The sequence below is a fragment of the Povalibacter sp. genome, from assembly GCF_036520495.1.
Taxonomy (GTDB): Bacteria; Pseudomonadota; Gammaproteobacteria; order Steroidobacterales; family Steroidobacteraceae; genus Steroidobacter.
The window spans coordinates 57,672-115,342 of record NZ_DATDJO010000026.1 but is presented as its reverse complement, the minus strand read 5'-3'; the positions used below and the strand labels follow the sequence as shown (position 1 = coordinate 115,342).

Below are 57,671 nucleotides of genomic sequence, written 5' to 3'. Positions count from 1 at the left end.
AGCAGGTGAAGTCGGCCTGGTCCGAGGTGCTGAACCAGTACCAGCGACGTGCCGACCTGGTGCCCAACCTGGTGAACACCGTCAAAGGTGCGGTGCAGTCGGAGAAGGACATTCTCGACAGTGTCGTGAATGCACGCGCCAAGGCGACTTCGATCCAGGCCACGCCCGAGCTGATCAACGATCCGGCCGCCTTTCAGAAATGGCAGGCAGCGCAGGGCGAGCTCAGTTCGGCGCTGTCGCGGCTCATGGTCGTGGTCGAACGCTATCCCGATCTCAAGTCGATCTCCGGTTTCGATGATCTGCGGGCGCAACTCGAAGGCACCGAGAATCGCATCACCGTCGCGCGCAAGCGGTACATCGATACCGTGCAGTCGTACAACACGACGGTTCGTTCCTTCCCGACCAATCTGACCGCGAAGTTGTTCGGTCACACGGTCAAGCCGAATTTCTCGGTCGAGAACGAAGCGGAGATTTCACGTCCGCCGGGTGTGGATTTCGGCAAGCCACCCGCCACCACGCCGCCGCAGGTCGAGTCGACGACTGGATAAGCTGACTGCGGTGGTTCGCTCTCTTACGATGCGCGGCGTTGCCACTGGCCTGCTCGCGGTTTGGATTCTGCTTCTCTGTGCGGTCACTTCGTTCGCACAGGTGGCGGTGCCACCGCTCACCGCGCCGGTGATGGATCAGACCCGGACGCTCACGCCCTCACAGATTTCCTCGCTCGAACAGACCATCCGCGATCTGTATCAGCGCAAGGGCAGCCAGATCACGGTGCTGATCGTGCCGACGACGCAGCCGGAGGCTATCGAGCAGTATTCGATTCGCGTCGTCGACAGCTGGAAGCTGGGTCGCAAGGACATCGCCGATGGCGTGCTGCTGCTGGTCGCGAAGGACGATCGGGCGGTCCGCATCGAAGTGGGTTACGGACTCGAGGGCGCGATTCCCGACGTGATCGCCAGTCGCATCGTGCAGCAGGTGATCGTTCCCCGTTTCCGGCAGGGCGACTACTACGGCGGTATCAGCCAGGGCGTCGCGCGTCTCGTGGCGTTGATCGAGGGGGAAGTGCTGCCCGAACCGCAGCAGGGTGAGCAGCGGTCGGTGCAGGGCATCGGCTCGCTGCTGCCGATGCTGTTCGTGCTGGTGGTGATCGGCGGCGGCATCCTGCGCCGGCTGTTCGGCGGATTCGGCGGCGCCGGTGTCATCGGCGGCATCGCTGGCGTGATCGCGTACGTGTTGACGAGCGTGATCGGCGTGGCGATCGGTACTGCATTACTCGCCTTCATATTCACGCTGTTCGGCGGCGGAGGAGGATTCGGCGGGGGCGGCTGGAGCAGTCACCGTCGCGGTGGCGGGCTGGGTGGCGGATGGGGTGGTGGATTCGGTGGTGGTGGTCTGGGCGGTGGTGGCTGGAGTGGTGGAGGTGGCGGATTCGGTGGCGGCGGCGCTTCCGGTCGCTGGTAGTCGTCCATGAGTTTTTCACGCATCTGTCGACATCTGTTCAGCGCGGGCCACGGCCTGCGGCGCGCATTCAATACGCAGGCATTGGCGGCGATCGAGCAGGCGATCCGCGAGACCGAGCAGCAGCACGGCGGCGAGATTCGCTTCGCCATCGAGAACAATCTCGATCTCCAGGAGTTGTGGCAGGACCTGTCGCCGCGCTCGCGGGCCATTGACGCCTTTGCGCATCTGCGGGTCTGGGATACAGAACTCAATAACGGTGTCCTGATCTATGTGCTGTGGGCCGATCACGATGTCGAGATCGTGGCCGATCGTGGCTATGCATCACGGGTGGGCGAGCAGCAGTGGCGGGAGATCTGTCAACGGATGGAGCAGTCATTCGCCATCGGGCAGCCGGAGCAGGCCGCAGTCGAGGGCGTTCGCGCGGTGGGGCAGCTCATCGCGCAGCACTTTCCCCTGACCGATCGCAACGAGCTGCCAGACCGTCCGGTGTTCCTGTAGCGATTTCGTGGCGACCTGGGCTGAATAACTGTTGGCTGCCGGCGACAGCGATTCTGCCGCGACGGACTTGCGGGTCGCGCCGGCCCGCCTCATTTGGTAAAACACTTGGCATGAATCTGCGATCGATCTCTGTAACGGTCGGCTCGGTCCGACGGGGCGCCGCGCTCGCGGCGATGGCGTTGCTGGCCGGTTGCCAGATCCTGCACCCCAAGGAGGAGCCGGTCGTGCAGGAAGCACCGCCGCCGCCCGCACCGGTGTACGTCGAGCCTGTTGCAACGCACCGGTTCGAGCTTCACCCGGACGATGACGTCATCGGCACGTTGCAGGTCACGAAGATCCAGGGCGAAGACACGTTTTCGGACGTCGCCCGCCGCTTCAATGTCGGCTACGAAGAAATGGTCCGCGCCAATCCCGGCATCGATCCGTGGGTGCCCGGTGTCGATCGCGAAGTGGTGGTTCCCACCCAGTTCGTACTGCCGAACGCCCCGCGCGAAGGCCTGGTCATCAATCTTGCGCAGCTGCGCGTCTATTACTTTCCAAAGGTGAAGGCAGGCGAGCCGCAGACGGTGCTCACGCATCCGATCGGTGTCGGCAAGGTTGGCTGGTCGACGCCGGAAGGAACGACCAAGATTACGAGCAAGGCCAAGAACCCGACCTGGACGCCGCCGGCGTCGGTACGCAAGGAGCATCGCGAAGCGGGCGATCCTCTGCCGAGGGTCGTGCCACCCGGTCCTGACAATCCGCTCGGCGCATACAAGATGACGCTCGGCTGGCCGAGCTACCTGGTCCATGGCACGAACAAGCCGTACGGTGTCGGCATGCGCTCCAGCCATGGCTGCATCCGTTTCTACCCGGAAGACATCGCCGAGCTCTACGGCAACGTTCCGATCGGCACCAAGGTCACGGTGGTGAATCAGCCGTTCGTGTTCGGCTGGCACAAGGGTGCACTGTTCGTGCAGGCCTTCCCGGTGGCTGAAGACGACGAGCGCGAACACCCGAGCGGCGCCGACGCGCTGCTCAATGCCGCCATCTCCGACCAGATGTGGCAGACGGTCAAGCAGCACAACGTGTCGATCGACCTCGATCTCGTGACCCGCCTCGCGGACGATCCGCGCGGTATCGCGATTCCAGTCACCCGTCAGCACCGTGAAGAGATCAACGCGCAACGTGGCAACAAGAAAAAGCTTTCCGCCGCCCAACCCGTGCCGGGTCTGACGCTCGATCAGTACATCCTCTCCGCTCGTCGCGTCCAGAATCGAGTGCCGGAAGGCGCGAACTGGAACGGCAAGGAGGAATTGCTGGTGACGGCAGAACAGTTCGAAGCCGCGCGCAACGGCACGATCCTGCCCAAGGAAAAGCCGGTCAAGAAAACTGCAGTGCCGGCCGCGAAAAAGCCTGCTGCAAAGCCTGTTGCGGCAGCTGTGGAAAAGCCCGCCGCTGCCGCGGTGACTCCTGCGAGTTCAGGCCCGGGTACGAAGGGTTCGCGCTGACTAAACAGGTCCTCCGATCCCGGGCTTTTGTGGGGTCCGAAAGACCTTCCGGATTTCACACGGAGGTCACGGAGCGCACAGAGGTTGAAGAATGGAGGAGTAAGTCCTTCTACTCCGTGATCCCCGTGACCTCCGTGTGAAACTCCGGATTCCGGGCCAGGCGGGTCAGCCTTGCTCCTGACTTGCCTGTCATCGCTCCGTCATCCCGTCGCAATACGCTGCCGACTGCTTCCACAGCAGGATCGGCCCCATGCGTGTGCTGATGATTTCCGATGTGTACTTTCCGCGTATCAACGGCGTGTCCACATCCATTCAGACATTCCGCCGGGGGCTGAATGCGGCGGGCGTGGAAACGGTGTTGATCGCTCCCGAGTATCCGATGCCGTGGACCCGGGACGACGAAGACGGGATCGTCCGCATTGCATCGCGTTACCTGCCGCGTGATCCGGAAGATCGCGCGATGAAGATCGGCGCCATCCGCAAACTTCGTTCGACGCTGTCGCCACGTCGCTTCGACGTCGTCCATATCCAGACACCCTTCATCGCGCACTACCAGGGTGTGAGCATTGCGCGCGAATTGGGCGTGCCGGCGATCGAGACGTATCACACCTATTTCGAAGAGTACCTTTATCACTATGTGCCGCTGATGCCGCGCGGCCTGATGCGTTTCATCGCGCGTCGCTTCACCTCGTCGCAGTGCAATGCGCTCGATGCATTGGTGGTGCCGTCGCGCGCCATGCGGGACGCATTGGAGAACTACGGTGTGCGCTGTCCGATGCAGGTCATCCCCACCGGGATGGACATGGATCGTTTCGCTGCGGGCGATGGCGCGCGGTTTCGCGCGCAGTTGGGTATCGCGCCCGGACAGCCGACGCTCGTGCATGTCGGTCGCATCGCGCACGAAAAGAACATCGACTTTCTGTTTCGCGTGCTGCGCGAGGTGGTCAAGCGCCGCCAGGACGTCGTGCTGATCGTGGCGGGCGAGGGGCCGGCGCTCGTGCACTGCAAGTCGTACGTCGAGTCGCTCGGGTTGGCGAAGCGCGTGCGTTTCGTGGGCTATCTGTCGCGCGAGAGCGCCTTGCTGGATTGCTACAAGGCAGGCGATCTGTTCGTTTTCTCGTCGAAGACCGAGACTCAGGGATTGGTGTTGCTGGAAGCCTTGGCGCTCGGCGTGCCGGTGGTATCGACCGCACACATGGGCACCGCTGATATCGTGAAGCCGCAGCGCGGCACCCGCATGGCGCCTGACGAGGAGGCGGGCTTCGCCGACATCGTGGTCGGTTTGCTCAACGACCCGCAGACGCGGAGCGCGATGGCACAGGAGGCCAGGACGTACGCGGCCACCTGGTCCGCCGCCGCCATGGCCTCCCGCCTCATCGACTACTACCGCGCCGCGATCGCAACGCGGGCGTCGTCTCAGCCGGAACTCTCGGCGCAGCGTACGGGTTGAACAGCCGCCGACGCGGCTTTTGCCGGTTCCGGCTGCTGCGGAAACTCCCGTCCCGGATTGTCTCGACGTGGGCGCAGTCGTCAGCGAATAATCAGGCCGCTCGCGACCAACCGTCATGTCCGGGGAGATATCCATGCGTCTGGGTGATCAGCGCGAAAGCAGCAACGTCCAGGATCGTCGCGGCATCCGTTACGGCCGCGCCGGCGGCATCGGTCTCGGCACCATCGTCCTGGCGCTGGTCGCCATGTACTTCGGGCAGGACCCGTCGGTCGTACTGCAGGGCGTGCAGCAGGGGCCGGTGCAGGAGCAGCAGGTTCCCTACGAGGAGTCGGCGCAGGAGGCCGAAGCGCGCGTGCTGGTTTCCAAGGTTCTGGCCGATACCGAAGATACGTGGGGCGCCATCTTCAAAGCTGGCGGCCAAACCTACGAGGAGCCGCAACTCATCCTGTTTTCGGAAGGCGTGCAGACGGCCTGCGGATTCGGCGAGTCGGCGTCCGGGCCGTTCTACTGTCCCGCCGATCACAAGGTCTACATCGATCTGACGTTCTACCAGGAACTGCGTGACCGCTTCGGCGCACCGGGCGACTTCGCTCAGGCGTATGTGATCGCCCATGAAGTCGGGCATCACGTCCAGACGCTGCTGGGCATTTCGGAGCAGACCCAGGCAGCGCGGCAGCGCGCGAGTCAGGCCGAGGGCAATGCGATTTCGGTACGGCAGGAACTGCAGGCGGATTGTTTCGCCGGTATCTGGGCGCACAACGCCAATCAGTCACGCCAGCTCCTGGAAGCCGGCGACGTCGAAGAGGGATTGAATGCGGCCAGCGCCATTGGCGACGATCGCCTGACCCAGGGCCGCGCGCCGCCCGAAGCCTTCACGCACGGCACGTCCGAACAGCGCGTCCGCTGGTTCAAGCGCGGGCTCGACAGCGGATCGATGGATCAGTGCGACACGTTTGGGGCGAAGAGTCTTTAGGCTTTCGCTACTGTGGGTCCGCTAAAGCGCAATGGCACTTAATTTAAGCTGGCTTCCCGGCCTTCTGTGGGTCCGGCTTTAGCCAGGCTTTAGCCGGACTTCCGGAAACTGCAGATGTTCGACTGAAGTCGAACCCACAAGAAGAGCCTCGAACCACTTGATTAAAGTGCCATTGGGCTTTAGCGGACCCACAGCCAAGCTTCTCTGGTCACCGCCGCTGGCGGACTAGCTTCCCAGGAACTCGCACAGATAAGCCGCCGGGCCGCCGACTGCCCGCACGTCGAAGCCGCTGTTCGCCGCCACTTCGAAATACGTTCCCGCAGGAAAGGCCTGCCATTCGGCGGCGCCCGCCAGTTTCACGCTGAGCTGGCCGCTGATGACACTCATACGTTCGGCAGCGCCCGTGTTGAAGTGGAACTCGCCGGGCGCAATCACCCCGACCGTTGCGCGCAGACCGTTGCGTTCGAAGGCGACGCTCTGAACGCCGCCATCGAAATAGGAATTGTGTTTGAGCATTGCTTCTCGCCGTCGATGAGTAAAGAAAGCCGACACGCAGTGAATCGGCGCGCGAGCATAGCCGATCGGCGAGCAAGTGATCGATGGCGCCCCACGACGAATGCTCGGGATCCGAAGATGCATTCGTCTGCGCATGATCGAGCGTCGCCGGCACGATCACAGCAGACACGTTCACTGCAATAAGTAACTGTGCTAATTTGGCGACAACAATAATGAAGGGGAGGGTTCGGTGCCCGAGCATTCGCTCGACGGTATCCAGATCACACAGACGCCGCAGGCGGAGCAAAAGATTGCCCGCGACCGTGCGCAGCTGACTGCTTTCGTCGGCCGTACGCTGCGTGGTCCACTCAACACGCCTCTCATCGTGCGCAGCTTCGCGGATTTCCAGCGGATCTTCGGTGGCCTGTGGCAACCGAGCCCGCTGTCGTACGCCGTCGAGCATTTCTTCGAGCAGGGCGGACGGCAGGCAGTCATCGTGCGCATCGCCAACCAGGCTGCGCCAGCCACCGTATCGCTGCGATGCGAGCGTGAATCTCTCGTTCTCGAAGCGCTCGCTCCGGGCACGCGCGAATTCCTGCGCGCTTCGGTGGACTACGACAATATCGAGTCGACCGATCCCCTGAGATTCAATCTCGTGGTGCAGCGAGTACGTGCACCAGGGTCGGAACGCATCGAAGAGCAGGAGATCTTTCGCAACGTCAGTATCGATCCGTTGGCGGATCGGTACGTCGCGACATCCCTGCTGGAGTCCGGTCTCGTCCGCGTGCGCGGGAGTGTGCCGGGCACCCGTCCGTCCGCGACGTTCATGCCTGGCACCAATCTGCCCGTCGGCTACGTCAGTTCGAATCCTGATGGCGATGACGGTCGCCCACTCACCGACTACGACATCATCGGTTCGGCCGCGCGCCGCACCGGCCTGTTTGCGCTGGCGGCACTTGATGATCTCGCCTTCGTCTACGTGCCGCCGCTGTCGCGATCGACGGAAGTCGGTGCGAGCACGTTGCTGGTCGCGGCACAGTTCTGTCGTGAACATCACGCCCTGCTGATCGTCGATCCACCCGTCGGCTGGGAGACGCCGGCCGCCGCGTTACAGGGGCTGAAGGATCTCGACTTTTACAGCGACAGCGCGGTGATGTTCTTTCCGCGGCTCGCCTGCATGGATCGCCTGCGGGGCCGGGCGGAAGTCTTCGGTAATGGCGGCGCCGTGGCGGGGATGCTGTCCCGCGCGGACGATGTGACTGCACTCGTGCCGATAGCGCCCGAAGCGGAGCCGTTGTTGCGCGCCGGCGCCCGCTTCGTTCGCGACGTGTCGCCGGCCGATCGTCGGCGCCTGGCGCAGGCCGGGATCAATGTGTTGCTGACGGTTCGCGGTACCGATCGCATTCGGGCGCCGCTGCGCACGCTGGCCAACGGTGCGAGCGCATCCTCCGACGGCTCGTACCTGACGCCGCGCCGTTTCGTGCAGTCCGTCATCCGCGCCATCGAGCACGGTACGCGCTGGGCCGTCGTACGGCCGCACGATCCGTCGACACAGCAACGGGTGACGCAACAGGTTGCTGAATTCCTGACCGAACTGCGCGACGCCGGCGCGTTCCGTAGCGCTGTGCCCGACACTGCCTTCCTGGTGATCTGCGACGAGCGCATCAACGATCCCCTCGACGATCCCGGCGCGCTGCACCTGCTGGTCCAGTTTGCGGCCCTGCATACCGGCGACTACCACAGCCACATGATCACCCACACCGCGAAGGGCAGCACCGTGCGCCCCGTGGTCATCAATCGGCTGGAAGCGTCGCTACGGCTCGCAGATGATCTCGAACGCGAAATCACGATCCGCGTCGATCAGGAGAACGATTTCATCCGGGTGCTGGCGGGCTGAGAGCCACTAGGCACGAGCTGCCAGGGGCTAGGGCTGGCCAGACAAAGAGACCGCTCCGTTCTGCCTAGAGCCTAGAGCCTGCTTACCGAAACAGAGTCTGCAGAGGCCGCGGCTTTGCCAGGTGGAAGCCCTGGGCGAAGTCGATGCCCAGCTCCATCAGCTTGTCCTGGACGCGTTGCGATTCCACGCATTCGGCGACGGTCTCGATGCCGCGATCCGCGGCGAGTTGTACGACGGCGCGTACCTGCGATTCCGCACGCAGGCTGCTGCCGAGATGGCGGATCAGCGAACCGTCGATCTTCACGCGGCTGACCGGCCACTTGTTCAGCGGGTCCAGCGTGCCGAGACCCGAGCGGCAGTTATCGAGCGCGATGCGGCAGCCGACGTCGCGCAGTCGTGCCGAGAGCCAATCCATGTCGTCTTCGTGTTCGAGCACCGTGCGTTCGGACACTTCGAACACCAGGAGCCCTGCGGGAATGGCGGTGCGGCAGACTTCCGCGACGATGAATTCCGCGAACTGCGGGGTCGCCAGCGATTGAGCCGCGATGTTGATGGAGAATTCCAGGGACGAGGCGCGCACGGTGACGGCGCGCTTGCGCAGCGTGGTCAGCAACTCGCCGATGACCCAGCAGTCCAGGTCCGGCATGAGGTGGCTGGATTCGGCGGCGCCGAAGAAGCTGGGCGGTCCATGCAGTTTGCCGTCATCGCGCATTCGTAACAGCACTTCGAATCGCGGCGACTGCGTCGCCTCACGCATCGGCGTGATCCGCTGTGCATAAAGATCGAACGAACCCAGTCGCAGGGCGGACCGGATGCGTTCATCCATTTTTTGCGGCGGTGGCGTCGCCGCGCCCCGCACGACGATCTTCGATGTGCTGGTGGTCGTTGCCGCTGGCGCTACGTCGACGGGCCTCGACGCTGCCACGGCTTGCGGCGGGGGAATCTCGGCCGGTGACTGCGTTCTGGCGGCGGCCTGCGGCAGCGCGACGACGGAGGCGATCACCGGAGCGTCGGGCTCGAGCATCTCGGCAAGCGCGTCGGTGGGGATGCGAGCTGCGAGCTGCGTCAGCTCATCGACATCCACCCTGGCGAAGTCGCGTGCCCGCTTGCTCCGGAACAGCAGCATCAGTGCGACGACGCGTCGCGATGGATCGCGCACCGGCACCACGAGCAGCTTGTACGGCAGCTGCTGGCTCTTGCCGGCGAGGGCGTTGACCACGAGCGTGTCGTTGCGTGCCTTCATCCAGCGCAGGACATGCGTGCGGACGTTGTCGATCGCAGCAGTGACCGCAAGATCGGATTCTTCCGTGCTGACGCACTGGCTCAGCGTGAACGGGCGCTCCGGCAGCAGGACCGCGCCGAATGCGCAATCGATCAATTCCGTCGCGACCGCCAACGCCTTGCGCAGCATCGCCGGCACGGGCATCGATGAGTTGAGCTGGGTTGCCGCGACGACCGCCTGCCGCGTACCGGCGTCGCGGCCTGCTGCACTGGTGATCGGAATGACCTTGGCGCTGACCGGCCACGCATGGCCGAGGATCGTCATGACCGGGGCGAGCATCCGCTCGACCGCATCGGCGCTGCGAAATCGTGCGCCATCGGGCAGGTTGCGGCACGCGACGCCGATCGCACCGACCAGGGCGTTGCCGGGGCCGCGAATGACGAACGCAAACGCGGTGTCGTCATCGGGATGGGCGGCGGGCATCGCCGACGATGCTGATGCGGCCTGACGCGCACGCGCGAGCACGAGTTCGACGTGCGTGCGAAAGTCGGGTTCTTCGACGCCGTCGTTGATCCAGAGAGCCTGGCCGCCAGCGTCATAGAAGCTGATGCGCTCAGCTGGCGGCACCAGCATGCGGATGATCTGGGCATAGCTGGCGAAGGGCAATTCGATGCCGCCCGGCGAGCTCGAGGGTTTGAGCACAGAAGACATAGCCATCCTCCCGCGCCCATCATAGCTGCAGTGCGATCGGTTTCGATATTCCAATGCGGGCGCAAACACGGGCTATTCGTCCCGCGTGACGCACGATTCTTTCCAGAAAGAAGGGAAACGCCGAATGCGAGCGGCTTCGTTGTCAAAGATGGCGACACCCGGGCCGGTGTCGGTCGGATCGCGTTGTCATAAGTTTCCGCCTGGAAACGTGGCGAACGCCCGCACCGGAAAGGTCCCCATTCCCCGCACTTTGGGCGGCACGGCCGAAAAGCGCAGACCGCTGACTGGCAGTTGCTCGAGTCCACGCAGATGCTCGACGATCGGAATCCCGGCGCCGAGCAGCGCAGTGTGCACGGGCCTTCTGCCATCGCCGGTGTCATCGATGTTGTAGGAGTCGATGCCGACGAGCGCCGCGCCGCTGGCCTGCAGGTACTCCGCTGCATCTGCCGTGAGGAACGGATGCCCTTCGAAGTACTGGTCGGTGCGCCAATGCGACGCCCAGCCCGTGTGCACGAGCACCGCCCGGCCGCGCACGTCGAGTGCACCGAGTGCATCGCGCGGAATGGCGCGCCCCGCCATGCCCGTGACGCGCACGACGAGAGCATCGAGTCCTGCGAGTACATCGAGGCGCAGCCCCGACAGATCCTCGCCGTCGGCGAAGCGGTGAAACGGACTGTCGAGGTACGTGCCGGTGTTCGACACCATCGTGATCTTGCCAATCTGGAATTCCGTACCCTCGGCGTAGAGCTTGCGCGAGTCGGCGCGGCTCAGGTGATCGCAGATCAACGGGGCGGGCAGGCCCTTGTACGTGATCATGCCGTCCTCGATCGTGTGGCTGAGATCGACATGACGTTCGCTGGCGAGCGTCGGCGCAGTCGTGGCTGCGACACTGCGCTTGTGCGGCTCGGCGAGGATGGTCTTGTGGGAGATCGATACGCGGCCGACCATCAACAGGCGCAGGTCGCGCACGACGTAGGCGCCCAATGCATCATCCGTGATGTCGTCGTCATCGATGTCGAGCCTGAAGCCCTGGCCCTGCAAGCCGCCGCCGTTGAGGAACTCGATCTCGAAATCGAACTGCACGCGCTTCTGGGATGGGAATCGGTTCATGGTGATCTCCTGGTGCGCAATCAACGGTAGCAGGCATACCTCCGTATTTTCCGGACACAAAGAGGACGAATCCGGACCAGTGCCGCTGCCATTGACGCGGGCCTGTCCGCCCGCGCCACCTGACGTTTCAGTCAGTCAGCGATTTCCGAGACGGTCAAGAATGAGTTCGGCGAGTCTGTCGTATGTGCCGTCGAAATGATGGCCGCCCGGCAGTTCAAGTGCGGTGACGCTGGTCGCGGGTAGCTTCGGACAGAGTGCATCCTTGTCGGCAGCGCCGTACAGGCATAGCGTGCGGTCGGCCTGCAGTCTCGACGCTTCGGGCGCGATCGGCACCGCGTCGCGATCCCCGCCGAGCCAGTTGCCGAGATGGAATTCCCATGACGCCTTTTCGCCGGGACCCAGCAGGACTGTTTGCACCACCAGTGAATGCGAAGCGGGTGGCAGGCGATTGACTGCAAAGGGCAGCACGTCAGCGCCTTGCGAGTATCCGATGAGCAGCGCACGCGATCTGTTCCAGTGCGATGCGTAGAAGCGCAGTACACGATCGAGATCCTGCGCCAGTCCCGCCGGTGTGCGTTTGCGCCAGAAGTAGCGCAGCGAATCCAGGCCGACCACCGGAATTCCGTGCGCCGCCAGTGCCGCTGCAACCTTCTGATCGAGCCCGGCCCAGCCGCCGTCGCCCGACAGCAGTACCGCAAAAACCCGTGGGTTGCCGTTGCCCGTCGCTTTCACGTCGATCAATGGCAGATCCGCGAGCGTGGTGGGCGGCGCCGGCAGGATCGTCGTGTTGGCTGAGGCGAGCTTGTCGTACGCATCGACGAATGACTGTTGCCAGGAACCACCGGCGGCAAAGCGGTGCGCCATGTCCGGCAACAACACGAACTGTGCATTCGGCACCGCAGTGGTGAAGCGTCGGGCAGAGTCTGTGTCACAGACTTCGTCGGTCGCGCCGTGCAGCGCGACCCAGTCGAGCGCCGTCTGCGACGGCAGCAGGTCCATGCCTGCGTGACGCCGGCGGCGCAGAAAGTGCACACCGTCGCCCTGGCAGAAGGGTTTTTCCAGTTCCAGATCCGCGCAGAAGCCCAGCGTTATCGCGCCGGCGAACATGCCATGCGGGGCTTGCGCGAGCATCGCGTAAGCAAGCGTCGCACCGGAGGAGTATCCCAGCAGCAGCGGCGTGTGGTACGTGTTCAGTCGTGCGTAGCCCTGCAGGTAGTGCGACAGATTTTCGAGATCGCCATCGGGAAACACACAAGCGTCGCTACTGGCTTCCAGTGCAGCGACGAGTTTCGGCATGCCGATGCCGGCGACCATTGCGCCGCGATTCACGAGCACGCGGGCGATATTCGCGGTGTGACGACTCCAGCCGTCGTCGCCGGACAGGAACAGCACGAACTGGCGCGGTTCCCCCTGCGGCCGGTACAGCGTGACGTCCTTGAATATGCCGTGCGAAATCCTCTCCTGCGCCCGGGGTGCGACGATCGGCAGCAGGATCAGGCACAGGATCGCCGCCACCGACGCGCGGATCCGGTTCATTTCGCGATGACCCCTTTGAGTCCACCGCTGATGAGCGCGGCGATGTCGGCAAGGACGAAGAGCGGCGCGAGGCCCCCGGGGGCTGCGAGATAACGGGCTTCCCATTCGGGGGCGAATTTTTCCTTGAAGCTGCGCAGCCCCCGGAAGTTGTAGAAATTCTCGCCGTGCGAAAACAGTAGCCGGCCGACCCGATGCCAGCCGGGTGCGAGCGGATGCTCCGCCATGCCGGAGAGCGGCGCCATTCCCAGCCCGAACCGCTCGAATCCCTGTGCCTGAAAATGCAGCAACAGTTTGGTGAACAGAAAATCCATGGTGCCGCTCGGCGCGTCCGGCAGGTGCCGCATCAGATCCACGCTTGCTTCGGTCTTGCGCTCAGTCATCATGAGTGTTGCGAAGGCGACCAGACGCTCGCCGACACGCACCACTGCAACTGGTGTGCGTTCGACGTAGTCCTCTGTGAAGGAGCCCAGCGAGAATCCTTTCTCCGCCGTGCGATGCTCCGCGAGCCATGCATTCGAGACGGCGCGCAGTTCGTCGATGTGCGTGCGCACCGCTGCAACGTCGAGCACCTCCACGCTGAGGCCTTCACGCTCGCCGCGGTTCACCGCCTGCCGCAGAACCGAGCGACTCTTGCCCTTGAGCGAGAAATCCGCCAGCGGCACCGAGGCGTATTCGCCGAGTTTGAACACGCGCAATCCAGCGTCCAGATACACCGGCAGCGTCTGCGGACGCACCTGGTAGAACGAAGCCCGTCCACCCTGGGCACGCGAGAGTTCGAGGAACCGCCACACCAGTTCCGGCCATTCGCTTTGTGGGCCGACCGGATCGAACAGGCATACCCAGGATCGGCCGCGGCGCCCATACATGACGAAAGCATCGCCCGACTGCGAGAACAGGAAGTGCTTGTCGCCCGTGAGCGCGACGCAGGCCTCCGCCGAGTCCTGCGCCTTGACGACCTGCTCTGCGCGCGCGATTGCTGTGGCGTCGACGGGCGGCAGCGGTTGCGTCTGAAAACGCAGCAGTTGACGCATCGCCAGGGCCAGTGCCAGCAGCGCGACGGCCACCAGGGCACGCAGCGAACGCGGCGCATGCCCATCGAACTCGAACTGCCACCACAGTTGCCGGGTGTAGTCGATGTCGCGATAGGCGAAGAACAGCAGGCCCGTGAGCGCGCTGACGATGGCGATCACGCTCAGCAGCCAGCCGCCGGTGAAGGGTTGTGCCAGCAGCGACGCAGGCCGCGAGAACTGCTTGCGCGACAACGCGAGTGCGATCACAAGGCAGGCAATGAGCGCCATCTCCGACAGCGCGAAACCCTTGGGCAGGCACAGCAGAATGCTCGCGATACCGATCAGCAGCCCGGCCCACCACGCCGCATCGAGCCGCAGCAGCATGCCGCGCGCTACGGTCAGCAGCCCAAGCCCCGCGACACTGCCGAGGAAGTGCGATGCTTCGACGAGCGGCAGGGGGACGTGCAGTGCGAGCAGATCCGTCGCTTCGTCGGTGGCCGGCGTCACGCCGGAGATCAGCAGCATCACGCCGATGACGATCGTGTAGGCCGCGAGCAACAGTGGTGCGAGACTGACGGCAGCGCGCGATACGGCGGTGCCGGCGCCATGCTGCAACTCGAGGAAGACCAGCAGTGCCAGCGCCAGCAGCAACGGCAATACGTAGTAGATGATGCGGTACAGCACCAGTGCTGCAGCCAGCGATTCCGCGGGCACATGGTCTTTCAACGCCAGCAGCATGATGGCCTCGAACACACCGAGCCCACCCGGCAGATGGCTGAGTACGCCAAGCACGACAGCAATGGCGAAGAAACCGACGAATGCGGAGAAAGCAATCGACCCCGCCGGCAGCAGCACCCAGAGCACCGCGGCGGTGGCGCCGATGTCGACTGCCGAAATGAGTAACTGATGCAGAGCCAGCGAAGCCGGCGGCAACCGCAGGCGCAAGCGGCCGAACAGCAGGGGTTCGCGTCCGTCGCGGCACAGGACGAGCAGCGTGGCGGCAACGATGAGCACCGTAGCGGCAACCGCCTGCAACACGATGGGCGGCAGATGCAATGCAGGGCCCACGGTGTTTGCGCCCCACAGCAACGCCACCGCACCCACCACCGCAATGCCAAGCCCGAATGCGATCGCATTGAAGGCGATGGCGCGGGAGATGAGCCCGGCCTCGATACCGGCGGCGCTGTAGAAGCGCATCCGCACTGCACCGCCGGTCAGTACGCCCAGTCCGATCGTGTTGGACAGCGCATAGGCAATGAACGCTGTTTGCGCCGCGACGTGATAGGGGACAGAAGCGCCGGCATAGCGCAGCGAGGAATGATCGTAGCCCGTCAGGGCGAAGTAGCTGATGGCTGTCGCCGCGACTGCCCACGCCAGCGCCGATGAGGGCGTCGCGCGGATGGCATCGACGAGATTCGCATAGCTGAATTCCGCGGCCAGTCCGTGCAGGGCATCGGCGAGCAGCAAGCCGATCAGTAGTACGGCTCCACCGATGAGCCAGGGTTTCCAGCGTTGCAGGGTAGTGACGAGCTGGATCTTGTCCTGGGCCGATTCGGTGGCGGGTTGCATGGGGCGACGGTGGTTCGCGCAGCGACACGTTGATGTGTCGATGGTACATGCGCCGCCACGGCGATGTGATGAAGGCTGGATGGCGCGGCGCGTCCATCGCCGATTTCTTCTGTGGGCTCGGCCTTTCCGGCGGGATATTTCTTGGTCACCCGCGGGATTTCTCGGTACGTCCGCAGGGCTACCCCGCGCGATGCCCGGCTGACGATAGTTGTCGCCGGATCGCATCCCGACCTTCCCCTCGCGCGGGGAAGGTCGGGGCGTGGTTCAGCGTGCCGACGGCTGGTAGCCGAGGGTGAGGAAGTACGAGCGACCGTCCTGGTAGTAGAACGCCGCCGTTTCGTAATCCTCGTCGAACGCATTCGCGATCTTGCCCTGCACCGACCAGCCGGCGCCGAAGCTGAGCTGGGCGACGAGATCCACGGTCGTGTAACTGTCGAGGTCGACCGTGTTGCCGAGATCGTCGTAACGCGAACCGACGATGTTCACCGTCGTGCCGACCGAGAACGCATTCGTGCCATACGAGACGTCGATACGTCCGGCGTCGCGGGCGCGGCGCGGCAGGATGTTGTCCGAATCGCGATTGCGCGGATCGAGGTGTGTGTAGTTCGCGCCGAGCGTCCATTTGTCGAGCTGGGTGCGCGCCTGTGCTTCGATGCCGCGAATGCGTGCTGCACTGATGTTCTGCGGCCGGAAAGTCGCTGAGTCGAACACGATCAGGTTGTCGATGTTGGTTTCGAACGCGGATACCGACCACGTCGTCCGCGCCGCGATACCGTTGATCCCGAACTCCACGCTGTCCGACTCTTCGGGTCGCAGATCCGGATTGCTGAATCCCGGGTAGTAGAGGTCGTTGAAGCTCGGCGCCAGGAAGGCAGTGCCCCAGGCCGCCGAGAACGCAAGAGTGTCCTCGACAAACCACTTCCAGCCCAGGCCGCCGGTCGTGTGCTGGCCGAACTGCTCGTTGTCGTCGCTGCGCACCGAGGCGAGCACTTGATGATCGCCGAAGCGGCCGCTGTACTGACCGAAGAGGCCGGTGTTGTCGCGCGAGGTCTCATCGTAAGCAGTTGTGCTCTCGACCTGGTCGTCCAGGTAATCGAGGCCGAGCGTCAACACCTGGCCTGTGACTACTGTCCAGTCGGATTGCAGGCTGACGTTACGACGTTCGGTATCGATCGTGCTGACGTACGTGCCATTGGCGAAATCATCGGAATTGTCCTGGCTCAGACCGAGCTGCAGTGCCAGATCCCAGTTCGACGCCGCGGCAACCTTGCCCTTGAGCGAGTACACGCTTTCGGCGAAGTCAGTCTCGTTGCTGAAGCTGCCGTCGTATTCCGTGTGACCGGATGCATGGAGCGCAGTGGCTTCGACTTCCGCCGTGTCGCCCCAGCGATACCCCGTGCGCAGCGAGCCGGACGCATTGCGATAGCCGTCGTCGTCCGGCTCATTCGCGAAACAACCGTCCGAGAAAGATGCGCGGCAGGAATTGAAACCCTGCGATTCGATGTAGTTGCCCGTCACGCTGACCCATGCATTGTCGCCCTTGAGGCCGAAGCTGCCGGCGACGTTGTGGGTTTCGTGCGAACCGCCGCCGATCGATAGCGCCGGGCCCGACGCATCGCGCGTGAAGATCTGGATCACGCCGCCGATCGCATCGGCGCCGTAGAGACTGGAACGCGGGCCGCGCACGATCTCGATGCGCTCGATCTGGTCGACAGGAATGAATTCGATGCGGGTCGTGCCCGCCGTGGTCGAGCCCACGCGCACGCCATTGACGAGAACCAGCACCTGATCGGCGTCAGTGCCGCGAATGAACATGGCGCTGAGTTTTCCCAGGCCGCCGTTGTTGGCGAAACTGATGCCCACTTCGCCGCGCAGCAGGTCCTGCATGGACTGCACCTGGCGACGCTGAATGTCGTCGCGGGTCAAGACGGTGACCGAGCCGATGACCTCGGTGAGCGGCTGCGCGATGCGTGCCGCAGTGACGACTACTTCGGAGAGCGCTTGCTGATCTGCGGCGCTGGTGTTGAACGGAATTGCGCAGGCAAGCGCCGCGACTGCCGCGAACGGCTGATGACGAACCATGATGATCTTCTCCCCATGCACGCCCGCATGGCCAGATTGGTGACGGAAGGCGTGCGGGAGTGAGAGAGCAGGGCGACGGACGTCGCGCGTACTCCTGATCGCCCGCCGCGACGCCGGTACCGACCGCCCTGCGTCTGTAAAGACATCGGGCGATCGTTCGTCAGGCCGGTCTCCGGGCTCTTGAGTGAACCTCAGGCCTGTAAGCCTGGAGGGTTCGTCGCTATCGCCTTCCCATGTCCTTGCGGACACAGTGGCTGGAGACAGGCGTCTCCGGGATATCGATTGGACTCAACTACCGTTGCGGGGGCAGCGCCGGAATGATCTGGGGAGATGTCACCGGCTTCACGTTCGCGCCCGCCGTTGTTGCGGCGGGCGCTCACCTGACGGGCGGCAAGGTACGGAGAGCTCCGGGGAGTGTCAAGGGAAGGCGCCAGGGACCAGGGACCAGGGACTAGGAACTAGGCAAGAGCCTCGCACCTGGCGCCTGGAACCTAGCCCCTGGTCCCTTATCCTCAGAAATCCACCATCAGTCGTCCGTAGATGAAGCGTCCCGCGCGGCCGTACGGTGCGTAGTTCGAGAAGGGCGCATTGCCGGTCGAGTTCAGCGCGATCGGGGTCGCGTCGGGATACTCATCGAAGACGTTCTCGGCACCCAGTGCGAACTTGATGTTGTCGGTGAAGGACACACGGCCTTCGAGATCCACCACGGCCTGCGCAGACAGCCATTGGTCGATCGGCGTGTAGGTGCCTGCATTCACGTTCGCAAACGTGGCGTTGGTCGATGAATCCGGCGAAAGCAGTTTGCCGTAACGCGTTGCCCGCAACGTCCCACCGAAACGCTCGAAGTCCCAGTTGACGTTGACGGTGAACTTGTTCTCCGGCGTGCCATCTTCCATCGTCAGCACGTTGAAGCGATCGAACAGCGGCGGCGCCGGGTTCAATGCTGCGAGCGCCTGCGTTGCGGGAATCTTCGTGACATCCGTCGTGTTCCAGTTGGCTGTCAGCGTCAGGTCGATGCGCGCGCCAGCCTCGGTGCTCAGCGGATAGTTCAACACCACATCCACGCCCTCGGTCTCCGTATCGACGCCGTTGATGAAGAAGCGTCCGCCGCCGCTGCCGATGAACCCTAGAGACTCGAGATAGGTGCGCACGTTCGCCTGAGTCAGGTTCTCGGACAGCACGATGCGATCGTCGATGTCGATCTTGTAGTAGTCGATCGTCAGACTGAGCCTGTCGACGCGGAATACTGCGCCGATCGAATAGTTGAGCGATTCCTCAGCGTCCAGCGGCTTGGCACCGAGTGCAATGGCGATCGGATCGGAGACCGGGAATGTCGTCACGTCGAAGGGAACGCCGCCGATGAAGTTCGTCGATGTCGTGGCGAAGAACTGCTGCTGCAGCGAGGGTGCGCGGAAGCCGTTCTGTACGGAAGCGCGCAATGCGAACGTGTCAGTGAAGTCATAGCGGCCCGACAGCTTCCCCGAGAAGCTTTCGCCGAAATCCGAGTAGTGCTCGCCGCGTACGGCCGCCGAGGCCAGGAATTTGTCGGTGATATTGGCTTCGAGATCGATGTAGGCGCCGTACGCTTCGCGATTGGTATCGACCTCGTTCTCCGGACGGAATCCCGGAAATACCTGCGCTCCGGAGGCTGTCGGAGTGCCGTTCGGCAGCAGCACACCGCCGTTACGATAGGAGTCCGGTTCGCCAGCGAAGATCTGGTAACCCTCCTGGCGCGCTTCGACTCCGAGCGCGAGGTTCAGCGGCGACGCCAGGCCGACATCGAAGCCGTGCACGCCGGCGAGGTTGAAGACGACCTGGTCGTACTCGAAACCGCCGGAGTCGAACGTCGTCTTGCTGGCAGTGCCGAGCGAACGATTCAGCGTGTTGTCGATGGTGAACTCCATCTTGTTGTCGCCGTACACGAGGGAGGTGTCCATGTCCCAGCTGCCCAGGGCCCACTTGATGCCCACGGCGCCCGAGTAGTCGGTGACCGCTGGCGCAATCAGCGGCAGGAAACCGTCGGGATAGATCGAGATGACATTGCGATCGTCGAGCGCGCGGCGGAAGAAACCCGCAGAGACGACATCGCGGTCCTGCCAGCTCGCCCAGCCGTACAGATGGGCGCCGTCGCCAATGTCGTAACCCGCGTTCACGAAGACGGTCTTCTGTTCCATGTCGGGTTCGCCGTACCAGGCATTCCAGCGATCGATGGTCTGTTCACGCGGATCGTAAGCACCGGCGACGAGCGGATATTGCTGGCGGGAGTCGAAGCCGTCGCGTTCCGTGCGCTTCAGGTCCTTGTACTCGGCCGCAATCGTGACGAAACCATCGTCGCCCAGCGACAACCCCTTCCATGCCGAGACCACCAGCGATTCGCCGTCCGACACATTGCGCTTGGCTTTGTTGAACGGCACGGCCCAGTTGGGCGGCGGTGTGCCAGTCGGCTGCGACGTGGGCACCTCATAGCTCGAATCGCGCGCACCGTACTGCATGGTCACGTTGCCGCCGTCGTTGTCGTCGCGGAGGCGCAGATTGATCACGCCGGCGATGGCGTCGGAGCCGTATTGCGCGGAGGCGCCATCGCGCAGCACCTCGATGGATTTCACCATGGCGTTGGGGATCGTGTTCATGTCGACGGCCGAGGCGCCGCGACCGATGGTGCCGTTCACGTTCACCAGTGATGCGGAGTGACGACGCTTGCTGTTCACGAGAACCAGGGTCTGGTCGGGTGAAAGGCCGCGCAACGTCGCCGGTCGAATCGTGTCCGTACCGTCCGCCAATCCGGGGCGTGGGAAATTGAAGGACGGCAGGATGACGGAAAGCGCCTGGTTCACTTCCACGGTGCCGACGTTCTGGAGCACCGCAGCGCTGACCACGTCGACAGGCACGGCGGTGTCCAGAGCAGAGCGGTTCTCGACGCGGGTGCCGGTCACGACGATCTGTTCGAGAATGTTTTTTTCTTCTGGCGGGACGGACTGGGCATTGACGAACGGACTGGCAATGAGCGCGAGCGATGCTGCGGAAAGCAGCCGTAAAGGCATTTTCTGCGGATGCATGCGGATTCTCCCTGCGTCGTGAGTAGCGTCGTAGTTAGCGTAATTTCCGCCGACCCAATGCCGGCGAGAGTGGCCGTGGCTTCCGTTGTGACTCTGGGGCAACGTTGCCGGTGCTGCCATTGTGAGTCGCCGCAATTTGACCTTCAAGAGCGTTGCTCCGGACCCACAATCAAGCGAGCAGTCGACGCGCCCTGCCGGTATATTCCGAGCGGGAATTCGTCCAGCCGGATCCATCGATCGTCTGGATGGCCGCTTACGTCTTCGCAAATTACGCTACAGCCATGCACTCACCTTTTCTCGCTACAGCCCTCGACGCCGCAAACGCCGCGGCCGCAGTCATTCGCCGCTACTACCAGCGCAATCTCGATGTCGTCATCAAGGCGGATAAATCGCCGGTGACGCAGGCCGATGTCGAGACCGAAAAGACCATCCGTGAAATCATCAGCACACGTTTTCCCGATCACGGGTTCTACGGCGAGGAGACCGGCCAGAGCGCCATCGATGCGGAGTACCTGTGGCTCGTCGATCCGATCGACGGCACCAAGGCGTTCGTGCGCGAGTATCCGTTCTTCTCGACGCAGATCGCGCTCATGCATCGCGGCCGTCTGATCGTTGGTGTGTCGTCTGCGCCGGTCTATGGCGAAGTGGCGTATGCGGAAATCGGCGTCGGCGCCTGGCTCGGTGACAAGCCCATTCGCGTGAGCGAGATCGACAGCATCGAAGCCGCCGCGGTGTCCGCCGGCAATCTCAAGACGCTCGCTGCTGGTCCAGGCTGGTCACGCTATGGCCAGCTCGTCGCGCGCGTCAATCGCATCCGCGGCTACGGCGATTTCCTGCACTACCACCTGCTGGCCGCAGGCAAGCTCGAAGCCGTCATCGAATCCGACGTGAACATTCTCGACATCGCCGCACTCGCCGTGATCGTCGAAGCCGCTGGCGGCAAGTTCACCGACCTGCAAGGCAAGGCACTCGATCTGCAGACGACTTCCGTGCTGGCGGCGAATGCGAAGCTGCATGCCGCTGTGCTGGATGCGTTGGCGTGAAAGAACGGAAGAGAAGATGAGAACTCCACGAGGCACACGGGGAAACACGGGGTCGGAACGAAGAGTGCTTCTTACCCCGTGACACCCCGTGTGCCCCGGGGAGATCTTTTTCCCCCGATCTTCGGCCCGGCGCAACCTTTCAGCGCGGCGCCACGTCCTAAGAGGCGAGCGGCGAAAGGTGCGCCGACGGGAGAAGTCTCATGCAGTTCCTGATTCTTGCAGTGGCCTGGTGCCTGTTGCTGGTCGTCGCCTGGCCGCTGGCGCTCGCGGTGATCGTCCTGATGCCGCTGCTGTGGCTGCTGTCGATCCCGTTCCGCCTGGTCGGCGTGGTGCTGGACGCAGCCATCGCGTTCGTAAAGGCACTGCTGTTCCTGCCGGCGAGACTCCTCGGCCATAAAGGCTGAGGGGGATAGTTGAAAGTGGATAGCTGAAGAGGGCGTGCACTTCGGCGCTATCAACTATCCACTATCAACTATCCTCACACCGCCACAAACGTCCTGCCGCCTTCCCACACGATCTCGCGCACGGTGACGCCGTAGAGCCGCGAGATCGTTGCTTCGTTCATCACGTCCACCGTGGGGCCGGACAGCCAGTCGCCGTTGCCGAACAGCAGCAGGGCCTGATCGCAGAAGCGCGTGGCGAGACCGATATCGTGCAGGCTCATCACGACTGCGCGACCGTCATCGGCGCGTGCACGCAGCAATCGCAACACATCGATCTGGTGCTGCGGATCGAGATGATTGATCGGCTCATCCAGCAGCATGAGGTCCGGTTCCTGGGCGAGCAGGGCGGCGATTGCCACACGGCGTCGCTCGCCACCCGACAACGTCTCGACGTCCCGCGCCTCGAGCGCCTCCATGTCGACGGCTTGCAGCGCAGAGCGCGCAATCGCACGGTCGGCATCGTTCTCCCATTGCCAGAAACCGATGTGCGGATGCCGGCCGATCAACGCTGTGTCCAGCACGCTCGAAGGAAAAGGATCTTCCGTGGATTGGCTCAACAGGCCAAGGCGCTGTGCCAGCGGCCGGCGCGACCAGCGATCGAGCGGGCGATCGTCGAATGCGATGACGCCTGCGGCGGGAGGACGCAGTCCGCTCAGCGTGTGCAGCGTGAGTGTCTTGCCAGCGCCGTTACGACCCAGCAGGCAGGTCATGCTGCCGCGCCTGATCGAGAGATTGAGACGCTGGACGAGTATGCGATCCGCAACGGTCACGTCCAGATCGCGACAGCTGAGCAGCGGTGTGGCCGTTACGTTGCCTGCGTGTGCATTCATCATCGCGTCCAGCCTATCTCGGATGCTGTGACGGGGCCGATCACCACTTGTCGCAATGATTCGGGAATCTCGGCGGCGGCTGCGCTGACCGGGATCCGGCCGCCCATCAGTTCCGCGAAGTCCTGCGGATACAGCGGCTGCTGTTCCGGGTCGGCGTAACCGTCCGGCAGTCGCGGCAGATTGTTCGCGCCATATTTGTCGGTTGCGCCCAGCGCATGCAGCAACTCGTGCGCGATCACCGTGTCATTCGAGCCGGCCATGCGCGTATCGGCGAAGGCATGCACGATACCGAACAGGCCTTTCTGCAATCCGACGGAGTGGGGCAACACCGACGTGCGTTGCGGATCGTGATACAGAACGAAGAGTTTGATCTCGGTGCCTGGCGGACCGTCCACCTGCGAGGCCCAGTAGCGTGCGCGCAGACACCAGAGCATGACTCCGAGCCGTCCGGCGCCCTGCTCCAGCAACGGTGGCAGCTCTGGCAGCGATGCGGCCAGAGAAAAACGGATAGGCGGCACCGGTTGCACGCCGTAGGCCTGACCTTCTTCGGTAAAGAAATTTTCGAGCGGCAGAACGTTGTCGCTGCCGAGCGCCTCGACATAGCGTGCGCTGACGGCCGACCCGTCACCATTGATCGGGAAGATCGCGACCCGCAGCGGATTGTGCCAATCGGTCGAGTACATCCGATCGAACCACATGTTCAGCGCGACGCACAGCAGGATCAGCAGCAGGACCGCGATTCGAACCTTGCGCCACATGCCTCAGCTCGCGGCCTCGACACTGACGCCGCTCAGCTCGCCGTCATGCGCGCTGTACGAAACCGTCATGGGCTGACAGCACACGGAACAGTCTTCGATGTAGCTCTGCGACTCCACGGAAAGATCCAGGAACAGCAGGATCGTTTCACCGCAGTGCGGGCAGGAGACTTCAGCGGTGGTTTCAAACATTTCGCGTGTGCTGCTGGGAGCCGGAGGTCAAGAGTAACCGCAAAGAACGCATAGAACGCAAAACAGGCAGCAGATGAAAGCTGAATCCGGCCCCTAGGCCAGCTTCGCTTTTTGCTTTTTCGTGTACCCGATTTTCCTTCTATGTGTTCTATGCGTTCTTTGCGGTTGCGCCGGATTTCGGGTGTCAAAGCGTGAACGCATTGCGGATCCAGTTCACCTGCGGCTTGCCAGCTCCCGGCGATACCGCGATGACATCGAAGCGCGCCGGGTAACGACGCAGGTCGGCGCGCGTCAGCATGAGATGGCGTGCTGCGGCGATGAGGCGCCGTTGCTTGTGCCAGGTCACGGATGCCGCGCCGCCGCCGAAGTCCGTGCTGGAGCGAAAGCGCACTTCGACGAGCACCAGGGTTTTCTGCTGCAGCATGATCAGATCGATTTCACCGCCGCGGCAACGATAGTTGCGCTCGACGAGATCGAGACCCTGGGAGCGCAGGAAGTCGAGCGCAGTCGATTCTCCTGCTACGCCTGCTTCCTTGCGGCGTCGATCGTCCATGAAAACTCCGTTATCTGGCGGCGGTCGTGGTCGTGCCGATCGGGACCGGTTTGCCGTCGGTGACGCGCGCCCAGTCGAGATCGCGTCGAACGCGACCGCGCTCATCGATGGACAACAGACCCGTCATGCCGGGAATGGCGTTGGCGGTGCCGAATTTTCCCGCCTTCAGCAGCGGCACGATGCGATAGGCATCGAAACCGAAGGCATAGAGCCGGCCACGGCCGCGGGCTCGCACAGGCCAGTATTGATTCAGCGCCGTACGCAATTCGGTGGAGACGGCATCGGGAGAGATCACCCAGGGCATGTCCGGGAAAATCACGCCGTCGAGATCGCTGTTGGCCTGCGTGTCCGGCTCGTAGATGTCAGAGGTGGCGTAGACCGGCAGATCGTCGGCGAGGAAGAAGCGCAGCGTCGGTCGCAGCGAGCGTCCCTCCGACGGATAGGCGCCCATGAACACGAACTGCACGTCACCGCGGCGCCGGGGTTCGAACTCGAAGCGTTGGCCGAGCGTGGAGTTCAGCGCATTCGCGCGTGCGCGGCTTTCGTCGATGAGCAGCAGCTTGGAGATCGGATCCGAGAAATCCCTGGCCGACGTATCGTAGTAACCAACGCCAGCCACCGCGCCGCCAAGCGCTTTCAGTTCCGACTCCAAGGCGCGATACACACGCTGACCCCATTCGTTGTTTGGCACCAGGGCGAGCCCGCGGCCGCGTCCGTCGGCCATTGCGCGTCGCGCCACCTGCCGCGCTTCATCTTCAGGATCGAGTGCGTACTGAAACAGCATGGCCGGCGGCGAGGCGCTGTCGGGAAGCTGGTTGAGTGCGAGCGTCAGTACGGATACATCGCTCGATGTTGCGAGCGCGGCCACATCCTCTTTCAGCAGCGGCCCGACGATGAACTGCGCGCCCTCGGTGACGGCGCGGCGATACGCGGTGCTGGCGCCCATGGCGACCGTGTCGTAGATATTCACCTGCGGACGACGTGCCGGATCCTGCTGCAGCAGCGCAGCCATGAATCCGTCCCGGATCGCGACGCCCGCAGCCTGCTGACGGCCGCTCAGTGGCAGCACGAGCGCCACCTGCGCCGGATAGTCGAGGCCGACGCCGAGAGCGGGCAGCACTTCCTCGTTGAGGAATGAGTTGGCGGGATGGGTCGGATAGCGGCTGCGCCAGGCAGCCAGATCGGTTTTGGCCGTGAACGGGTTGCGTGCGGCGACCAGCGCGGCGCGCCCGAGGTCGAGCCAACCGGCGACGATCGCGCTGCTGCCGGGCTGCGACGTGAAATCCGCGTTGCCAGCCGCGCTGGTTTGCAAGCCTTCCCAGATCAGGCGCTGATTGGCGCGGATATCCTGCGGATTCGACAGCAGGCGCTCGCGCTCGAGTGCGGTGGTCACGCCTGCGGCGGGACGATTGAGTGCGAACTGGGCACGGGCGCGAAGTGCCAGCACGTTGGGAGCGCTTTCGCGCGGCAATGGCTGCGGAACCCGTTGCAGTTCCTCGAGCGCCTTCGCTGGATTCTTCGCCTGCAAGGCAAGTTCCGCGGCGATCACCGCACGATCCGCGAAATCCTGTGTCGGCAACGATGCACTCACCCTGGCGAGCGTTGCCTGCACCTTGGCGGGGTCGCCTGCGAGCAGATACTCCTTCGCGGCGCGCAACAGGAGCCGATCGCGCAGCTCTTTCTGCGCGGAGCCTGCCATCGTTTCGTAGAGCTGTGCCGACTCGATGTACTTGCCGTCGCGAGCCAGCTGTTCGGCGTGCGCGAGTTGCCGGTCTGCGCCGGGCGGCGTCGGCTGCGACGTGGGCGTCGTGCACGAAGCGATTCCCAGCAATGCCACGATCGCGAGCGCGCAGTCCCGCATTGCGTGCATCTGGCGCAGGCGTGTGCGTGCAGCGGGGGTATCAGACGCGGGCCGGCAGACGGTAGTCTTGTGGCCGACGGCCAGGTGCGGTATCGCAAGCATGTCGGGGATTCTTGATGCTGGATCGGTCATCCGAGCCGGCAGTCTACCCCGGACCGGGAGCCGTCTCTAATCGCATCGAGCCGGCCGCGCAGGTCGCTACGGAAAACCAGCACGTGACAGCAGACCCGCAATCGAAACCCGTCGGCAAAGTATTCGTCGTCGCCACGCCCATCGGCAACCTGGGTGATCTGAGCCCGCGCGCCCGCGAGGTGCTGGCCTCCGTGTCGCTGATCGCCGCGGAGGACACGCGTCACACACGCCATCTGCTGCAGTCATTTGGCATCGATACCGCACTGACTTCGCTCCACGAGCACAACGAGAGTGAGAAGTCCTCGGCGCTGATCGATCGCGTGGTGCGCGGCGAATCGCTGGCGCTGGTTTCCGACGCAGGCACGCCGCTGATCAGCGATCCGGGTTTCGACCTGATCGCTGCGGCGCGTGCGCAGGGCATCGAGGTGATTGCGATACCAGGACCCTGTGCCGCCATCGCAGCGATTTCCGTGGCGGGATTGCCGACAGATCGCTTCAGCTTCGAAGGATTTCTACCGGCGAAATCCGCCGCACGGCGCGCTCAACTCGAAACCCTCGGCGCCGAATCCCGCACGCTGGTCTTCTACGAGGCGCCGCATCGCCTGCTCGAAACCCTGGAAGATATGGCGGCGATCTTCGGCGCTGAGCGTCGTGCCAGCGTCAGCCGCGAACTGACGAAACGCTTCGAGACGACCTATACCGGCTCGCTGGCCGACTTGCGCGCCACCGCGAGTACCGATGACAACATGGCGCGCGGCGAGATCGTCGTCGTCGTCGCCGGCGCAGCGCCGGTGCAGCAGGAATCAACGACGCTCGATGCCGGGCAGCTTCTGCGCGCGTTGCTGCAGGAACTGCCAGCTGCACAAGCTGCAAAAATTGCCGCGAAAATCACCGGCGTAAGGCGCAGTGAGCTCTACGAGCTGGCGGTGCGGATGGGGCGAGGAGAAGCGCGGGAGTAACCGCAAAGAACGCATAGAGCGCAAATCAGACCGGGGAAAAAACGTAGCCGCATTTGTCGCGATCAAGTCTTTCTATGTGTTCTATGCGTTCTTTGCGGTTACTCCTTAATCCATCCGCAATCTTCGCTTGCTTCGACCCACTCCAGCCCCCACCATGCGCGCCGGAGTTGGCCAGACAACCGCTGCGCGCAAGCGTGGAGGAAAGTCCGGGCTCCCAGGGCAAGGCGCCAGGTAACGCCTGGGGGACGCGAGTCCACGGAAAGTGCAACAGAAAGCAAACCGCCTAAGTCACAGCAATGTGGCCGGTAAGGGTGAAAGGGTGCGGTAAGAGCGCACCGCGTCGGTGGTAACACTCGACGGCACGGTAAACCCCGCCTGGAGCAAGACCAAATAGGGAAGCACGCGGACTGGGTCTTCGGATCCGGATCGCACGTATGGCCCATACAGGCTTCCGGGTAGGTCGCTTGAGGTGCACGGTGACGTGCATCCCAGATGAATGGTTGTCCTCGACAAAACCCGGCTTATCGGCCGACTCCTCCTATAGCGACGCCACATCCCTCCCTCCTCCTTCGGGAGCAGGGATGGGATGCGGTGTGGGCGCGGCAATCCCTGCCACCGCCAATTCGCACGATCATTATGTTTTTCTAACAGATAACGTTGCGCCTCGCGGAGGCTGCAGGGCGTGTCGGTATTTTTTGTATACAGGCGGCCTCGGGCATGCCTAGTGGTTTTCGCCACTACTTGACTCAGTTCCAACCCCATCCCGCCGGGATGCTGCGCAGATTTGCGCGCAGCCTTCGTCCATCGATCCACGTCCCTCTGTCCCGACACATATATATGCATGCACTCTTACTTAAAGAAGTGCTCTTAACCCTCTGATTTGAATTGAAGCGCGCTCCCGCATTCATGTCCGTCGAATCCTCTGGGGCTAAGTCACTGTCGCCAAACAGGAAATTTCTCAGATTTTTTTGACTTGACGGAATAGCGATCCCTATAGTCGCCGCTCGGTGGGAAATTGTGGGAAACCGTGGGTTAGAGGGGCACGGAGTCACTGTCTGATCCCGTCTTTGGCAACCAAACATGTTCCGTGGTGCAAACAAGGTGACGCTCGATGCGAAGGGGCGGTTGGCCATGCCAACGCGCTACCGCGAACGCATCGTCGAGCGGTCCAACGGGCGGCTGATCGCTACCGTCGACCGTTCGGACCGCTGTCTCCTTATCTATCCGTTGCCTGAGTGGGAAGAGATCGAGCTGAAGCTGCGACGGCTGCCGACCCTGAACCCGGTTGCCCGTCGACTGCAGCGATTGATGATTGGTCACGCCACTGATCTCGAACTCGACGGCAGCGGCCGGATCCTGCTGCCACCGAGCCTGCGCGAGTACGCGGGGTTGTCGCGCACCGCAATGCTGATCGGCCAGGGCAACCGCTTCGAGTTGTGGGACGAGACGCAGTGGAATGACAGCCGCGAGCAGTGGCTGAAGGTGGACGAGACAGCCGAGGAGCTGCCGCCGGAACTCGCGACGCTGTCGCTGTAGTTAGTGCTGAACGTCGGGGTTGTTGATTGACGTGATGACGTTCGAACACACGCCGGTGCTTCTCGAAGAAGTGCTGGCCGCGCTGCAGGTCCGCGAGGCGGGCCGCTACCTGGATGCGACTTTCGGTCGAGGCGGGCACACGGCGGCGATTCTGGAGCGGATCGGCAAGCAGGGAAGAGTCGTCGCGATCGATCGCGACCCGGACGCGATTCGCGCCGGGCGGGAACGATTCGGGATGGATGAACGCTTGATGCTGGTGAGTGGTCCGTTTTCGCAGCTCGCACAGGTGGCGGCGCAGGCGGGACTGGCCGGGGGGTTCGACGGTGTGTTGCTCGATCTCGGCGTGTCTTCTCCGCAGCTCGACAACGCGGCGCGCGGCTTCAGTTTCGCGCAGGACGGTCCGCTCGATATGCGGATGAACAACGCAAGTGGCATGACGGCAGCGGACTGGCTCAACCGGGCTTCCGAGTCCGAGATTGCGCGCGTCATTCGCGAGTACGGCGAGGAACGATTCGCGAAGCGGATCGCTCATGCCATCGTCGGCGCCCGGGTGCAGGAGCCGCTCTCCCGAACCCTGCGCCTGGCGGAGATCGTCGCCGCTGCGGTGCCGATGCGCGAGCCCGGCAAGCATCCGGCCACGCGCACCTTCCAGGCGATTCGTATCCAGGTGAACCAGGAGTTCGCGGAGATAGAAGCGGCGCTCGAAGGTTCGTTGATCGCGCTCGCGCCGCAAGGTCGCGTCTGTGCGATCAGCTTTCACTCGCTGGAAGACGGCATCGTCAAGCGCTTCATCCAGAAGCACTCGCAGGAAGACCCCGTCTACGCGGGTCTGCCTGAGGTCCCCGCGCATGCGCGCCCGAAGCTGCGCCGCATCGGCAAGGCGATTCATCCCTCTGAGGCGGAAGTGAGCCGCAATCCGCGTGCACGCAGTTCGATCATGCGGGTCGCGGAAAGGATGGGCGCATGAGTTCGCTCAGCCGCTGGCTCATGCCGCTGCTCTGGGTGCTGCTGTTCGTGTCCGCGGTGGCGGTGGTGTGGAGTCGCCATGAGACGCGCAGTCTGTTCATTCAGCTGCAGGGCATGCACGCGAAGCGCGACGGGCTCGATATCGAGTGGGGCCAGTTGAAGATCGAGCAGAGCGCGTGGGCGACGCACGGACGGGTCGAGCAGACCGCCCGCGCCGATTTGAAGATGGTGATTCCGAAACCCGACGAAGTGCGATTGGTTCAGCCGTAGACATGATCCGCAGCGATAACAAGGCATTCTCGCCAGAGCAGTACGCAAAGCGCTTGCGCGTCGTGCTCGGCATGCTGCTGCTGATCGCTCTGACACTCATCGTGCGCGCCGTCGATCTGCAGCTCCTCGATGACGGCTTCCTCGAAGGTCAGGGCGATGCCCGTTTCACGCGGGTCGCGAAATTGTCCGCAGTTCGCGGCGCCATCTACGACCGCAACGGCGAGACGCTCGCGGCCAGCATGCCGGTCGATACGGTGTGGGCCTCGCCGCGCGAGATCATGAAGGCATCCGATCAGCTGCCGAAGCTGGCCGAAGCACTCAATCGGGATCCGAAGTGGCTGACGCAGGTGCTCACCAGCAACCTGGAGCGCGATTTCGTGTATCTCGTGCGACACATGCGTCCGAGCGATGCATCGCAGGTGGCCGCGCTCAAGATCCCCGGCGTGTACCTGCTGCGCGAATACCAGCGCTTCTATCCGGCCGGCGAAGTCACCGGGCATCTGCTGGGCTTCACCAAGAAGTACGACGACATCGGTCAGGAAGGTCTCGAACTCGCCTACGACCGTTGGCTCGGTGCCGAAGCCGGGGCGAAGCGCGTCATCCAGGATCGTTACGGACGCACGGTTGAAGACATCGAAAGCATCCGCGCGCCGCGACCCGGCAGCGATCTGGTCACGAGCATCGACCTGCGCATCCAGTACCTCGCGTACCGCGAGCTGAAATCGGCCGTGCAATTGCATCGCGCCAAAGCCGGTTCGATGGTCGTGCTCGACGTCGACAGCGGCGAAATCCTGGCGATGGTGAATCAGCCGTCCTACAACCCGAATGATCGCGACCAGGTATCGGCGGCGCGTTATCGCAATCGCGCGGCGACGGACATCTTCGAACCGGGTTCCAGCATCAAGCCCTTCGTCGCTGCGGCGGGGATTGCTTCCGGGCGCTTCCACCCGAACACCATCATCGACACCACGCCGTTTCGCGTGGGCGCGAAGTTGATCGAGGATCACAAGTTCCTCGGCTCGGTGCCGCTGACCACGGTGCTCGCCAAATCCAGCAATGCCGGCATGGTGAAGATGGCGATGACGCTGACGCCGCAGTCCATGCACGACACGCTGAGTGCATTCGGCTTCGGCCAGGTGTCGGGCAGTGGTTATCCCGGCGAGTCCGCGGGATTGCTCAACGACGCAGCGCACTGGGGACGTATCGGGCAGGCCACGATGTCGTATGGCTACGGGCTGTCTGTGACGCCACTGCAGCTCGCGCATGCCTACTCCACGCTCGCCTCCGGCGGCATCAGCCGGCCCGCTACATTGCGTCGCGTCGATGAGCCGGTCGTCGGAGAGCGTGTGCTCGACGAGCGCGTCGCCCGTGAGCTTCTCACCATGATGGAAAGCGTCGTGTCGCAGGACGGCACGGGCCAGGGTGCAGCGCTCGCCGGCTATCGCGTGGCGGGTAAGACCGGTACCGCGTGGACCGCGGCGGCAGGCGGCTACTCGACGGACCGATACAAAGCGACGTTCGGCGGCGTCGTACCGGCCAGTCACCCGCGTCTCGCGGCGATCGTCGTGATCGACGAGCCCGGTGGCCGGCTTTTCTACGGCGGCGACGTGGCCGCGCCCGTGTTCGCGAACGTGATGGCAGGCGCATTGCGCCTGTTGGGCGTTCCGCCCGATGGCCTGGAGCGTGTGCCCGATGCCACGCTGGTCCAGGCGAGCCGTGGCTCCGAATGAGTGTCGCCATGAACATCGCCCTCACACCACCCCGCAAGAATCTGCGTGAACTGCTCGCGGGTCTCGTGGATGCGGACGTACCCGACGTGGTGGTGGCGGATCTCACGATCGACAGTCGCAAGGCTGGCGCGGGCTCGGCCTTCGTGGCATTGCCTGGGCTGCGCAGTCACGGCGTAGCGTTCGCGTCGCAGGCAGTCGGCCGCGGCGCAACCGTGGTGTTGTGGCAACCCGCGGAAGGTGTTGCGGAACCGAAGTTGCCTGCGCACGTCACCGTGATCGCGGTGACGCAGTTGACCGCGATGATCGGTACGATCGCTGATCGATTCTTCAGCGCGCCCTCGCGCGCCGTCGCGGTGACCGGCGTCACAGGCACCAATGGCAAGACCACCATCGCCTACGTGCTCGCAGCGGCGTTCGCCCATCTCGGCAAGTCCTCGGCCTACGCAGGTACGCTGGGCTACGGTCCCATCGGTGCCGTCACGGCCGGTACTCACACGACACCCGATTGCATCACGCTGCATCGCCAGATCGCCGCGCTGCGCGATGCCGGTGTGCAGCAGCTGGCGATGGAAGTCTCCTCGCATGCACTCGATCAGCGTCGCGTCGCGGGTGTACGCATCGATACGGCGGTGTTCACCAACCTCACTCACGATCATCTCGACTACCACGGTTCGTTCGAAGCCTATGGTGCGGCGAAGGCGCGGCTGTTCGCCTGGCCGGGGTTGCGGCATGCCGTGATCAATGTCGAAGATGCCTTCGGACGCGAGTTGGCCGCGAACTATCAGGGCCACGGCCTGGTGATCTGCGCGCGAGACGATTCGAACCTGTTGCCGGGATGCGGGTACGTGCTGGCGACCAGCGTGACTGCAACTCCCGCGGGACTCGTGATCGGCATCGACAGCAACCGGGGCTCCGCGACGCTGCACTCGTGCTTCGTCGGTGACTTCAATGTCGACAACCTGATCGCGGTGCTCGCCGTTCTGCTGGCGCATGGGTTCCCGATGCATGCAGCAGTGTCGGCGCTCGAGAGCTGCGCGCCGCCGCCTGGGCGTATGGAAACTTTCGTGGCGCCGGAGCGTCCGCTCGCCATCGTCGACTACGCGCACACGCCGGATGCGCTCGAAAAAGCGCTGAGCGCCGCACGCAAGCATTGCAGCGGCAAGCTGATCTGTGTGTTCGGCTGCGGCGGCGACCGCGATGCAGCCAAGCGCCCGGTGATGGGCGCCATTGCCGAACGGCTCGCCGATGTCGTCATGGTGACGGATGACAATCCGCGCACCGAAGACGGCAACGTCATCGTCGCGGCCATCGTTGCCGGACTGCAGCAGCCGCAGCACGCCATCGTCGAGCGCGATCGCGCGCGCGCCATCGAGCGTGCAATCACCATCGCCCGTGCCGGGGACGTCGTCCTCGTGGCCGGCAAAGGCCATGAGGACTACCAGATCGTCGGCCACGAGACGCGCTACTTCAGCGATCGTGACGTAGTGCAAGCCGCGCTGGGGAGGAATGCATGATTTCCCGCAGCCTCAATGACATGGTGCGAGTCGCCGGCGCCGAGCTGGTTGGTGAAAACTGCGAGTTCACCAGCGTTTCGACCGACACCCGCACGTTGCAGCGCGGCGCGCTGTTCGTCGCGCTGACGGGACCGACGTTCGACGGCCACGATTTCGTGTCGATGGCGGCAGAGCGTGGCGCCGTGGCGGCACTGGTGGAGCGTCCGCTTCCTGTCGAACTGCCGCAGATCGTCGTGCCTGATGCACTCGCGGCACTCTCGATGTTCGCGCGCGAATGGCGCAGGCAGTTCCAGATTCCAGTGATCGGCATCACGGGCAGCAATGGCAAGACCACGACCAAGGAACTGATCGGCGCGATCCTGTCGCGGCTCGGGCCGTGTCTGATCACGCGCGGCAATCTCAACAATCACATCGGCGTACCGCTGATGCTGATGGAGATGAACGCGACGCACCGCTATGCGGTGATCGAGATGGGCGCGAATCATCAGCGCGAGATCGCCCATCTGGCGAGTCTGGCCGAGCCGACCATCGGCATCGTGACGAATGCCGGCGCAGCGCATCTCGAAGGGTTTGGCAGCCTCGATGGTGTGGCGCTCGGCAAGGGCGAGTTGTTCCAGAACTTGCCGGCCGACGGCGTTGCGATCATCAACGCGGACGACAGGTACGCGCAGCAATGGAGCGAGTCGCGAGCCACTGAGCGTGCGTTCACGTTCGGTTTCGAGCATCCGGCAGACTTCATGGCGCACAAGGTGCAGGCGGTCGGCGATACGAACGGCTTCCGCATCGATTTCGATCTGGCGACGCCCATGGGCACCCGTCCGGCGACCCTTGCGCTCGCCGGGCTGCACAACCTGCGCAATGCACTCGGTGCAGCGGCGGTTGCACACGCTGCTGGCGCGTCGCTCGAGCAGATCGTCGAAGGACTCGCCGCGATGCGCGCGGTGTCCGGACGTCTGGAACTCAAGCCAGCCATTCACGGCGCCTTCCTGGTCGACGATTCCTACAATGCCAATCCGAGTTCCCTGAAGGCGGGCATCGACGCGCTGCATGGCTTCGGCGGCAAGCGCTGGCTGGTGCTGGGCGACATGCTCGAACTGGGCGATAGCGCCAATGAACTGCATGCCGAGATCGGCCGTTATGCGCGTCAGGCCGGCGTCGAACGCCTGCTGGCAGTCGGCACTCACTCGCACTTCGCTGTCGAGGCGTTCGGCCGCGGCGCGCAGTGGTTCAGGGATATCGATGCGCTGATCGTCGAGGCGAGTCGGTCGCTGACGACAGGCGTCGCGGTGCTCATCAAGGGTTCCCGGGCCAACCGGCTCGAACGAGTGGCGGCAGCGCTCGCCGCAATGCCGCCTCAAGCAGCGAACGGGCACTGATCACAAGAGAACGACATGCTGCTTTACCTCGCCCTCTACCTCAGCGACATCCATTCCGGCTTCCGGGTGTTCCAGTACCTGACGCTGCGCGCCATTCTCGCGGCGCTCACGGCGCTGGCGATTTCATTCATCGTTGGCCCGTGGATGATCCGCACGCTGTCGAGCCGCCAGATCGGTCAGCGCGTGCGTGACGATGGCCCGAAGACGCATTTGCCGAAGGCGGGCACGCCGACGATGGGTGGCGCGCTGATCCTGGTCGCCATCGGCGCGAGCACGATTCTGTGGGCGGATCTGAACAATCGCTTCGTGCTGGTCACGCTGCTCGTGACCCTGGCTTTCGGACTGATCGGCTTCTGGGACGATTACCTGAAGCTGGTAGTCGGCAACAGTCGCGGTCTGATCGCGCGCTACAAATACTTCTGGCAGTCGGTAGCGGGCCTCGGCGCCGCCATCGCGCTGTTCATGACCGCGAAGGCGCCGGCGGAGACAGCGCTCTACGTGCCTTTCTTCAAGACCGTGATGGTGCCGCTGGGCGTTGGCTACATCGCGCTGACGTATTTCGTGATTGTCGGTACCAGCAACGCGGTGAATCTCACCGACGGCCTGGACGGGCTCGCAATCATGCCCGCGGTTCTCGTTGGTGGCGCTCTGGGGGTGTTCGCTTATGCAACAGGCAATGCGGTGTTCTCGGGTTATCTCGGCATTCCATTCATCGAGGGCACCGGTGAAATACTGGTGTTCTGCGCGACGCTGGTCGGTGCCGGACTCGGCTTCCTCTGGTTCAACACCTATCCGGCCCAGGTGTTCATGGGTGATATCGGCGCTCTCGCGCTTGGTGCGGCACTAGGCGTCGTCGCCGTCATCGTCCGTCAGGAGATCGTGCTGTTCATCATGGGCGGCGTGTTCGTGATGGAAACGATCTCGGTGATCCTGCAGGTCGCCTCGTACAAGCTGACCGGCAAACGCATCTTCCGCATGGCGCCGATCCACCATCACTTCGAGCTCAAGGGCTGGGCCGAGCCGAAAGTGATCGTGCGGTTCTGGATCATCTCCGTGATTCTCGTCCTGGTCGGTCTCGCGACCCTGAAGGTGCGTTGAGCATGACCCCGCAGGTCGACACACGCATGTCTCACCAGGCGCAGGCTGGACGCACGGTCGTCGTCGGTCTCGGACGCACCGGAATGTCGTGCGCGCGTTATCTGCGTTCGCGCGGTGTGAGTTTCGCTGTGACGGATAGCCGCGCTGCGCCGCCGGAAGCCGCGGCACTGCGTCAGCTGGCCCCGGAGGCAGAGGTTGCATTCGGCGGCTTCGATATGGGACTGCTCGATGGCGCGACCCAGATCGTCGCGTCCCCCGGCGTGTCATTGCGTGAGCCGTTCCTGGCGCACGCTGCCGCGCGTGGCGTGCCGATCGTCGGCGATATCGAACTGTTCGCACGCGAGGCGCGCGCACCTGTCGCCGCGATCACGGGGACCAATGGCAAGAGCACGGTCACGACGCTCGTGGCCCGCATGGCTGAAGCAGCCGGCAAGCGCGTGCTGGCCGGCGGCAATCTCGGTCGCCCGGCGCTCGAGCTGCTCGAAGAGCCGACGCCGGAGTTGTACGTGCTGGAACTGTCCAGCTTCCAACTCGACACGACACAGTCGCTGCGCACTGCGGCGGCCACCGTGCTCAATGTGACGCCCGATCACATGGATCGCTACGACACCCTCGCCAACTATGCAGCGTCCAAAGCGCGCATCTTCGCGAACTGCGCCGCCGCAATCGTGAATCTCGACGATCCGCTGGTGCGTGACATGGGTCGCTCGGCGCAGAAGCTCGTCGGTTTCAGTCTGCTCAAGGATCCGGCTGCAACGTACTACGCGCAGGAACAGGGCGATGACGTCATCCTGATGCAGGGCCGCGAGCCCGTGGTGAAGCTCTCAGAACTGAAGATCGCCGGGCTGCACAACGCCGCCAATGCACTCGCATCGCTTGCAATGGCGGATGCGCTGGGATTGCAGCGGCAGCATTGTGTGCAGACGCTGCGTGAATTCGCCGGCCTGCCCCATCGTTCGCAGTGGGTCGCTGACGTCAACGGCGTGCGTTACATCGATGACTCGAAAGGCACGAACGTCGGCGCGACGCTGGCTGCTGTCGCCGGCATGCCCGGTTCGCTGATCGTGATCGCAGGCGGGCAAGGCAAGGGACAGGACTTCGCACCGCTGGCGCCGGCGTTCCGCGGCAAAGTCCGGCACGTCGTACTGCTGGGTCAGGATGCGAAGTTGATTGCCGCCGCACTGGATGGCGTGGCGACACTCGAGTTCGCCACCGACATGCCGCAGGCAGTGCAGGTGGCAGCCAACGCAGCGCGAGCAGGGGAGACCGTGCTGTTGTCGCCGGCGTGCGCGAGCCTCGACATGTTCCGTGACTACGGACATCGCGGCGATGTGTTCGCCGCCGCCGTCCGGGGGTTGCAGTCATGAGCGCAGCCGCCATGTCGTTTGCCCGGTCCAACACTCGGCCGCGCCGCTTCGTGTTCGATCAGGTGTTGATTCTCAGCGTGGCCGGCATCGTGCTGCTCGGTCTCGTGATGGTCACCTCGGCGTCGATCTCGATCGCCGATCGCCAGTTGCAGGAGCCGCTGCACTATCTCGAGCGTCAGGTGGTGGGTGTGGTCCTCGGGCTCATCGCAGGCGCGTTCATGATGTTCATCCCCACGTCGGTGTGGGAACGCCTGGGCGTGCCGCTGCTGCTGTTTGCCTTCCTGCTGCTGGTCGTCGTGTTGATTCCCGGCCTCGGTCACGAGGTGAACGGCAGCCGTCGCTGGCTGCGCGCGGGCTTCATGAACTTTCAGGCATCGGAGCTGACGCGCGTGCTGCTGCTGACCTATCTCGCAAGCTACGTGGCGCGACGTCAGCAGGAGTTGAAGGAAGAACTGCGTGGCTTCCTCAAGCCGCTCGGCCTGCTGATGGCGGCCGCGGCGCTGCTGCTGCTCGAGCCCGACTTCGGCGCGGCGACCGTGCTCGTGGCGACCGGGCTCGGTGTGCTGTTCCTGGCCGGCGTGAAGCTGCGTCATTTCGTGGCGCTCGTGGCGCTGGCCGCTACTGGCATGGCCGTCATCGCCGTGACCAGCGCATATCGCCTGAAGCGCCTGACCGCGTTCCTCGATCCGTTCGCCGATCCATTCAATTCGGGATTCCAGCTGACGCAATCGCTGATTGCCGTGGGTCGCGGCGAACTGTTCGGCGTGGGGCTCGGTTCGAGCGTGCAGAAACTGTTCTACCTGCCCGAAGCGCACACCGATTTTGTGTTCGCGATTCTCGCGGAAGAACTCGGGCTCGTCGGCGTCATCGTCACGCTCGGGCTGTTCATGATCCTGGTGTGGCGTGCGTTCCGTATCTCGCGTCTCGCGGCCGACGCCGAGCTGCCGTTCCAGGCGTATTGCGCGGCGGGTTTCGGTATCTGGCTCGGATTGCAGACCTTCATCAACGTCGGTGTGAACCTCGGCTTGCTGCCGACCAAGGGACTGACCCTGCCGCTGATGTCCTTCGGCGGCTCCAGCGTGCTCGTCACGCTCGGCTGGCTGGGGCTTCTGCTGCGAATCAATCATGAAGCCAGCGTTGCGGGCCGGCTCGCAGTACGCAAGGAGCGCGAGTGATGTCGCGCACCGTACTCATCATGGCAGGCGGCACCGGCGGGCATGTGTTCCCCGCACTCGCGGCGGCGCGCGTGCTGCGCGAACGCGGCTTCGAGCCCGTGTGGCTGGGCACGCAACGCGGACTGGAGGCCAAACTGGTTCCGCCGCATCAGATTCCCATCGAATGGATCACGGTGACCGGCGTGCGCGGCAAGGGTGTCATCGCGCTGCTCGCTGCTCCGTTCCAGCTGGCGCGCGCGGTGTGGCAGAGCATCCAGGTGATGCGACGTCGTCAGCCGGTCGTGGTGCTCGGCGCGGGCGGATTCGTTTCTGGCCCGGGCGGTATTGCTGCCTGGCTCACGCGGCGGCCGCTGGTGATTCACGAGCAGAACGCGGTTGCGGGTTTGACGAACAGGATGCTGGCGCGTCTCGCGCGGCGCGTGTTCGAGGCCTTTCCGTCCAGCTTTCCGGCGTCGATCAAGGCGGAGCGCGTCGGCAATCCGGTGCGTCGCGAGATTGCTGCGATGACGCCGCCAGAGCAGCGCTTCGCGCAACGGCGAGGCCCGCTGCGCGTGCTGATCATCGGCGGCAGTCAGGGTGCGTCCCGTCTCAACGCCGCGGTGCCGGCCGCGCTCGCCATGATCGATCCGTCGCTGCGTCCGCAGGTGCTGCATCAGGCCGGCGAACGTCACATCGCGCAGGCGCGCGAGTTCTACGAAAAGCACGGCGTCACGGCCGACGTGCGGGCCTTCATCGACGACATGGCCGAGGTTTATGGATGGGCAGATCTCGTGATCTGCCGTTCTGGCGCTCTGACCGTGTCAGAGCTGGCGGCAGCGGGACTGCCTGCCATATTCGTGCCCTTTGCTGCGGCCGTCGACGATCACCAGACGCACAATGCGCACTTTCCGGTGGCGGCGGGTGCGGGCGTAATTATTTCGGAAGCGGAGCTGACTCCACTGCGTCTTGCCAACGAACTGCGTACCTTGCTGCAAGCCGGACGCGCGAAGCTCGCCGACATGGCGGTGAAAGCGCGCTCGACCGCGCTCATCGATGCGGATGTCCGCCTGGCCGACGCCTGCGTCGCAGCGGCGGGAGGTGCGGCATGACCGACCGTATGCGTCGCATCCACTGCATTCACTTCGTCGGTATCGGCGGTGCGGGCATGGGCGGCATTGCCGAGGTGCTCGTCAATCTCGGCTACGACGTGCAGGGCAGCGATCTCAAACTCAACACCGTCACGGCGCGCCTGCAGCGTCTGGGTGCGCGAGTCATGATCGGACACGCGGCCGAGAATATCGGCAAGGCCGACGTCATCGTCGTCTCCACCGCGGTGAGCCCGACCAATCCCGAAGTCGTCGCCGCGACTGCGCGTCGACTGCCGATCGTGCAGCGCGCCGAGATGCTCGGCGAGCTGATGCGTTTCCGTTATGCGATCGCAGTCGCAGGCACGCACGGTAAAACCACTACCACCAGCATGCTCGCGAGCCTGCTGGCCGAAGGCAATCTCGATCCGACGTTCGTGATCGGCGGTCGCCTGGTGAGCGCCGATACCAACGCGCGGCTCGGTCTTGGCAAGTATCTGGTCGCCGAGGCCGATGAGAGCGACGCATCGTTTCTGCATCTGCAGCCAATGATCTCGATCGTCACCAATATCGACCAGGATCATCTCGGCACGCATGAAGGCGACTTCGAGCGCCTCAAGCAGAGCTTCGTGGATTTCCTGCACAACCTGCCGTTCTACGGGCTTGCCGTGGTCTGCGCCGACGATCCGGTCGCGGCGGCCATGATTCCGCGCATCAATCGCCCGGTCGTGACCTACGGTATCGAACAGCAGGCGGACGTGCGTGCGACCGACATCGTTCGCGACGGCATGCAGACGAGATTCGATGTGCATCGCCCCGGTCACGCGGCGGCGCTGGCGGTGACATTGAACCGTCCCGGCACGCACAACGTTCTCAACTCGCTGGCGGCCATTGCCGTCGCCACGGAACTGGACGTGCCGGATGCGGCCATTCAATCGGCGCTGATGAGCTTCCAGGGCATCGATCGACGCCTGCAACAGAATGGCGATGTCGATACGCCGGCCGGCCGCGTCACGCTGATCGACGATTACGGTCATCACCCCACGGAACTGGCGGCAACGCTCGAAGCGATTCGCCAGGGCTGGGCGGGTCGCCGCATCGTGCTGGCGTTTCAGCCGCATCGCTACACGCGCACGCGCGACCTGCTCGATGACTTCGCGCGCGTCCTCGCCGGTGTCGATGCACTCATCGTCACCGAAGTCTATGCCGCGGGCGAAACGCCGATCGCAGGCGCCGATGGCAAGGCGATCTGTCGCGCCGTGCGTTCCCACGGACGGGTCGAGCCGCTGTTCATCGACAAGCCCGAAGAGTTGCCGCAGACGCTGTTGCCCATCCTGCGCGACGGCGATCTGGTCGTCACGATGGGCGCGGGCAGTATCGGCGCCGTCGCCGCCGAGTTGCCGCTCACGCTCGCCAGCATCGGGAGGCAGGCATGAACTCCCTCGCGCTGCCTCCGGATTTCGAAACGCGCGTGCTGCGCAATGAGCGCATGGCGAAGCACACGTCGTGGCATGTGGGCGGACCGGCCGACATGTTCTTCACGCCGCTCGATGTCGCTGATCTCGCGGGCTTCCTGCGTAGTCTCGAACCCGCGACGCCGGTGATGTGGATCGGTCTCGGCAGCAACCTGCTGGTGCGCGATGGCGGCATTCGCGGCGCAGTCATCGACACGCATGGCGTATTCGCGGAACTCGACCGGCTGAACGACAACGAGATCTGGGCGGGCGCGGGTGTGGCGTGCGCAAAGCTCGCCAAGCAATGCATCAAGTGGGGTCTCGGACCCGCGGAATTTTTCGCCGGCATTCCCGGCACGCTCGGCGGCGCGCTCGCCATGAATGCCGGAGCGTTCGGCGGCGAGACCTGGAATCACGTCGTTGCCGTCGCCACGCTGGATCGTGCCGGTGTGCGTCGCGAACGGCCAGCAGCTGATTTCACGGTCAGCTATCGCCATGTCGAAGGTCCCACCGATGAATGGTTCCTCGGCGCGCGATTGAGATTCGAGCAGCGACCCGGCGTCAGCAGCGAAGACATTCGACTGATGTTGGCGCGCCGCAAGGCGACGCAGCCGATCGGCGAATGGTCGTGCGGTTCGGTATTCACTAATCCGCCGGGAGACCACGCGGCACGATTGATCGACAGCGCGGGATTGAAAGGCTTTCGTATCGGCGGCGCGCGTGTCTCCGAGATGCACGCGAACTTCATCGTCAATGACGGTAGCGCCAGCGCGACGGATATCGAGCAGTTGATCGCGCATGTCCGGCAGACAGTCGAGCAGGTGCACGGCGTCACGTTGACGCCGGAAGTGCGGATGGTGGGAGAGGAAGGATGAAGGCTGTGGGCTGTAGGCTGTGGACTGTAGGTCAGAAGCCGCGCCGTTCGTCGCGCCTCAACGGTCCTGTTTTCATGGCGCCCGCGATTTTCTGGCGCATTGAGTTTGCTGCGCCAACACCCTACGTCCGCCGGCTGCAAATGGCAGCTGCGTCTTCTCATCTGGCTACAGCCTGCAGCCTACAGCCTATAGGCTCCCGCCCGGAGATCTCCCCATGACCTCCGAACGCGTCACCGACCCTCGCGCCTTCGGTCGTGTCGCCGTTCTCATGGGCGGTACATCGTCGGAGCGCGAAGTGTCGCTCGACTCCGGTCGCAACTGCCTGGAGGCGCTGAAGCGTCGCGGTGTCGATGCGCGTGCGGTCGACGGCATTCCGGCACTGGTCGAGGAAGTGATCGCGAAGCGTGTCGATCGCGTCTTCAACATCCTGCACGGCCATCACGGCGGCGGCGAGGACGGCATCCTGCAGGGACTGCTGGAAGCGTTCGGCATTCCCTACACGGGTTCCGATGTGCTCGGCTCGGCGCTGTCGATGGACAAGATCCGCACCAAGCAGGTGTGGTTGTCGCTCGGGCTGCCGACGCCGCGCTATGTGCGTCTGGCCCGTAACGACGATGTGGCGCAAGCGGCGAATTCGCTCGGGCTGCCAGTCATCGTGAAACCCGCCTGCGAAGGTTCGAGCGTTGGCGTGAGTCGCGTGTTCAGCGAGAAGGATCTGCCGAGCGCGTTTGCGTTGGCGGCACGTTACGAAGGCGATCTGCTCGTGGAGCAGATGATCGTCGGCGAGGAATACACGGTGGGCATTCTGGGTGACACGGCGCTGCCGACCATCCGCATCGTTCCCGCGGGCGAGTATTACGACTACCACGCGAAGTACATCGCCGAAGATACGCAGTACATCTGCCCTGGTCTCAGCGACCAGGCGGAAGACGAGATGCGGGCGCTGGCGCTGGCGGCATTCCAGACTGCCGGCTGCGCCGGTTGGGGTCGCGTCGACGTGATGCGCGATCGCAGCGGCGCCAATTACCTGCTCGAGGTCAACACCGCGCCCGGCATGACGAGTCACTCGCTGGTGCCGAAGGCAGCGCGCGTTTCCGGCATCGAGTTCGATGATCTGGTGTGGCAAGTGCTGGAGACCAGCTTGACGCGCGGAGGGACACGCCCGTGAAGCTGGCTTCGCGCAAACGCAATCGCCGCAAGGCCGAAGGCAATGCGACGCCCGGCTGGCTGGCACATCTGTCGCTCGAGCGTCTGCAGCCGCTGTTCAGTGAAACGATCCGGCCGGTGCTTGGCATGTCGGGCGTGATCCTCGGCGCTTTGCTCGCAATCTGGGGACTGACCACGGCGCTCGATCGGCCCATCGCGAAAATCGAAGTGGCGGCGCAGTTTCAGCGCGTCGCGCCGATCCAGATCGACGAAGCCGTGGCGTCGTTTCGTGGTGCCGGATTCCTTTCCGTCGACCTCGATGCCCTGCAGGCGTCACTCGAAACGATTCCGTGGGTGGATCGGGCGCGCGTCGAGCGTCGCTGGCCGCGTGCGGTGCGCGTAGTGATCACCGAGCACGTGGCTGCTGCGCGCTGGGGCGAGGACGGATTGATGAATACGCGCGGCGAACTGTTCCTGAAGCACTCGCGACACATTCCGCCGGAGCTGCCGCAGCTGATCGGCCCGGAAGGCACGGAGGAGGCCGTCGCGCGTCTGTATCTCGACAGCTATCCGCGCCTGCTCGCCGTGGGCATGCGGCTGGCAAAGGTCGAGCTGGATCCGCGCGGCGCCTGGGAACTGACGCTCTCCAATGCGGTTCATGTGCGACTTGGACGGCAGGACGTGCCCGAGCGACTCGAGCGTTTCCTGCGTGTAGCCAGTCCGCTGGTGGCGGCCCGCAGCAACGAAGTGGGCTACGTCGATCTGCGTTACAGCAATGGTTTTTCGGTGGGCTGGAATCCGCCGGCGACGCGCGTTGCGCGCGATGCCGCGGGATCCATGCCGGATGCGTAACCGACTCTGACTGCAAGGTGGGAAGTGGCTAGAAAGAATGACCGCAATCTGATCGTAGGCCTGGACATCGGTACGTCCAAGGTCGTCGCGATCGTGGGCGAGATGACACACGACGGCTCGCTGGAAGTCGTCGGTCTCGGCTCGCATCCCTCACGCGGCCTGAAGCGCGGTGTCGTCGTCAACATCGAATCGACGGTGCAGTCGATCCAGCGCGCCGTGGAGGAGGCGGAACTGATGGCGGGTTGCGAGATCCACTCGGTCTACGCCGGCATCGCCGGCAGCCATGTGCGCAGCCTCAATTCGCACGGCATCGTCGCGATCCGCAACAAGGAAGTGACCTCCGAAGACGTCGAGCGCGTCATCGATGCGGCGCGCGCCGTGGCGATCCCCGCGGACCAGAAGATCCTGCACATCCTGCCGCAGGAGTTCCTGATCGACAGCCAGGAAGGTATCCGCGAGCCGATCGGCATGTCGGGCGTGCGTCTCGAAGCGAAAGTCCACATCGTGACCGGCGCGGAAAGCGCCGCGCAGAACATCGTCAAGTGCGTGCAGCGTTGCGGTCTCACCGTCGAAGACGTCGTGCTGGAGCAGCTCGCGTCCAGTTACGCAGTACTGGCGGACGACGAGAAGGAGCTGGGCGTGTGCCTGGTCGATATCGGCGGCGGCACGACGGACATCGCCGTGTTCTCCGGCGGCGCCATACGGCATACAGCCGTGATTCCGATCGCCGGCGATCAGGTGACCAACGACATCGCCGTCAGCCTGCGCACGCCGACGCATCACGCCGAAGAGATCAAGATGAAGTTCGCCTGCGCGCTGTCGCAGCTCGCGAACTCGGATGAAACGATCGAAGTGCCGAGCGTGGGCGATCGTCCGCCGCGTCGGCTGGCACGTCAGACGCTCGCCGAAGTGGTCGAGCCGCGCTACGAGGAATTGTTCGCGCTCGTGCGCGAAGAGCTGCGCCGATCCGGATTCGAGGAAGTGATCGCCGCCGGCGTGGTGCTGACGGGCGGCAGCGCAAAGATGGAAGGCGCAGTCGAACTCGCCGAAGAAGTGTTCCACATGCCCGTGCGGCTCGGCATCCCGCAGCACATCAGCGGCCTGGTGGACGTAGTGAGTAATCCGATCCACTCGACGGGTGTGGGCCTGCTGCTGTACGGCCGCGAGAACTACATGCGCGGCCGGCGCGATTCGCCCATTGGCGGGAATGCGCGTGGCGTGGTCGATCGGATGAAGGCCTGGTTTCAAGGCAATTTCTGATCCCGCGAGGCGGGATCGGCGTTGCCGATGTTGAGATTGAAGGGCGATGCAGCGTGCCTCTGAACACGGTTGCATCGGGTTGTATCGACAATTGATTGAGAGATGTCTTTAAGGCATCGAGGGGACTAACGATGTTTGTACTTGCTGATACAGAGAATCAAGGGGCCGTGATCAAGGTCATCGGCGTGGGCGGCGGCGGCGGCAATGCCGTGTCGCACATGATCCAGACCGGCATCGAAGGCGTGGATTTCATCTGCCTCAATACGGATGCTCAGGCGCTGAAGCATTCGAAGGTCAAAGTCGGTCTGCAGATCGGCTGCAATATCACCAAGGGTCTGGGCGCGGGCGCCGATCCTGAAGTCGGTCGTCAGGCGGCGATGGAAGACCGCGATCGCATCATCGAGATGATCGAAGGCTCCGACATGCTCTTCATCACTGCCGGCATGGGCGGTGGCACGGGCACGGGCGCGGCGCCGGTCGTGGCGCAGATCGCGAAGGAACTGGGCATCCTGACGGTCGCCGTCGTGACGCGTCCGTTCGACATGGAAGGCCGCAAGCGCATGGGCTCGGCGGAACACGGCATCAGCGAACTCAGCCGTCACGTCGACTCGCTGATCACGATTCCGAACCAGAAACTGCTCACGGTGCTCGGCGGCGATGTGACGCTGCTCGATGCGTTCAAGGCCGCGAACCAGGTGCTGCAGGGCGCGGTGCAGGGCATTGCCGAACTGATCACCAAGCCCGGCATGATCAACGTCGACTTTGCCGACGTGCGCACCGTGATGGCTGAAACCGGTATGGCGATGATGGGCTCGGGCTCGGCTCGCGGCGAGAACCGCGCGCGCGAAGCGGCCGAAGCTGCTGTTTCCAGCCCGCTGCTCGAAGACGTCAATCTGCACGGCGCTCACGGCCTGCTGATCAACGTCACCTGCGGCATGGATCTGCGTACCAGCGAATTCAGCGTGGTTGGCGATACGGTCAAGCAGTACGCATCGGAAGATGCGAACGTGGTGGTCGGCTGTGTCATCGATCCCGAAATGAACGAAGACATCCGCGTCACCGTCGTGGCGACCGGTATCGGCCGGCCGGTGGCCGAGCAGGCACCGCAGCCCGATGCCCGCAAGATGACGGCGATTGCTGGTGGTCGCACCGGTCGTGTGCCGACGCTGGATGATCTGCACGTGCCGACTTACATCCGCAATCAGCGAGACAGCGGGCGGGAGAGTGGCCGGGAATACGGTCGCGATTCCATGCCGCAGCGCCGTGCGGTGGGGGATGGCCTCAACTCCGACGACACCGCGATGCTGGATATCCCTGCATTCCTGCGGCGTCAGGCGGACTGAGAAGGAAGGTTTGCAGGCGGTAGGGGCAGGCGGTAGGCGCTAGCCAGATCGCGATGCATTGCATCGCGTCAGACCGGGCGGATGGTCCCTCCGCCCGGCGTGGTACATCGTGTGGATTCCCGGCAAGTCAGAGGCTTGTCGGGAATTCAGTGCGGTGCTACGGTTCGCGCGCTTTCCGATGGCGCCCCACCGCGGCCCGCAGGCGGTTTCGCTCTCTATCTGGCTACAGCCTACGGCCTATAGCCTACAGCCTGAATTTCCATGCTTCGCCAACGAACCCTCAAGAATTCCATTCGAGCCACCGGCGTCGGACTGCATTCCGGCAAGAAGGTGCTCATGGTGGTGAAGCCTGCGCCTCCCGACACCGGCGTCATATTTCGCCGCACCGACCTCGACCCGGTCATCGATGTGCCTGCCTGCGCCGAGAACGTCGGCGAGACCACACTGGGCACCACTCTTATAAAAGGCGATTCGCGGGTCAGCACGATCGAACACCTGATGTCGGCCTTCGCTGGCCTTGGCATCGACAACGCATACGTCGAACTGTCGGCCGAAGAAGTGCCGATCATGGATGGCAGCGCGGGACCTTTCGTGTTCCTGCTGCAGTCGGCCGGTGTGGAAGAACAAGCGGCGCCGAAGCGATTTGCCCGCATCCTGCAGCCCATCCAGGTGGAGGAGGGCGACAAGTGGGCGCGCTTCACGCCCTACAACGGTTTCAAGGTCAACTTCGAGATCGAGTTCAATCACCCGATCTTCAAGAAGCGCGATCAGACCGCGACCATGGATTTTTCCAGCACGTCGTTCCTGCGCGAAATCAGCCGCGCGCGCACGTTCGGGTTCATGCGCGATCTCGAATTCATGCGCTCGAAGAATCTCGCGCTGGGCGGCACCATGGAGAACGCCATCGTGCTCGATGACACGCGCGTGCTCAACGAGGAAGGCCTGCGTTACGAAGATGAGTTCGTGAAGCACAAGATCCTCGATGCCATCGGTGATCTGTACCTGCTGGGCCGCGGCATCCTGGCCGAGTTCAGCGGGTTCAAGTCCGGTCACGCGCTCAACAATCGTCTGCTGCGCAAACTGATCGCGACGCCGGATGCGTGGGAGCAAGTGACCTTCGAAGGCAACGAGCAGTCACCCATCTCTTATATGCCGGCGACCGCCCTCGCGGCCGGGGCATAGCACCCTTCTGATTCTTCTGTGGGTCCGCCTGCAGCTCATCCCGGCCTGCCGACCTTCACCTGTACTTTTGTGAATTGGGTCTCGCCCTGAGTCTGCAGCTGTTCCTTCAGGGTTTCCTGCAAAAAATGAATGCGCGAGCCCCAGGCGGCGGAGTCCGTCACGATCACCAGCGTATCATCGCGGTAACTTGCTGAAACGACATGGATTTTCTCCTCGTCCGAGAGCGCGGAGCGCACCCGCTTAGTCAAATCGAGCGTTTCCTGCGTGCGACGCTCCAGTTGCGCAAGCAGGGCTCCCAGCCCGCTCGAAATAGGCTTCATAGGTTCAGACATAAGCTGAAAACTGCATTGTGTGCGATGGCTGCTTGATCTTTGGGATGCGGATTCTGCATATTCCCCATCGCTGTTAAGGGCAAACCCGCCGAAAGGCGGGGACGCAAAGCCACCGGTCTAAGGACGCTGCCCCATTCGTCAAACGAATATGGGCAGGGCGGTCACGATAGCGGGGTTACCAGGATGTACAACTCGAATCATCAGGTTCTACGTCCACACCCCAGGTAGTGCCGTTGGTTGCAGCTCTCGATGCGCTGTCGCCGGCAGGACGTTTTTGTCGCGCCATATTTTTCAGGACGCGAGGCTTTATCGAATGAACGTCATCGTCTTTTCCAAACGCCTGGGGCGCGCTCGCCAGATCGAGCTTGGCCGCCCCATGGCTGCGACGGTGACTATCGGTCTTATCGTAACGGTGCTTGCCGGCGTTCTGTTCGCCGGAGTCCAGCTGGGCCGCAGCAATATTTTCGCCCCCACCGCCCAGGTTGCTGACTGGGGCCGTCGCCTCGAAGACCAGCGCCAGCAGGTGCTGGATGCGAAGCAGGAGCTGCAGAATCGTCTCGATGCGCTGGCTGGCCGGGTGGGTCAGATGAACGCCCATGTGATTCGCCTCGATGCCCTGGGTCGTCGCCTCACCGAGATGGCGAACCTCGACAAGGGCGAGTTCGATTTCGACCGCGTGCCCGCGATCGGCGGACCGGAGGCCCTTGCGGAAGGCGCCCTGGTCGCGGCGCCCGATATCGCTTCGATGCTCGATAGCCTGAGTCGTCAGATCAAGGACCGCGAACGGCAGCTCAGTGTGCTGGAAAGCCTGATCTCGACCCGCAATCTCAACCGCCAGATCGTCCCGGGTGGTCGTCCGGTCGTGCAGGGCTGGATTTCCTCCTACTTCGGACAGCGCACCGATCCATTCAGTGGCCGGACCGCCACTCACAAGGGCATCGATTTCGCGGGCCCCGCCGGGTCGCAGGTCGTCGCCGTCGCGGCCGGCGTGGTGACTTATGCCAAGGACCGCTTCGGCTACGGCAAGACCGTCGAGATCAATCACGGCAATGGCTATGTGACGCGTTACGCGCACAATCAGCGCACCTTGGTCACGCCGGGCGATACCGTACAGAAAGGCCAGTCCATTGCCCTGCTCGGCTCGACAGGCCGCTCCACCGGGCCGCACCTGCATTTCGAAGTGCTGAAGAACGGTCGGGCCATCGACCCGATGAAATTCGTCAGGCAGTAAGAAGATAAAGCCCCGGATCCAGGTCGAAAGGGTGCGGATCTGGTTTGATTACGAAGCTTTAACGTCACGGATTGCGGCGCACGAAGCGCAAAAGTCTTTCCCCTGCCTTGTTTTCTGACCTAGAGCCTAGAGCCTAGGGCCTGGCGCCTTTCCCCGGCGTGTACAATCGCGTCCTTTCTGTCGGCCCACCTCGGAGCTCTCTCTCGTGGCGAATTGGCTCAGCCAACTGTTCGGTAGCCGCAATCAGCGGATCGTAAGTGGATATTCGAAGGCTGTCGGCCGGACCACCGCTCTGGAGCCCGCGTTACAGGCGCTGAGCGATGAAGCGCTGCGGGCCAAGACCGACGAGTTCCGTCAGCGCCTCGCAAACGGTACGGAGCTGCAGGACATCCTGCCGGAGGCGTTCGCAGCGGTTCGCGAGGCTGCGCGCCGCACGCTCGGCATGCGTCACTTCGATGTGCAGCTCATCGGCGGCATGGCGCTGAACGACGGCAAGATCTCGGAAATGCGCACCGGTGAAGGCAAGACGCTGGTCGCGACCCTGCCCGCCTATCTGAATGCATTGCCGGCGAAGGGCGTACACGTCGTCACTGTCAACGAATACCTGGCACAGCGCGACGCGGATTGGATGCGTCCGGTTTACGAATTCCTCGGCCTTACGGTCGGCGTGATCAGGAGCGGCCAGTCGTCGGAAGAGAAGCGCGCGGCCTACGCCTGCGACATCACGTACGGCACCAACAACGAATTCGGCTTCGACTACCTGCGCGACAACCTGGCGTTCCGCATCGAAGATCGCACGCAGCGCGGTCTTGCGTTCGCGATCGTCGACGAAGTGGACTCGATCCTGATCGACGAGGCACGCACGCCGCTGATCATCTCCGGGCCCGCGGAAGAGAGCACCGAGCTGTACGTTGCCATCAACAAGCTGGTCCCCCGGCTCAAACGCCAGGAGACGGAAGAAGGCGAGGGCGACTACTGGGCGGATGAGAAATCACGTCAGGTGTATCTGTCCGACTCCGGCCATGAGCGCGCTGAGGAACTGATCACCGAGGCAGGCCTGCTCGGACCGGACCAAAGTCTTTACGACGCGGCCAACATCCGGTTGATGCACCACCTGAATGCGGCGCTGCGTGCCCACGCGCTGTATCACCGCGACGTCGAATACATCGTCCGCAACGGCGAAGTCATCATCGTCGACGAATTCACCGGCCGCACCATGCAGGGCCGGCGCTGGTCGGACGGCCTGCATCAGGCGGTCGAGGCGAAGGAAGGCGTGCGGGTCCGGGAGGAAAACCAGACCGTCGCGTCGATCACCTTCCAGAACTACTTCCGCATGTACACGAAGCTGTCGGGGATGACCGGCACGGCGGATACGGAAGCATTCGAGTTCCAGTCCATCTACGGCCTGGAAGTGGTCGTGATCCCGACGCACCGGGCGATGATCCGCAAGGACTATGCGGACTTCGTCTACCTGAACGCCAAGGACAAGTTCGACGCCATCATCGAAGACATTCGTGACTGCGTGGCGCGTGGCCAGCCGGCTCTGGTCGGTACGACGTCTATCGAGACCTCGGAGTATCTCGCCGGCCTCTTGCAGGAACACAAGATTCCGCACGAAGTACTGAACGCGAAACAGCACGAGCGCGAAGCACAGATCGTTGCCCAGGCCGGGCGTGCGGGCTCCGTGACGATCGCAACGAACATGGCCGGCCGTGGCACGGACATCGTGCTGGGCGGCAATCCCGAATCGGAGCTGCACGGCATCGATCCGAGCGATACGGCTGCGCGGCAGCTCGCGCGCGATGAATGGCAGAAGCGTCACGATGCGGTGCTCGCCGCAGGCGGCCTGCATATCATCGGCACCGAGCGACACGAGTCGCGGCGTATCGACAATCAGCTGCGCGGTCGTGCGGGCCGTCAGGGCGATGCGGGTTCCAGCCGCTTCTATCTCTCGCTCGAAGACAACCTGATGCGCATCTTCGGCGATCCGGGACGCACCAAGCGCTGGTTGCAGACAGCGGGCATGAAGGAAGGCGAAGTCATCGAGAGTCGCATGCTCTCCAAGCAGATCGAACGCGCGCAGCGCAAGGTCGAAGCCCACAACTTCGACGCCCGCAAGAACCTGCTCGAGTACGACGATGTCGCCAACGATCAGCGCAAGGTGATCTACCAGCAGCGTACCGAGCTGATGGCTGCGGAAGACGTCGCCGATGCCGTTGCGGGTATTCGCCAGGAAGTCGTGAATGCGATCTGCGACCGCTTCCTGCCGCAGGGCAGTCCCGAAGAAATGTGGAACATCGACGGCCTGACGGAATCGCTGCAGCGCGACTTTGGCGTGCCCCTCGACGTCAAGGGCTGGCTCCAGGAGGACACCAACCTCACTGACCAGGACGTGCGGGAACGCATCGCCAGGACGCTCGATGATGCCTATGAGGCCAAGGTCGACACGTACGGCGCGCCGGTCGTGCGGCATCTCGAAAAGGCCATCATGCTGCAACAGCTCGACTCGCACTGGCGCGAGCACCTGGCGGCAATGGACTACCTGCGCCAGGGCATTCATCTGCGCAGCTATGCGCAGAAGAACCCCAAGCAGGAGTACAAGCGCGAAGCATTCGAATTGTTCTCATCGATGCTCGATCGCATCAAGCACGACACGGTGTCGCTGCTGTCGCGGATGCAGCTGCGCACGCAGGCAGAGATCGATGCCGAAGAGGCGGAGCGACAGGCCAGGCTCGAACGCGCCATGCGCTTTCAGCATGCCGCTCCGGAGCAGATCACTGCACCGCCGCAACCCGAGCCGTTGCCGCTGGAAGAAGAAACCGCTCCCGTCTCGCAATTTGTCCGCGAGACCAAGAAAGTCGGCCGCAACGAAGCGTGTCCGTGCGGTTCAGGAAAGAAGTACAAACACTGCCACGGTGCGTTGGTGAAGGAAGGGTAATCGCCCTTCGTCATTTCCCCCGCGGCGTGACCGAAAGGAAGTCCCGCGGGAGAAGCCATTGCTCGTTACTGGACTGCGACCAAAGAAAAATTCCGCGGGGCCGTCTGCGCGGGAGTGACGGAATGCCAAAAACCATGACCGCCATGCGTCCACCTGCTCATGTCCTTGCCGGCGCCATCTTCGATAGCGAAGGTCGCGTCCTCGTTGCGCAACGCCCCTCCGGCAAACACATGGCTGGCGGCTGGGAGTTCCCTGGCGGCAAACGCGAGCCCGGCGAAGAGCGCATCGAAGCGCTACGCCGCGAGCTGCAGGAAGAACTCGGCATCGACGTGCACAGCGCCGAGCCCCTGGTCTGCTACGACCACCAGTATCCCGATCGCCTCATCACTCTCGACCTATGGCTCGTGACGAAGTATTCGGGTGTCCCGAGCTCATGCGAGGGCCAGACGCTCGGCTGGGTGAAAGTGGCCGATCTGGAAAAGACGGGATTGCTCGAAGCGGACAAACCGATGATTCCCGCGTTGGAGCGGGTCGAATCATGGGCGCTGGGGTGCAAGCTCTGATCTCAATTAACAATTGATAATTCACAACTGATAATTCGTCAGTGCCCTTGGCTTCAGTTGTTCATTGTGAATCGTTAATTGGATTCCCCGAGCGTCCGCCCGAAGAATCTCAGCACCATCTCGTAGTAGTGCCTTCCCGTCTGCGGCATGCGAGTCAATCCATGCTTGCTTCCCGGATACGTCATCACATCGAACGGCGTATCGAGCGTCTGTAATCGCTGCATCAGCATCGTGCTGTGTGTGAACAGCACGTTGTCGTCGGCCATGCCGTGCACCAGTAACAAGTGCCCGTGGAGCGAATCGGCGTAGGGCAGCACACCGCTGACTTCATAGCCGTTACCTACATCAGGCATGCCCAGGTAGCGTTCCGTGTAGTGCGTGTCGTACAGGCGCCAGTCGGTGACCGGTGCGCCGGCGACGCCTGCCTTGAAGGCCTTCGTGGTCGTGAGCGCCAGCAGCGACATGTAGCCGCCGTAGCTCCAGCCCATGATGCCGATGCGCTCGCTGTCGACGAATGGCTGGCCCTTCAGAAATTCGACGCCACGCAGCTGGTCCTCGATTTCGATCTTGCCCAATCGTCCGCTGATGGCGGTGTCGAATGTCTCGCCGCGGAAGCCGGAGCCGCGATTGTCGAGCGAGAACACCACGAAGCCGTTCTGTGCCAGCACCTGTCTGAAATAGCCCTGCACGGCGCGCGCGCCTCCCATCCAGTCCTTGCGCACGTACTGCATCTGCGGACCGCCATACACGTCGATCACGACCGGATAGCGCCTGCCCGGCTCCATAACCGGCGGCTTGATCAGGCGGAAGTAGAGATCCTGTCCGTCGGCCGCCTTGATGGAGCCAAACTCCTCCTTCGAGTGCCTCGCGACGAACGGATGGTAGGGATGACTTGCATCCAGTGCATTGCGTTCAAGCCAGCGATGCACGTTGCCGTCGAGTGAGCGCAGGCTGGCCGTGGGCGGCTGGTCCGGTGATGACCATTGATCGAGATAGAGCCGTCCGCCGGGCATGAGGTTGGCGCTGTGCCAGCCGGCCTCACGCGAAATTCTGCGCGGGCTGCCCGGGGTTTTCGTAGTCAGCGACGCAACATAGAGGTGGCGTTCGAGGGGCGACGCTTCGTTCGCCGTGAAATATACGAGCGCCCTGGTTTCATCGATTCCCACGACGCCGTTCTCGGTGCCATCACCGACGACCATCCAGGGTCCGTCGGTGAGTTGACGGATCAGCGTGCCGTCGAGATCGTAGAGATAGAGGTGCCGATAGCCGGAGCGCCTCGAGGCCCAGATGAAAGCATCGCGTTGCTCCAGAAAGCGCAGATCATCGTGAAGTTCGATCCAGGCAGGGCTGCTCTCAGTCAGGAGTACGCGTGTGTTGCCCCGGGTTGCATGGACTTTCAGCAACTCCAGTTTTTTCTGGTCGCGAGTCTGTTTCTGTACAGCCAGGTGCTGCGAGTCCCGAAACCAGTTCACGCGTGCCAGGTAGCCATCATCGAAGTCGATATCGATGGGAGTGATGGTCCCGGACTTCAGCTCCACGACTTTGAGCTCGACATGCGTGTTTGCAGTACCCGCGGCCGGATAGCGTTGACGCGACACGCGGGCGCCATCGGCATTGATCTCGAGCCGCTCGAATTCCTGAACCGGTGTGTCGTCGATGCGTGTGAAGGCGATGCGGTGTTCGTCGGGCGACCACCAGTAGCCGGTAGTGCGGTCCATTTCCTCCTGCGCCACGAATTCGGCCACGCCATTCTGGATCAATCCCTCGCCATCACTCGTCAGCGCGCGTTCCACGCCGGTGTCGATGTCCAGGACGAACAAGTCCTGGTCGCGCACGAAACTCACGTACCGGCCACGGGGCGAAAATCGCGCGTCGGTCTCATAGGCGTCGGTCCGCGTCAGTTGCCGGACCGGATTCGCTTTCGCGCGGAAGTCGTAGAGATACAGGTCCCCGCCCAAGGGAACGAGCAGGCGCCTGCCGTCGGCGGAGAACTTGTACTCGACGATGCCGCGTAACGAAGCAGTACGCTGACGCTCGCGGCGCGCTTCTTCTTCGGCCGATAGGCGTTCGTTGTTGCCGGCGAAGGCACGTGAATCCACGAGCAGCTTCGGTTCGCCGGAGCGGGTGTCGAATGCCCAGAGATCGAGTTGATCCTTGTCGTCCGGCTTACCCTGCAGGAACGTGACATAGCGACCGTCAGGGGAAAATTCCGGGGCGCGGAGTCGCGGACCGCTCAGGTCCGTGCCGCTGAACAATCGTTCGACACTGAGGAGTGATTGCGCCGGCGCTGGCGCTGCGGCGAATGCGGCAGGCAGCATCAGGGAAACGACGAACAGGGCTGTTGTATACCGCATCGATGCTGCCGAAGGTTGTAGTCTTTGGTCACTGGGTCGCGTGATCACGACCTTACCTCATTATCTTGGCCGATGACTTGGCGCCGCGGTGTGTGTAGCCGCGACGCCAGCGAGGATACTCAATGAAACAGACCGCCATGGCTGCATGTCTGCTGCTGCCTTCACTGCTGAGTGCCGAGATCACTGCTGGCCACGTGGCCACCGACCCCCTTGCTTATCCCGCGTCCCGTCAAAGCGGTCAGGTCGACAGCTATCACGGTGTGCGCGTGGCCGACCCGTATCGCTGGCTCGAGAATGTCGGCAGCCCCGATGTGGCCGACTGGGTGGCCGCTCAGAACAAAGCATCACAGCCATTTCTCGAGGCCATTCCTGCCAGAGAGAAGATCAAGCAACGGTTGACCGAGCTATGGAACTACGAACGGTACGACGTGCCGCAGAAGCGGGGCGGACGCTATTTTTTCCTGCGCAACGACGGGCTGCAGAATCAGAGCGTGCTGTACGTGACGGAGTCGCTCGATGCTCAGCCGCGCGTGCTGCTCGATCCCAATAAATTCAGCGGCGATGCAACCGTCGCCCTGGGCGAGTTCGTCCCCAGCCCGGACGGCAAGCTGCTGGCGTACAGCCTGTCGGATGGCGGCACCGATTGGCGCACCTGGCACGTTCGCGATGTGGCAACGGGCAAGGATCTTCCGGACACCCTGCGCTACATGAAATTCCGCGAAGTCGCATGGACCGCGGATTCGAAATCGTTGTACTACGCGCGCTATCCATTGCGTGCCGATGGCAAGGGCGACGACTCGAAGCAGACATCGATCTATCGTCATCGCCTGGGATCGACCCAGGAATCGGATCCGCTCGTCTTCGCGGTCACGGATCACCCGACCCGCTCGCCGTATCCGCAGGTCTCCGACGATGGGCGCTACCTGATCATCTATCTGTATGACGGCTCGCAGAAGATGGGTGTCTTCTACCAGAAGCTCGATGCCGAGGCCTCGCCCAGCGGACCGGTGGTGCGTCTCTTCGATTCATTCGACGCGGACTACGATGTGGTCGGCGAGATCGACGACGTCTTCTTCGTTCTCACGACTCAGGGAGCGCCGAACTCGCGGCTGATCGCGGTTCCTGCTGAATCCGGTGGCGCAGCGAAGGCGCGCGACGTGCTCGCGGAAAAGCCCACGGCGCTGCTCGATGCGGCCGTGATCGGCAAGCGCATCGTCGCGCAGTACATCAAGGATGCGCATTCGCTCATCAGCGTCACGGACCTGTCGGGAAAATCCTTGTATGACGTGGCCCTGCCCGGGCTCGGTCAGGCATCCGGCTTCGAAGGCGGCCTCGACGATCCCGAGACGTTCTTTCTCTACACCGACTTCCTGACGCCGGGCTCGATCTCGCGCCTCGACGTGGCGACTGGCAAAGTCGATCTGTTCCGTGCTCCCAAGATTGCAGCGCAGACCGATCGGTATGTCACCGAGCAGGTCTTCTACAAGAGCAAGGACGGCACGCGGGTGCCGATGTTCATCACGCATCGCCGCGATCTGAAGAAGGACGGTACTGCGCCGCTGATGCTGTATGGCTACGGCGGATTCAACATCGCGCAACAGCCAGCGTTCAGCGTTCCGACGCTGGTCTGGCTGGAGATGGGCGGGGTGTTCGCGGTCGCCAATCTGCGCGGCGGTTCCGAGTACGGCGAGGCGTGGCATGAGGCCGGCACGCGCCTGCAGAAGCAGAACGTGTTCGATGATTTCATCGCGGCCGCCGAATGGCTGATCGCCGGGAAATACACATCCACGCCGAAGCTCGCGATCCGCGGCCGCAGCAACGGCGGCTTGCTGGTGGGGGCGGCCATGACGCAGCGGCCGGATCTGTTCGGCGCGGCGCTTCCCGGCGTCGGCGTCCTCGACATGCTGCGTTATCACACGGCAAGCGCCAACGCGCGACAGTGGTCCACCGACTACGGATTGAGCGAGGACGCCGCTGAGTTCCAGGCCCAGTACGCCTACTCTCCCGTGCACAACATCAAGGCGGGCACGTGCTATCCGCCGACGCTGATCACGACCGCCGATCGCGACGACCGCGTGGTGCCGTGGCACAGCTACAAGTTCGCCGCCGCGCTTCAGCATGCGCAGGGCTGCAAGAACCCGGTCCTGCTGCGTGTGGAGACGCGCGCAGGCCACGGCGCCGGCAAGCCGGTGTGGATGCAGATCGAGGACTGGGCTGATCAGTGGGCGTTTCTGGTCCACTCACTGCGAATGCAGTGAGTGGACGGCCAACTGGCTGACTGGCTGGCTAACTAATTGGCCGGAGGGGCGGCGGCCCGGCTGGAGCGGGTATCTGGTTCTTTCTTCTGTGGGTCCGGCTTCAGCCGGACAGCCGACTGACCGAATGTCCGGCTAAAGCCGGACCCACAGTTGTTGGTGGCCCAGAGCAACCTCAGCGCGAAGGCTGGCTGTCCGGCGAATGGTCGTCCAGTTCTTCCGGGTCGACACTCTCACCCGGAATCGCGTGCTTTTCCGCCGCCCACGCGCCCAGGTCGATCAGTTTGCAGCGCTCGGTGCAGAACGGCCGCCAGGGCGACGCTTCAGACCATTCGACGGGACGGTTGCAGGTGGGGCAGGGGACAGTGGGCATTTGCGGAGGCTAACCGGCCAACAGGCTCACCGGCAAACTGGTCAGAGAATTCGGCCTGCGTCCTGTGCGTTTCTGGCCAGTCGACCAGG

46 protein-coding genes, 1 other RNA gene and 2 riboswitches (1 of these 49 only partly in view) are annotated in these 57,671 nt (G+C 63.5%); of the genes, 32 read left to right on the top strand and 15 right to left on the bottom strand.

Annotated elements, in window-relative coordinates:
• From VIZ63_RS09425 to ypfJ, 6 genes are all read left to right on the top strand, one after another.
• Window positions 1–548 carry the 3' portion of a LemA family protein gene (locus VIZ63_RS09425; protein WP_331609316.1) on the top strand. Its footprint begins 85 nt before the window's first position, so the window shows 548 of its 633 coding nt (coding positions 86–633); the start codon falls outside the window, past its left edge; its stop codon occupies window positions 546–548.
• A 28-nt stretch (window positions 549–576) separates the two neighbouring features.
• On the top strand, window positions 577–1,461 hold the full coding sequence (locus tag VIZ63_RS09420; RefSeq protein ID WP_414703781.1) for a TPM domain-containing protein: 885 nt from the start codon (window positions 577–579) through the stop codon (window positions 1,459–1,461).
• Between the two features lie 6 nt (window positions 1,462–1,467).
• Complete coding sequence (locus VIZ63_RS09415) at window positions 1,468–1,959, top strand: TPM domain-containing protein (protein ID WP_331609314.1); 492 nt, start codon at window positions 1,468–1,470, stop codon at window positions 1,957–1,959.
• Window positions 1,960–2,069: 110 nt separating this feature from the next.
• Window positions 2,070–3,449 carry a L,D-transpeptidase family protein gene (locus VIZ63_RS09410; protein ID WP_331609313.1) on the top strand — a complete coding sequence of 460 codons (1,380 nt, stop codon included), beginning with the start codon at window positions 2,070–2,072 and terminating at the stop codon, window positions 3,447–3,449.
• A 250-nt stretch (window positions 3,450–3,699) separates the two neighbouring features.
• On the top strand, window positions 3,700–4,899 hold the full coding sequence (locus tag VIZ63_RS09405) for a glycosyltransferase (RefSeq protein ID WP_331609312.1): 1,200 nt from the start codon (window positions 3,700–3,702) through the stop codon (window positions 4,897–4,899).
• Between the two features lie 133 nt (window positions 4,900–5,032).
• The gene (gene ypfJ, locus VIZ63_RS09400) at window positions 5,033–5,872 is read left to right on the top strand and encodes a KPN_02809 family neutral zinc metallopeptidase (protein ID WP_331609311.1); all 840 of its coding nucleotides are present in this window, start codon (window positions 5,033–5,035) and stop codon (window positions 5,870–5,872) included.
• Between the two features lie 225 nt (window positions 5,873–6,097).
• On the opposite strand, the gene VIZ63_RS09395 is transcribed toward ypfJ, so the two are convergent.
• Window positions 6,098–6,388 carry a pyrimidine/purine nucleoside phosphorylase gene (locus VIZ63_RS09395; RefSeq protein ID WP_331609310.1) on the bottom strand — a complete coding sequence of 97 codons (291 nt, stop codon included), beginning with the start codon at window positions 6,386–6,388 and terminating at the stop codon, window positions 6,098–6,100.
• 229 nt (window positions 6,389–6,617) lie between these two features.
• Here VIZ63_RS09395 and VIZ63_RS09390 point away from each other — a divergent pair, with 229 nt between their 5' ends.
• The gene (locus VIZ63_RS09390) at window positions 6,618–8,264 is read left to right on the top strand and encodes a hypothetical protein (protein ID WP_331609309.1); all 1,647 of its coding nucleotides are present in this window, start codon (window positions 6,618–6,620) and stop codon (window positions 8,262–8,264) included.
• An 82-nt stretch (window positions 8,265–8,346) separates the two neighbouring features.
• On the opposite strand, the gene VIZ63_RS09385 is transcribed toward VIZ63_RS09390, so the two are convergent.
• The 6 genes from VIZ63_RS09385 to VIZ63_RS09360 all read right to left on the bottom strand — a co-directional run bounded on the left by VIZ63_RS09385 (window position 8,347) and on the right by VIZ63_RS09360 (window position 20,560).
• Complete coding sequence (locus VIZ63_RS09385; protein ID WP_331609308.1) at window positions 8,347–10,197, bottom strand: EAL domain-containing protein; 1,851 nt, start codon at window positions 10,195–10,197, stop codon at window positions 8,347–8,349.
• A gap of 186 nt (window positions 10,198–10,383) precedes the next feature.
• Window positions 10,384–11,307 carry a cyclase family protein gene (locus VIZ63_RS09380; protein WP_331609307.1) on the bottom strand — a complete coding sequence of 308 codons (924 nt, stop codon included), beginning with the start codon at window positions 11,305–11,307 and terminating at the stop codon, window positions 10,384–10,386.
• 135 nt (window positions 11,308–11,442) lie between these two features.
• A complete protein-coding gene (locus tag VIZ63_RS09375; protein WP_331609306.1) occupies window positions 11,443–12,843 on the bottom strand; it encodes an AcvB/VirJ family lysyl-phosphatidylglycerol hydrolase in 1,401 nt (466 codons plus the stop codon).
• Window positions 12,840–15,422: a bifunctional lysylphosphatidylglycerol flippase/synthetase MprF gene (mprF, locus tag VIZ63_RS09370; RefSeq protein ID WP_331609305.1), complete on the bottom strand. Its 2,583-nt coding sequence runs from the start codon at window positions 15,420–15,422 to the stop codon at window positions 12,840–12,842. Before mprF ends, VIZ63_RS09375 begins: the two co-directional genes overlap by 4 nt.
• 264 nt (window positions 15,423–15,686) lie before the next feature.
• Window positions 15,687–17,504 (bottom strand): TonB-dependent vitamin B12 receptor, encoded by a 1,818-nt coding sequence (gene btuB, locus VIZ63_RS09365; protein WP_331609304.1) that lies wholly within the window; start codon window positions 17,502–17,504, stop codon window positions 15,687–15,689.
• 146 nt (window positions 17,505–17,650) lie between these two features.
• Window positions 17,651–17,903: riboswitch (cobalamin riboswitch) on the bottom strand.
• A gap of 113 nt (window positions 17,904–18,016) precedes the next feature.
• Window positions 18,017–20,560, bottom strand: a complete 2,544-nt coding sequence (locus tag VIZ63_RS09360; protein WP_331609303.1) for a TonB-dependent receptor — start codon at window positions 20,558–20,560, stop codon at window positions 18,017–18,019.
• Between the two features lie 281 nt (window positions 20,561–20,841).
• On the opposite strand from VIZ63_RS09360, the gene VIZ63_RS09355 reads away from it, so the two are divergent.
• Window positions 20,842–21,603: an inositol monophosphatase family protein gene (locus tag VIZ63_RS09355; RefSeq protein ID WP_331609302.1), complete on the top strand. Its 762-nt coding sequence runs from the start codon at window positions 20,842–20,844 to the stop codon at window positions 21,601–21,603.
• Between the two features lie 200 nt (window positions 21,604–21,803).
• Window positions 21,804–22,007, top strand: coding sequence for a hypothetical protein (locus VIZ63_RS09350; RefSeq protein WP_331609301.1), 204 nt, complete (start codon window positions 21,804–21,806; stop codon window positions 22,005–22,007).
• 74 nt (window positions 22,008–22,081) lie between these two features.
• Here VIZ63_RS09350 and VIZ63_RS09345 read toward each other — a convergent pair whose 3' ends face one another.
• From VIZ63_RS09345 to VIZ63_RS09325, 5 genes are all read right to left on the bottom strand, one after another.
• Window positions 22,082–22,876, bottom strand: coding sequence for an ABC transporter ATP-binding protein (locus VIZ63_RS09345; protein WP_331609300.1), 795 nt, complete (start codon window positions 22,874–22,876; stop codon window positions 22,082–22,084).
• The gene (locus VIZ63_RS09340) at window positions 22,876–23,634 is read right to left on the bottom strand and encodes a hypothetical protein (protein WP_331609299.1); all 759 of its coding nucleotides are present in this window, start codon (window positions 23,632–23,634) and stop codon (window positions 22,876–22,878) included. Before VIZ63_RS09340 ends, VIZ63_RS09345 begins: the two co-directional genes overlap by 1 nt.
• 3 nt (window positions 23,635–23,637) lie before the next feature.
• The gene (locus tag VIZ63_RS09335; protein WP_331609298.1) at window positions 23,638–23,823 is read right to left on the bottom strand and encodes a CPXCG motif-containing cysteine-rich protein; all 186 of its coding nucleotides are present in this window, start codon (window positions 23,821–23,823) and stop codon (window positions 23,638–23,640) included.
• Window positions 23,824–24,007: 184 nt separating this feature from the next.
• Window positions 24,008–24,376 (bottom strand): YraN family protein, encoded by a 369-nt coding sequence (locus VIZ63_RS09330; RefSeq protein ID WP_331609297.1) that lies wholly within the window; start codon window positions 24,374–24,376, stop codon window positions 24,008–24,010.
• 10 nt (window positions 24,377–24,386) lie between these two features.
• Window positions 24,387–26,339: a penicillin-binding protein activator gene (locus VIZ63_RS09325; RefSeq protein ID WP_331609296.1), complete on the bottom strand. Its 1,953-nt coding sequence runs from the start codon at window positions 26,337–26,339 to the stop codon at window positions 24,387–24,389.
• Between the two features lie 14 nt (window positions 26,340–26,353).
• Between VIZ63_RS09325 and rsmI the strand changes: the two genes are divergently transcribed.
• From rsmI to lpxC, 19 genes are all read left to right on the top strand, one after another.
• Window positions 26,354–27,328, top strand: a complete 975-nt coding sequence (gene rsmI, locus VIZ63_RS09320) for a 16S rRNA (cytidine(1402)-2'-O)-methyltransferase (RefSeq protein ID WP_331609295.1) — start codon at window positions 26,354–26,356, stop codon at window positions 27,326–27,328.
• A 163-nt stretch (window positions 27,329–27,491) separates the two neighbouring features.
• Window positions 27,492–27,868, top strand: an RNA gene (gene rnpB / locus VIZ63_RS09315) — RNase P RNA component class A.
• Between the two features lie 540 nt (window positions 27,869–28,408).
• A complete protein-coding gene (mraZ, locus tag VIZ63_RS09310; RefSeq protein WP_331609293.1) occupies window positions 28,409–28,864 on the top strand; it encodes a division/cell wall cluster transcriptional repressor MraZ in 456 nt (151 codons plus the stop codon).
• A 34-nt stretch (window positions 28,865–28,898) separates the two neighbouring features.
• Window positions 28,899–29,831: a 16S rRNA (cytosine(1402)-N(4))-methyltransferase RsmH gene (gene rsmH / locus VIZ63_RS09305; protein ID WP_331609291.1), complete on the top strand. Its 933-nt coding sequence runs from the start codon at window positions 28,899–28,901 to the stop codon at window positions 29,829–29,831.
• Complete coding sequence (gene ftsL, locus VIZ63_RS09300) at window positions 29,828–30,100, top strand: cell division protein FtsL (RefSeq protein ID WP_331609290.1); 273 nt, start codon at window positions 29,828–29,830, stop codon at window positions 30,098–30,100. The genes rsmH and ftsL overlap by 4 nt, the downstream gene beginning before the upstream one ends.
• Before the next feature lie 2 nt (window positions 30,101–30,102).
• Window positions 30,103–31,830 carry a peptidoglycan D,D-transpeptidase FtsI family protein gene (locus VIZ63_RS09295; RefSeq protein ID WP_331609289.1) on the top strand — a complete coding sequence of 576 codons (1,728 nt, stop codon included), beginning with the start codon at window positions 30,103–30,105 and terminating at the stop codon, window positions 31,828–31,830.
• Window positions 31,831–31,838: 8 nt separating this feature from the next.
• On the top strand, window positions 31,839–33,344 hold the full coding sequence (locus VIZ63_RS09290; protein ID WP_331609288.1) for a UDP-N-acetylmuramoyl-L-alanyl-D-glutamate--2,6-diaminopimelate ligase: 1,506 nt from the start codon (window positions 31,839–31,841) through the stop codon (window positions 33,342–33,344).
• A complete protein-coding gene (locus VIZ63_RS09285) occupies window positions 33,341–34,720 on the top strand; it encodes a UDP-N-acetylmuramoyl-tripeptide--D-alanyl-D-alanine ligase (RefSeq protein WP_331609287.1) in 1,380 nt (459 codons plus the stop codon). Before VIZ63_RS09290 ends, VIZ63_RS09285 begins: the two co-directional genes overlap by 4 nt.
• A 15-nt stretch (window positions 34,721–34,735) precedes the next feature.
• Window positions 34,736–35,818: a phospho-N-acetylmuramoyl-pentapeptide-transferase gene (gene mraY, locus VIZ63_RS09280; protein ID WP_331609286.1), complete on the top strand. Its 1,083-nt coding sequence runs from the start codon at window positions 34,736–34,738 to the stop codon at window positions 35,816–35,818.
• Window positions 35,819–35,820: 2 nt separating this feature from the next.
• Window positions 35,821–37,185: a UDP-N-acetylmuramoyl-L-alanine--D-glutamate ligase gene (gene murD, locus VIZ63_RS09275; protein WP_331609285.1), complete on the top strand. Its 1,365-nt coding sequence runs from the start codon at window positions 35,821–35,823 to the stop codon at window positions 37,183–37,185.
• The gene (gene ftsW / locus VIZ63_RS09270; RefSeq protein WP_331609284.1) at window positions 37,182–38,360 is read left to right on the top strand and encodes a putative lipid II flippase FtsW; all 1,179 of its coding nucleotides are present in this window, start codon (window positions 37,182–37,184) and stop codon (window positions 38,358–38,360) included. The genes murD and ftsW overlap by 4 nt, the downstream gene beginning before the upstream one ends.
• Entirely contained in the window at window positions 38,360–39,448 is a 1,089-nt protein-coding gene (murG, locus tag VIZ63_RS09265; protein WP_331609282.1) for an undecaprenyldiphospho-muramoylpentapeptide beta-N-acetylglucosaminyltransferase, read from the top strand. Before ftsW ends, murG begins: the two co-directional genes overlap by 1 nt.
• Window positions 39,445–40,860, top strand: a complete 1,416-nt coding sequence (gene murC / locus VIZ63_RS09260; protein WP_331609281.1) for a UDP-N-acetylmuramate--L-alanine ligase — start codon at window positions 39,445–39,447, stop codon at window positions 40,858–40,860. Before murG ends, murC begins: the two co-directional genes overlap by 4 nt.
• Complete coding sequence (murB, locus tag VIZ63_RS09255) at window positions 40,857–41,753, top strand: UDP-N-acetylmuramate dehydrogenase (RefSeq protein WP_331609280.1); 897 nt, start codon at window positions 40,857–40,859, stop codon at window positions 41,751–41,753. The genes murC and murB overlap by 4 nt, the downstream gene beginning before the upstream one ends.
• Window positions 41,754–41,967: 214 nt before the next feature.
• Window positions 41,968–42,921, top strand: coding sequence for a D-alanine--D-alanine ligase (locus VIZ63_RS09250; RefSeq protein ID WP_331609279.1), 954 nt, complete (start codon window positions 41,968–41,970; stop codon window positions 42,919–42,921).
• On the top strand, window positions 42,918–43,751 hold the full coding sequence (locus tag VIZ63_RS09245; RefSeq protein WP_331609278.1) for a cell division protein FtsQ/DivIB: 834 nt from the start codon (window positions 42,918–42,920) through the stop codon (window positions 43,749–43,751). The genes VIZ63_RS09250 and VIZ63_RS09245 overlap by 4 nt, the downstream gene beginning before the upstream one ends.
• A 24-nt stretch (window positions 43,752–43,775) precedes the next feature.
• On the top strand, window positions 43,776–45,011 hold the full coding sequence (gene ftsA, locus VIZ63_RS09240; RefSeq protein WP_331609277.1) for a cell division protein FtsA: 1,236 nt from the start codon (window positions 43,776–43,778) through the stop codon (window positions 45,009–45,011).
• 131 nt (window positions 45,012–45,142) lie between these two features.
• Window positions 45,143–46,354, top strand: a complete 1,212-nt coding sequence (gene ftsZ, locus VIZ63_RS09235) for a cell division protein FtsZ (RefSeq protein WP_349261157.1) — start codon at window positions 45,143–45,145, stop codon at window positions 46,352–46,354.
• Between the two features lie 261 nt (window positions 46,355–46,615).
• Entirely contained in the window at window positions 46,616–47,536 is a 921-nt protein-coding gene (gene lpxC / locus VIZ63_RS09230) for a UDP-3-O-acyl-N-acetylglucosamine deacetylase (RefSeq protein WP_331609276.1), read from the top strand.
• Window positions 47,537–47,571: 35 nt separating this feature from the next.
• Here lpxC and VIZ63_RS09225 read toward each other — a convergent pair whose 3' ends face one another.
• Complete coding sequence (locus VIZ63_RS09225) at window positions 47,572–47,856, bottom strand: DciA family protein (protein ID WP_331609275.1); 285 nt, start codon at window positions 47,854–47,856, stop codon at window positions 47,572–47,574.
• 80 nt (window positions 47,857–47,936) lie between these two features.
• Window positions 47,937–48,051, top strand: a riboswitch (cyclic di-GMP riboswitch).
• A 130-nt stretch (window positions 48,052–48,181) separates the two neighbouring features.
• Here VIZ63_RS09225 and VIZ63_RS09220 point away from each other — a divergent pair.
• From VIZ63_RS09220 to mutT, 3 genes are all read left to right on the top strand, one after another.
• A complete protein-coding gene (locus VIZ63_RS09220; protein WP_331609274.1) occupies window positions 48,182–49,099 on the top strand; it encodes a M23 family metallopeptidase in 918 nt (305 codons plus the stop codon).
• A 205-nt stretch (window positions 49,100–49,304) separates the two neighbouring features.
• On the top strand, window positions 49,305–52,037 hold the full coding sequence (secA, locus tag VIZ63_RS09215) for a preprotein translocase subunit SecA (protein WP_331609273.1): 2,733 nt from the start codon (window positions 49,305–49,307) through the stop codon (window positions 52,035–52,037).
• A 122-nt stretch (window positions 52,038–52,159) separates the two neighbouring features.
• Window positions 52,160–52,600: an 8-oxo-dGTP diphosphatase MutT gene (mutT, locus tag VIZ63_RS09210; protein ID WP_331609272.1), complete on the top strand. Its 441-nt coding sequence runs from the start codon at window positions 52,160–52,162 to the stop codon at window positions 52,598–52,600.
• A gap of 74 nt (window positions 52,601–52,674) precedes the next feature.
• Here the strand turns inward: mutT and VIZ63_RS09205 are convergent, their stop codons facing one another.
• Window positions 52,675–54,954: a S9 family peptidase gene (locus tag VIZ63_RS09205; RefSeq protein ID WP_331609271.1), complete on the bottom strand. Its 2,280-nt coding sequence runs from the start codon at window positions 54,952–54,954 to the stop codon at window positions 52,675–52,677.
• Between the two features lie 122 nt (window positions 54,955–55,076).
• On the opposite strand from VIZ63_RS09205, the gene VIZ63_RS09200 reads away from it, so the two are divergent.
• Entirely contained in the window at window positions 55,077–57,212 is a 2,136-nt protein-coding gene (locus VIZ63_RS09200) for a prolyl oligopeptidase family serine peptidase (protein WP_331609270.1), read from the top strand.
• Between the two features lie 172 nt (window positions 57,213–57,384).
• On the opposite strand, the gene yacG is transcribed toward VIZ63_RS09200, so the two are convergent.
• Window positions 57,385–57,582 (bottom strand): DNA gyrase inhibitor YacG, encoded by a 198-nt coding sequence (gene yacG / locus VIZ63_RS09195; RefSeq protein WP_331609269.1) that lies wholly within the window; start codon window positions 57,580–57,582, stop codon window positions 57,385–57,387.
• Window positions 57,583–57,671: the final 89 nt, after the last annotated feature.

Coding starts and splice junctions, on each gene's coding strand:
- VIZ63_RS09385 (WP_331609308.1), bottom strand. CDS start 10,197: ATGTCTTCTGTGCTCAAACCCTCGAGCTCGCCGGGCGGCATCGAATTG.
- VIZ63_RS09420 (WP_414703781.1), top strand. CDS start 577: ATGCGCGGCGTTGCCACTGGCCTGCTCGCGGTTTGGATTCTGCTTCTC.
- VIZ63_RS09350 (WP_331609301.1), top strand. CDS start 21,804: ATGCAGTTCCTGATTCTTGCAGTGGCCTGGTGCCTGTTGCTGGTCGTC.
- VIZ63_RS09220 (WP_331609274.1), top strand. CDS start 48,182: ATGAACGTCATCGTCTTTTCCAAACGCCTGGGGCGCGCTCGCCAGATC.
- VIZ63_RS09295 (WP_331609289.1), top strand. CDS start 30,103: ATGATCCGCAGCGATAACAAGGCATTCTCGCCAGAGCAGTACGCAAAG.
- VIZ63_RS09340 (WP_331609299.1), bottom strand. CDS start 23,634: ATGTGGCGCAAGGTTCGAATCGCGGTCCTGCTGCTGATCCTGCTGTGC.
- rsmH (WP_331609291.1), top strand. CDS start 28,899: ATGACGTTCGAACACACGCCGGTGCTTCTCGAAGAAGTGCTGGCCGCG.
- mutT (WP_331609272.1), top strand. CDS start 52,160: ATGCCAAAAACCATGACCGCCATGCGTCCACCTGCTCATGTCCTTGCC.
- VIZ63_RS09360 (WP_331609303.1), bottom strand. CDS start 20,560: ATGCATCCGCAGAAAATGCCTTTACGGCTGCTTTCCGCAGCATCGCTC.
- VIZ63_RS09375 (WP_331609306.1), bottom strand. CDS start 12,843: ATGAACCGGATCCGCGCGTCGGTGGCGGCGATCCTGTGCCTGATCCTG.
- murC (WP_331609281.1), top strand. CDS start 39,445: ATGACCGACCGTATGCGTCGCATCCACTGCATTCACTTCGTCGGTATC.
- rsmI (WP_331609295.1), top strand. CDS start 26,354: ATGCTGGATCGGTCATCCGAGCCGGCAGTCTACCCCGGACCGGGAGCC.
- VIZ63_RS09380 (WP_331609307.1), bottom strand. CDS start 11,307: ATGAACCGATTCCCATCCCAGAAGCGCGTGCAGTTCGATTTCGAGATC.
- ftsL (WP_331609290.1), top strand. CDS start 29,828: ATGAGTTCGCTCAGCCGCTGGCTCATGCCGCTGCTCTGGGTGCTGCTG.
- lpxC (WP_331609276.1), top strand. CDS start 46,616: ATGCTTCGCCAACGAACCCTCAAGAATTCCATTCGAGCCACCGGCGTC.
- mprF (WP_331609305.1), bottom strand. CDS start 15,422: ATGCAACCCGCCACCGAATCGGCCCAGGACAAGATCCAGCTCGTCACT.
- ftsW (WP_331609284.1), top strand. CDS start 37,182: ATGAGCGCAGCCGCCATGTCGTTTGCCCGGTCCAACACTCGGCCGCGC.
- murB (WP_331609280.1), top strand. CDS start 40,857: ATGAACTCCCTCGCGCTGCCTCCGGATTTCGAAACGCGCGTGCTGCGC.
- VIZ63_RS09395 (WP_331609310.1), bottom strand. CDS start 6,388: ATGCTCAAACACAATTCCTATTTCGATGGCGGCGTTCAGAGCGTCGCC.
- VIZ63_RS09325 (WP_331609296.1), bottom strand. CDS start 26,339: ATGCTTGCGATACCGCACCTGGCCGTCGGCCACAAGACTACCGTCTGC.
- ypfJ (WP_331609311.1), top strand. CDS start 5,033: ATGCGTCTGGGTGATCAGCGCGAAAGCAGCAACGTCCAGGATCGTCGC.
- VIZ63_RS09330 (WP_331609297.1), bottom strand. CDS start 24,376: ATGGACGATCGACGCCGCAAGGAAGCAGGCGTAGCAGGAGAATCGACT.
- VIZ63_RS09205 (WP_331609271.1), bottom strand. CDS start 54,954: ATGCGGTATACAACAGCCCTGTTCGTCGTTTCCCTGATGCTGCCTGCC.
- murD (WP_331609285.1), top strand. CDS start 35,821: ATGACCCCGCAGGTCGACACACGCATGTCTCACCAGGCGCAGGCTGGA.
- VIZ63_RS09200 (WP_331609270.1), top strand. CDS start 55,077: ATGAAACAGACCGCCATGGCTGCATGTCTGCTGCTGCCTTCACTGCTG.
- VIZ63_RS09225 (WP_331609275.1), bottom strand. CDS start 47,856: ATGAAGCCTATTTCGAGCGGGCTGGGAGCCCTGCTTGCGCAACTGGAG.
- VIZ63_RS09345 (WP_331609300.1), bottom strand. CDS start 22,876: ATGAATGCACACGCAGGCAACGTAACGGCCACACCGCTGCTCAGCTGT.
- mraY (WP_331609286.1), top strand. CDS start 34,736: ATGCTGCTTTACCTCGCCCTCTACCTCAGCGACATCCATTCCGGCTTC.
- VIZ63_RS09355 (WP_331609302.1), top strand. CDS start 20,842: ATGCACTCACCTTTTCTCGCTACAGCCCTCGACGCCGCAAACGCCGCG.
- VIZ63_RS09410 (WP_331609313.1), top strand. CDS start 2,070: ATGAATCTGCGATCGATCTCTGTAACGGTCGGCTCGGTCCGACGGGGC.
- VIZ63_RS09335 (WP_331609298.1), bottom strand. CDS start 23,823: ATGTTTGAAACCACCGCTGAAGTCTCCTGCCCGCACTGCGGTGAAACG.
- yacG (WP_331609269.1), bottom strand. CDS start 57,582: ATGCCCACTGTCCCCTGCCCCACCTGCAACCGTCCCGTCGAATGGTCT.
- murG (WP_331609282.1), top strand. CDS start 38,360: ATGTCGCGCACCGTACTCATCATGGCAGGCGGCACCGGCGGGCATGTG.
- mraZ (WP_331609293.1), top strand. CDS start 28,409: ATGTTCCGTGGTGCAAACAAGGTGACGCTCGATGCGAAGGGGCGGTTG.
- btuB (WP_331609304.1), bottom strand. CDS start 17,504: ATGGTTCGTCATCAGCCGTTCGCGGCAGTCGCGGCGCTTGCCTGCGCA.
- VIZ63_RS09285 (WP_331609287.1), top strand. CDS start 33,341: ATGATTTCCCGCAGCCTCAATGACATGGTGCGAGTCGCCGGCGCCGAG.
- VIZ63_RS09415 (WP_331609314.1), top strand. CDS start 1,468: ATGAGTTTTTCACGCATCTGTCGACATCTGTTCAGCGCGGGCCACGGC.
- ftsZ (WP_349261157.1), top strand. CDS start 45,143: ATGTTTGTACTTGCTGATACAGAGAATCAAGGGGCCGTGATCAAGGTC.
- VIZ63_RS09405 (WP_331609312.1), top strand. CDS start 3,700: ATGCGTGTGCTGATGATTTCCGATGTGTACTTTCCGCGTATCAACGGC.
- VIZ63_RS09250 (WP_331609279.1), top strand. CDS start 41,968: ATGACCTCCGAACGCGTCACCGACCCTCGCGCCTTCGGTCGTGTCGCC.
- VIZ63_RS09290 (WP_331609288.1), top strand. CDS start 31,839: ATGAACATCGCCCTCACACCACCCCGCAAGAATCTGCGTGAACTGCTC.